The 57,222-nt window shown below is 70.1% G+C and carries 50 protein-coding genes (2 of these 50 cut by a window edge); 15 read left to right on the plus strand and 35 right to left on the minus strand.

What is annotated here, in order from left to right; translation table 11 throughout:
• Positions 1-119 carry the 5' end (the start) of a serine hydrolase family protein gene (locus tag KA711_04975; GenBank protein ID MCM0608335.1) on the minus strand. It extends 457 nt beyond the left edge of the window, so 119 of the gene's 576 nt are visible here — the first part of the coding sequence; it begins with the start codon at positions 117-119; the stop codon falls past the left edge of the window.
• 62 nt (positions 120-181) lie between these two features.
• Between KA711_04975 and argC the strand changes: the two genes are divergently transcribed.
• The gene (argC, locus tag KA711_04980) at positions 182-1,120 is read left to right on the plus strand and encodes an N-acetyl-gamma-glutamyl-phosphate reductase (protein MCM0608336.1); all 939 of its coding nucleotides are present in this window, start codon (positions 182-184) and stop codon (positions 1,118-1,120) included.
• A 27-nt stretch (positions 1,121-1,147) separates the two neighbouring features.
• Here argC and KA711_04985 read toward each other — a convergent pair whose 3' ends face one another.
• From KA711_04985 to KA711_05040, 12 genes are all read right to left on the minus strand, one after another.
• A complete protein-coding gene (locus KA711_04985; protein ID MCM0608337.1) occupies positions 1,148-1,918 on the minus strand; it encodes a GNAT family N-acetyltransferase in 771 nt (256 codons plus the stop codon).
• Positions 1,919-1,923: 5 nt separating this feature from the next.
• The gene (locus tag KA711_04990) at positions 1,924-2,718 is read right to left on the minus strand and encodes a ParA family protein (protein ID MCM0608338.1); all 795 of its coding nucleotides are present in this window, start codon (positions 2,716-2,718) and stop codon (positions 1,924-1,926) included.
• Positions 2,719-2,735: 17 nt separating this feature from the next.
• Positions 2,736-3,347: a LysE family transporter gene (locus KA711_04995; GenBank protein MCM0608339.1), complete on the minus strand. Its 612-nt coding sequence runs from the start codon at positions 3,345-3,347 to the stop codon at positions 2,736-2,738.
• A 30-nt stretch (positions 3,348-3,377) separates the two neighbouring features.
• Entirely contained in the window at positions 3,378-3,953 is a 576-nt protein-coding gene (locus KA711_05000) for a lipocalin family protein (protein MCM0608340.1), read from the minus strand.
• Positions 3,950-4,612, minus strand: a complete 663-nt coding sequence (gene rsmG / locus KA711_05005) for a 16S rRNA (guanine(527)-N(7))-methyltransferase RsmG (protein MCM0608341.1) — start codon at positions 4,610-4,612, stop codon at positions 3,950-3,952. The genes KA711_05000 and rsmG overlap by 4 nt, the downstream gene beginning before the upstream one ends.
• Positions 4,613-4,618: 6 nt before the next feature.
• Positions 4,619-6,586, minus strand: a complete 1,968-nt coding sequence (gene mnmG, locus KA711_05010; protein MCM0608342.1) for a tRNA uridine-5-carboxymethylaminomethyl(34) synthesis enzyme MnmG — start codon at positions 6,584-6,586, stop codon at positions 4,619-4,621.
• A 120-nt stretch (positions 6,587-6,706) separates the two neighbouring features.
• Positions 6,707-7,492, minus strand: coding sequence for an NYN domain-containing protein (locus KA711_05015; GenBank protein ID MCM0608343.1), 786 nt, complete (start codon positions 7,490-7,492; stop codon positions 6,707-6,709).
• A gap of 316 nt (positions 7,493-7,808) precedes the next feature.
• Positions 7,809-11,318, minus strand: coding sequence for a class I SAM-dependent DNA methyltransferase (locus tag KA711_05020; protein MCM0608344.1), 3,510 nt, complete (start codon positions 11,316-11,318; stop codon positions 7,809-7,811).
• A 201-nt stretch (positions 11,319-11,519) separates the two neighbouring features.
• Positions 11,520-12,686, minus strand: coding sequence for an ABC transporter permease (locus KA711_05025; GenBank protein ID MCM0608345.1), 1,167 nt, complete (start codon positions 12,684-12,686; stop codon positions 11,520-11,522).
• Positions 12,683-13,477: an ATP-binding cassette domain-containing protein gene (locus KA711_05030; GenBank protein ID MCM0608346.1), complete on the minus strand. Its 795-nt coding sequence runs from the start codon at positions 13,475-13,477 to the stop codon at positions 12,683-12,685. Before KA711_05030 ends, KA711_05025 begins: the two co-directional genes overlap by 4 nt.
• Positions 13,474-14,985: an alpha/beta fold hydrolase gene (locus KA711_05035; GenBank protein ID MCM0608347.1), complete on the minus strand. Its 1,512-nt coding sequence runs from the start codon at positions 14,983-14,985 to the stop codon at positions 13,474-13,476. Before KA711_05035 ends, KA711_05030 begins: the two co-directional genes overlap by 4 nt.
• Before the next feature lie 70 nt (positions 14,986-15,055).
• Positions 15,056-16,120 carry an RNA methyltransferase gene (locus tag KA711_05040; protein ID MCM0608348.1) on the minus strand — a complete coding sequence of 355 codons (1,065 nt, stop codon included), beginning with the start codon at positions 16,118-16,120 and terminating at the stop codon, positions 15,056-15,058.
• Positions 16,121-16,357: 237 nt separating this feature from the next.
• Between KA711_05040 and KA711_05045 the strand changes: the two genes are divergently transcribed.
• The 8 genes from KA711_05045 to KA711_05080 all read left to right on the plus strand — a co-directional run bounded on the left by KA711_05045 (position 16,358) and on the right by KA711_05080 (position 27,111).
• Positions 16,358-18,790: a TonB-dependent receptor gene (locus KA711_05045; GenBank protein ID MCM0608349.1), complete on the plus strand. Its 2,433-nt coding sequence runs from the start codon at positions 16,358-16,360 to the stop codon at positions 18,788-18,790.
• Between the two features lie 10 nt (positions 18,791-18,800).
• Positions 18,801-19,205 (plus strand): DUF2784 domain-containing protein, encoded by a 405-nt coding sequence (locus tag KA711_05050; GenBank protein MCM0608350.1) that lies wholly within the window; start codon positions 18,801-18,803, stop codon positions 19,203-19,205.
• Between the two features lie 39 nt (positions 19,206-19,244).
• Positions 19,245-20,513: an FAD-dependent monooxygenase gene (locus tag KA711_05055; GenBank protein ID MCM0608351.1), complete on the plus strand. Its 1,269-nt coding sequence runs from the start codon at positions 19,245-19,247 to the stop codon at positions 20,511-20,513.
• A 45-nt stretch (positions 20,514-20,558) separates the two neighbouring features.
• A complete protein-coding gene (locus KA711_05060) occupies positions 20,559-21,464 on the plus strand; it encodes a peptidylprolyl isomerase (GenBank protein MCM0608352.1) in 906 nt (301 codons plus the stop codon).
• A 79-nt stretch (positions 21,465-21,543) separates the two neighbouring features.
• Entirely contained in the window at positions 21,544-22,608 is a 1,065-nt protein-coding gene (locus KA711_05065) for a histidine kinase (protein ID MCM0608353.1), read from the plus strand.
• Positions 22,609-22,615: 7 nt separating this feature from the next.
• Positions 22,616-23,380 (plus strand): response regulator transcription factor, encoded by a 765-nt coding sequence (locus KA711_05070; protein MCM0608354.1) that lies wholly within the window; start codon positions 22,616-22,618, stop codon positions 23,378-23,380.
• A 75-nt stretch (positions 23,381-23,455) separates the two neighbouring features.
• Positions 23,456-25,150 carry a carboxypeptidase gene (locus tag KA711_05075; GenBank protein MCM0608355.1) on the plus strand — a complete coding sequence of 565 codons (1,695 nt, stop codon included), beginning with the start codon at positions 23,456-23,458 and terminating at the stop codon, positions 25,148-25,150.
• 5 nt (positions 25,151-25,155) lie between these two features.
• Positions 25,156-27,111 carry a PAS domain-containing protein gene (locus tag KA711_05080; protein ID MCM0608356.1) on the plus strand — a complete coding sequence of 652 codons (1,956 nt, stop codon included), beginning with the start codon at positions 25,156-25,158 and terminating at the stop codon, positions 27,109-27,111.
• A gap of 344 nt (positions 27,112-27,455) precedes the next feature.
• On the opposite strand, the gene KA711_05085 is transcribed toward KA711_05080, so the two are convergent.
• Positions 27,456-28,097, minus strand: a complete 642-nt coding sequence (locus KA711_05085) for a MarC family protein (protein ID MCM0608357.1) — start codon at positions 28,095-28,097, stop codon at positions 27,456-27,458.
• Between the two features lie 241 nt (positions 28,098-28,338).
• Between KA711_05085 and KA711_05090 the strand changes: the two genes are divergently transcribed.
• Positions 28,339-28,851 carry an RNA-binding protein gene (locus tag KA711_05090; GenBank protein MCM0608358.1) on the plus strand — a complete coding sequence of 171 codons (513 nt, stop codon included), beginning with the start codon at positions 28,339-28,341 and terminating at the stop codon, positions 28,849-28,851.
• A gap of 76 nt (positions 28,852-28,927) precedes the next feature.
• Here KA711_05090 and KA711_05095 read toward each other — a convergent pair whose 3' ends face one another.
• The 6 genes from KA711_05095 to KA711_05120 are packed head-to-tail and all read right to left on the minus strand — an operon-like array spanning position 28,928 to position 33,244.
• Positions 28,928-29,230: a transcriptional regulator gene (locus KA711_05095; GenBank protein MCM0608359.1), complete on the minus strand. Its 303-nt coding sequence runs from the start codon at positions 29,228-29,230 to the stop codon at positions 28,928-28,930.
• Positions 29,227-30,183, minus strand: a complete 957-nt coding sequence (locus tag KA711_05100) for a sodium-dependent bicarbonate transport family permease (GenBank protein ID MCM0608360.1) — start codon at positions 30,181-30,183, stop codon at positions 29,227-29,229. Before KA711_05100 ends, KA711_05095 begins: the two co-directional genes overlap by 4 nt.
• Positions 30,184-30,210: 27 nt before the next feature.
• Complete coding sequence (locus tag KA711_05105) at positions 30,211-30,984, minus strand: SDR family oxidoreductase (protein ID MCM0608361.1); 774 nt, start codon at positions 30,982-30,984, stop codon at positions 30,211-30,213.
• A complete protein-coding gene (gene lptC, locus KA711_05110) occupies positions 30,981-31,688 on the minus strand; it encodes an LPS export ABC transporter periplasmic protein LptC (GenBank protein ID MCM0608362.1) in 708 nt (235 codons plus the stop codon). Before lptC ends, KA711_05105 begins: the two co-directional genes overlap by 4 nt.
• 21 nt (positions 31,689-31,709) lie before the next feature.
• Positions 31,710-32,285 (minus strand): HAD hydrolase family protein, encoded by a 576-nt coding sequence (locus KA711_05115; protein MCM0608363.1) that lies wholly within the window; start codon positions 32,283-32,285, stop codon positions 31,710-31,712.
• Entirely contained in the window at positions 32,282-33,244 is a 963-nt protein-coding gene (locus KA711_05120) for a KpsF/GutQ family sugar-phosphate isomerase (GenBank protein MCM0608364.1), read from the minus strand. The genes KA711_05115 and KA711_05120 overlap by 4 nt, the downstream gene beginning before the upstream one ends.
• A gap of 145 nt (positions 33,245-33,389) precedes the next feature.
• On the opposite strand from KA711_05120, the gene KA711_05125 reads away from it, so the two are divergent.
• The 5 genes from KA711_05125 (at position 33,390) to KA711_05145 (ending at position 38,942) form a co-directional block, all read left to right on the plus strand.
• A complete protein-coding gene (locus tag KA711_05125) occupies positions 33,390-35,396 on the plus strand; it encodes a monovalent cation:proton antiporter-2 (CPA2) family protein (protein ID MCM0608365.1) in 2,007 nt (668 codons plus the stop codon).
• Positions 35,397-35,463: 67 nt separating this feature from the next.
• Complete coding sequence (locus KA711_05130; protein ID MCM0608366.1) at positions 35,464-36,333, plus strand: phytanoyl-CoA dioxygenase family protein; 870 nt, start codon at positions 35,464-35,466, stop codon at positions 36,331-36,333.
• The gene (locus KA711_05135; protein MCM0608367.1) at positions 36,311-36,922 is read left to right on the plus strand and encodes a histidine phosphatase family protein; all 612 of its coding nucleotides are present in this window, start codon (positions 36,311-36,313) and stop codon (positions 36,920-36,922) included. Before KA711_05130 ends, KA711_05135 begins: the two co-directional genes overlap by 23 nt.
• Positions 36,923-36,965: 43 nt before the next feature.
• The gene (locus tag KA711_05140; GenBank protein MCM0608368.1) at positions 36,966-37,535 is read left to right on the plus strand and encodes an adenine phosphoribosyltransferase; all 570 of its coding nucleotides are present in this window, start codon (positions 36,966-36,968) and stop codon (positions 37,533-37,535) included.
• A 45-nt stretch (positions 37,536-37,580) separates the two neighbouring features.
• Entirely contained in the window at positions 37,581-38,942 is a 1,362-nt protein-coding gene (locus KA711_05145; protein ID MCM0608369.1) for a M48 family metalloprotease, read from the plus strand.
• A 51-nt stretch (positions 38,943-38,993) separates the two neighbouring features.
• Here KA711_05145 and KA711_05150 read toward each other — a convergent pair whose 3' ends face one another.
• From KA711_05150 to KA711_05220, 15 genes are all read right to left on the minus strand, one after another.
• Entirely contained in the window at positions 38,994-40,439 is a 1,446-nt protein-coding gene (locus KA711_05150; GenBank protein ID MCM0608370.1) for an NAD(P)/FAD-dependent oxidoreductase, read from the minus strand.
• 98 nt (positions 40,440-40,537) lie between these two features.
• Complete coding sequence (locus tag KA711_05155; protein ID MCM0608371.1) at positions 40,538-41,731, minus strand: ATP-binding protein; 1,194 nt, start codon at positions 41,729-41,731, stop codon at positions 40,538-40,540.
• A gap of 368 nt (positions 41,732-42,099) precedes the next feature.
• Positions 42,100-42,489 carry a hypothetical protein gene (locus tag KA711_05160; protein ID MCM0608372.1) on the minus strand — a complete coding sequence of 130 codons (390 nt, stop codon included), beginning with the start codon at positions 42,487-42,489 and terminating at the stop codon, positions 42,100-42,102.
• Positions 42,490-42,493: 4 nt separating this feature from the next.
• On the minus strand, positions 42,494-43,024 hold the full coding sequence (locus KA711_05165) for a hypothetical protein (protein MCM0608373.1): 531 nt from the start codon (positions 43,022-43,024) through the stop codon (positions 42,494-42,496).
• Complete coding sequence (locus KA711_05170; protein MCM0608374.1) at positions 43,006-43,770, minus strand: TIGR04255 family protein; 765 nt, start codon at positions 43,768-43,770, stop codon at positions 43,006-43,008. Before KA711_05170 ends, KA711_05165 begins: the two co-directional genes overlap by 19 nt.
• 87 nt (positions 43,771-43,857) lie before the next feature.
• On the minus strand, positions 43,858-47,082 hold the full coding sequence (locus tag KA711_05175; GenBank protein ID MCM0608375.1) for a type I restriction endonuclease subunit R: 3,225 nt from the start codon (positions 47,080-47,082) through the stop codon (positions 43,858-43,860).
• A gap of 27 nt (positions 47,083-47,109) precedes the next feature.
• The gene (locus KA711_05180) at positions 47,110-47,487 is read right to left on the minus strand and encodes a transcriptional regulator (protein MCM0608376.1); all 378 of its coding nucleotides are present in this window, start codon (positions 47,485-47,487) and stop codon (positions 47,110-47,112) included.
• Positions 47,488-47,509: 22 nt separating this feature from the next.
• Positions 47,510-47,812 carry a type II toxin-antitoxin system HigB family toxin gene (locus KA711_05185; protein MCM0608377.1) on the minus strand — a complete coding sequence of 101 codons (303 nt, stop codon included), beginning with the start codon at positions 47,810-47,812 and terminating at the stop codon, positions 47,510-47,512.
• Positions 47,785-48,090, minus strand: coding sequence for a hypothetical protein (locus KA711_05190; GenBank protein MCM0608378.1), 306 nt, complete (start codon positions 48,088-48,090; stop codon positions 47,785-47,787). The genes KA711_05185 and KA711_05190 overlap by 28 nt, the downstream gene beginning before the upstream one ends.
• Positions 48,087-49,301 (minus strand): hypothetical protein, encoded by a 1,215-nt coding sequence (locus tag KA711_05195; protein MCM0608379.1) that lies wholly within the window; start codon positions 49,299-49,301, stop codon positions 48,087-48,089. The genes KA711_05190 and KA711_05195 overlap by 4 nt, the downstream gene beginning before the upstream one ends.
• Entirely contained in the window at positions 49,298-50,845 is a 1,548-nt protein-coding gene (locus KA711_05200; protein MCM0608380.1) for an SAM-dependent DNA methyltransferase, read from the minus strand. Before KA711_05200 ends, KA711_05195 begins: the two co-directional genes overlap by 4 nt.
• A 654-nt stretch (positions 50,846-51,499) precedes the next feature.
• Complete coding sequence (locus KA711_05205) at positions 51,500-53,866, minus strand: DEAD/DEAH box helicase family protein (protein MCM0608381.1); 2,367 nt, start codon at positions 53,864-53,866, stop codon at positions 51,500-51,502.
• 294 nt (positions 53,867-54,160) lie between these two features.
• Positions 54,161-55,636 carry a transcriptional regulator gene (locus tag KA711_05210; GenBank protein ID MCM0608382.1) on the minus strand — a complete coding sequence of 492 codons (1,476 nt, stop codon included), beginning with the start codon at positions 55,634-55,636 and terminating at the stop codon, positions 54,161-54,163.
• Positions 55,636-56,814: a restriction endonuclease subunit S gene (locus KA711_05215; protein ID MCM0608383.1), complete on the minus strand. Its 1,179-nt coding sequence runs from the start codon at positions 56,812-56,814 to the stop codon at positions 55,636-55,638. The genes KA711_05210 and KA711_05215 overlap by 1 nt, the downstream gene beginning before the upstream one ends.
• On the minus strand, positions 56,811-57,222 hold the end of the coding sequence (locus KA711_05220) for an N-6 DNA methylase (protein ID MCM0608384.1). 1,043 nt of this gene lie beyond the right edge of the window; 412 of the gene's 1,455 nt are visible here — the last part of the coding sequence; its start codon lies off the right edge, out of view; it ends in the stop codon at positions 56,811-56,813. The genes KA711_05215 and KA711_05220 overlap by 4 nt, the downstream gene beginning before the upstream one ends.

The following is a 57,222-nucleotide window of genomic DNA, read 5'->3' on the forward strand; positions in this document are numbered from 1 at the left end:
TCCCAGTCGGCCTGCTGCACGCGCTCGAAGCCGTGCAAGGCCTCCCAGCGCGACTGCCAGTGCGCCGGGCCGGAGTTCAGCCATCCGGGCAGCACAAGAACACGCGTCGATGGCGGCATGGCGTTTATCCTTTGCGGCATTGCATCATGAGCGGCGCGAGCCGCGAGCGGAAAGGGCAGCCATGGCGTTCACCGTGTTCGTCGACGGCCAGGAAGGCACGACCGGCCTGCGCATCCACGAGGTGCTGGCCGGCCGGCGCGACATCGAGCTGCTGAAGATCGCTGCCGACCAGCGCAAGGACGCTGCCGAGCGCGCGCGGCTGCTCAACGCCGCCGACGTGGCTTTCCTGTGCCTGCCCGACGCCGCCGCGCGCGAGGCCGTGGCGCTGGTGGAGAACCCGCGCACCTGCCTGATCGACGCCAGCACCGCGCACCGCACCGTGCCGGGCTGGGTGTTCGGCCTGCCCGAGCTGTGCGCCGGGCAGCGCGAGGCCATCCGCCATGCCAAGCGCATCGCCAACCCGGGCTGCCACGCCAGCGCCTTCATCCTGCTGCTGCGGCCGCTGGTGGATGCCGGCCTGGTGCCGCCCGCCACGCCGCTGAGTGCCACCTCGATCACCGGCTATTCCGGCGGCGGCAAGAAGATGATCGCGCAGTACCAGGCCCAAGCGCTGGAGCAGGCGCTCACCTCGCCACGCCCCTATGCACTCGGCCTGCAGCACAAGCACCTGCCGGAGATGATGGCCCACACGGGCCTGACGGTGCCGCCGGTCTTCATGCCGGTGGTGGCCAGCTACTACAAGGGGCTGGCGGTGACGGTGCCGCTGCACACGCAGGCGCTGGGCACCACGCCCGAGGCCGTGCACGCGGCGCTGGCGGCGCGTTATGCCGGCGAGCGCTTCGTGAAGGTGATGCCGCTGCGCGACGCGGCCACGCTGCAGGCCGGCTTCCTGGACGTGCAGGCCTGCAACGACAGCAACCGGGCGGAGCTGTTTGTCTTTGCCAACGCCACGCAGGCGCTGCTGGTGGCGCGGCTGGACAACCTGGGCAAGGGCGCCAGCGGCGCCGCGGTGCAGGCGATGAACGTGCACCTGGGGCTGGACGAAGGGCTGGGGCTGTAGCGCAGCCTGGGTGGGCGGCCCGGCCGTTCAGGGCCCGGGGCGCTCCAGGTACTGGTAGCCGTAGCCGTCGACGAAGCCCAGCCGGCGGTACACCGCGAGTGCGGGCGGGTTGGCGGCGTCCACCTGCAGGTAGCCGATGGTTGCGCCCAGGCTGGCGCCCTGCGAGAGCAGGTGCTCACACAAGAGGCGCGCCAGACCCTGGTTGCGCGCCTCGGGATGGGTGAAGATGTCGTACAGCCCGGCAAACGGCGGTTCGGTGGCCACCTGGCCGCAGGCCAGCACCGCGCCGTCGTCGGCCCGCCGCAGCGCCAGCCCGCGGTAGGGCGCGGGCGAGTGCGCCAGGCGCAGCGCATGGCTGCGCCGGTGCTCGGGCGGCGAGTCGCGCAGCGCGCCCACCACCTCGGCGTAGGCGTCGCCATCCAGTGCCTCCAGCCGCAGCCCGGCGGGCACGGCCGGCGGTGCCGTGGCCGGCAGCGTGGGCGCCACCAGCACGAGCGTCGGGTCCACCGCTTCGAAGCCGCGCGCGCGCAGCGCCTCGGGCAGATCGGCCGGTTGCGTGAACGGCGTGACGCGAACGATCAGCGGCACCCCGGTGCGGGCGCAGGCCGCCTCGGCCGCGGCGATGCGCTCGTCCAGCGGCAGCACGCCGGGCATCAGGGCGTTGACGCAGCGCGCGCGCCGTGCCTTGCCGGGCAGGGTGCGCACCAGCCAGCCGTCGATCCACCACTGGCCCGGCGGTGCGCTGGCGTTGAGGCCGGCGTCCTCCACGCGCGACAGCAGCACGGCTGGCAACGACATCGCGGTCAGGCCGCGGGGGCGGCGGCCGGGGCGCGCTTCGGGCCCAGCCGCGCCGCCATCTCGCGCGCGAACTCGACGAAGGCGATCGCGCCCTTGCTGGCGGGGTCGAAGGTCACGCCCGGCTGGCCGTAGCTCGGCGCCTCGGCCAGGCGCACGTTGCGCGGGATGACGGTCTCGAACACCTTGTTGCCGAAGTGCGCCTTGAGTTGATCGGACACCTGCTGCTGCAGCGTGATGCGCGGATCGAACATCACGCGCAGCAGGCCGATGATCTCGAGCTCGCGGTTGAGGTTGGCGTGCACCTGCTTGATGGTGTTGACGAGGTCCGACAGGCCCTCGAGCGCAAAGTACTCGCACTGCATGGGCACGATCACGCCGTGCGCCGAGCACAGGCCGTTGAGCGTGAGCAGGCTCAGGGACGGCGGGCAGTCGATCAGCACGAAGTCGTGTTCGGCCTGCACGGCGGCCAGCGCGTGCTTGAGGCGGCGCTCGCGGTGCTCCATCGGCACCAGCTCGACCTCGGCCCCGGCGAGCTCGCGGTTGGCGCCCAGCACGTGGTAGCCGCCGCGCGGGCTGGGCTGGCGGGCCTCGGCCACGCCGATGCCGCCGAGCAGCACGTCATACACCGTGGACTCGAGCTTGCGCTTGTCGATGCCCGAGCCCATGGTGGCGTTGCCCTGCGGATCGAGGTCGACGAGCAGCACGCGGTGGCCGATCTGGGCCAGCCCGGCGGCGAGGTTGACGGTGGTGGTCGTCTTGCCGACGCCGCCTTTCTGGTTGGCGATGCAGAAGATGCGCATGGGGCTTCGAGGCCGGATCAGGGCGCGGCGAGCTTGATGCCGAAGCCGACCAGCGCCACACCGGCCAGGCGCTGCAGCAGGGCGGCCAGGCGGCGGTGGGCGCGCACGTAGGCGCTCACGGCGTCGGCCAGCGCCACCAGGGCCAGGCAGTACAGGGCGCTGATCACGGCGATCGTCACGGCCATCGCGGCGAAGGTGGGCAGGCCCTGGTGCGTGGCCGGGTCGATGAAGAGCGGGAAAAAGGCCATGTAGAAGACGATGGCCTTGGGGTTGAGCAGCGTGATCAGGCAGGCCTGACGGGCGTAATGGCCGGCATGCATGCGGATGGGCGAGGCCTCGCCACCCCGCGAGACGATGAGCTTCAGGCCGATCCAGGCCAGGTAGGCGGCGCCGGCGTACTGCACCGCCTTGAACACGGCGGGGTGCGCCGCCAGCAGCGCCGCCACGCCCGCCACCGCCAGCCACAGCAGAACCTGGTCGCCAAGAATCACGCCCAGCGTGGCCGCGGCGCCGCCCCGCCGGCCCCCCTGGCCGGTGGCTGTGAGCAGTGCGAAGGTGCCCGGGCCCGGCAGGGCCAGGAACAGCAGGATGGCGGCGCAAAAGGCGCCGAAATCGGCGATGCCGAACATGGGGCGGGGGTGTCGGCGGCCGCGGCCGCGTCAGGGCGTGTGGGGGTGGGCCTGCCAGCGGCTGAGCTCGAAGCCTTGGCGGATGAGCAGCGATCGTATCGTCGCTTCGTCCTCGGGCGTGAGGCGCGGCGCACGCGCCAGCACCCAGAGGTACTGCCGCTGTGGCTCGCTGACCACGGCATAGCGCCCGTCGTCGGCCAGCGCCACCACCCAGTAACGGCCCCAGGCCGGAATCCAGCGCAGCAGGGCGGGCAGGAAGCTCACCTCCAGCGTGGCCGGGCTCAGCCGGTTGTCGCGCAGCGTGGCACCGGCCGGCCGGGCGATGCCGTCGGCGTCGTCGAAGCGGCCGGCGGCCAGGCGGCAGCGATTGAGCACCTCGATGCGGCCGTCGTCGCGCTGGCGGTAGAGGGCCTGGGTGTCGCTCACGCACTGCTTCTGGAAGCGGTTGGGGAACCAGGCCACCTGGTACCAGGTGCCCATGTAGGACGGCACGTCGAGGCTGGCCAGGGGCTGCAGCGGCGGCGGCGCGGGCTTGGGCTCGGCCGCGTGGGCGGCGGCGGTGAGCAGCAGCGTGGCGACGGCGGCAGTCAGGGTCTTGGGGCTCATGGGGTCCTGGGCTTCATCCAGACGAGGCAGCGTTCGGCATCGAGCCCGGGCACGGCGATCGGTTCCACGTGAAACACCAAAACGTCGTCGGGCAGGGCGGCGAGTTCGTCGTCGGGGCGCTTGCCCTTCATCGCCATCCACGCCCCGCCGGGCGCGAGCAAGGGGCGGGTGAGGTGCACGAAGTCGGCGAGCGCGGCGAAGGCGCGGCTGGTGATCAGGTCGAAGGCCGGCGCGCGCAGCGCCTCGACGCGGCCGTGCGCGGCGTGCAGGTTCGGCAGTTGCAGCGCACCGGCCACCTGCCGCACGAAGGCGGCCTTCTTGCCCACGGCGTCGATGCAGGTCACGTTCAGCGCCGGCCGCATCAGCGCCAGCACGGCGCCAGGCAGCCCGCCGCCGCTGCCCACGTCCAGCACACGCGCAGCGCCGGCTTCGCTGAGATGGTGGTCGAGCGCCGGCAACACCGCCAGGCAGTCGGCCATGTGCTGGGCCCAGACGGCACCGCGGTCGCGCACCGCCGTCAGGTTGTAGGTGGCGTTCCAGCGGGCCAGCAGGTCGACGTAGGCCACGAGGGCGGCGCGCTGCGCCGGGCTGATCGGCAGCCCGAGCGCGGCAGACAGGTCGGCGAGGCGCTGCTCGTCGGCGTGGGCGGCGGCCGTCACAGGCTTTCAGGCCGCGTGGTCCTGCGGGGCGGTGGTGGGCACCGCGAACGGGCCCAGACGTTTTTTCTTCAGGTGCACCAGCAGCAGCGAGATGGCCGCCGGCGTCACGCCCGAGATGCGCGAGGCCTGCCCCAGCGTGGCCGGGCGGTGGCGCTGCAGGGTCTGCCGCACCTCGAAGCTCAGGGCGTGCACCTGGGTGTAGTCCAGATCGGCCGGCAGCGGCGTCTGCTCATGCGCGGCGCTGCGCTCCACCTCGTCTTGCTGCTTCTCGATGTAGCCGGCGTACTTGGTGGCGATCTCGACTTGTTCGATCACCGTGTCGGCGGCGTCGGCCCCCCATTCGGCCCGCAGCGTTTCACGTGAAACAGCCTGCGGATGGCCCGCCAAGGCCGCCGCCTCGGCCACGGCGTCGAAGCCCACGCCGGGCCGGCGCAACAGGTCGGCCAGCGCGTACTCGTGCTCCAGCGCCTTGCCGAGCAGGCGCTCGGCGGCCTCGGCCGCCAGCGTGGCCGGCCGCACCCACACCGTGCGCAGGCGCTGCAGCTCGCGCTCCAGGCGCTCGCGCTTGGTGTTGAAGGCCGCCCAGCGGCGCTCGTCCACCAGGCCCAGCTCGCGACCCAGCGCCGTGAGGCGCAAGTCGGCGTTGTCCTCGCGCAGCTGCAGCCGGAACTCGGCGCGGCTCGTGAACATGCGGTAGGGCTCGGTCACGCCCTTGGTGACGAGGTCGTCCACCAACACGCCCAGGTAGGCCTGATCACGCCGCAGCGTCAGCGGCGCGCGGCCCTGCGCCTGCAGCGCGGCGTTGGCGCCGGCGTACAGGCCCTGCGCCGCGGCCTCCTCGTAGCCCGTGGTGCCGTTGATCTGCCCGGCGAAGAACAGCCCGCGGATCGCCTGCGTCTCGAAGGTGGGCTTGAGCGAGCGCGGGTCGAAGTAGTCGTACTCGATGGCGTAGCCGGGCCGCAGGATGTGCGCCTGCTCCAGCCCCGGCAGCGAGCGCACGGCGGCCAGCTGCACATCAAACGGCAGGCTGGTGCTGATGCCGTTGGGATAGAACTCGTGCGTCGTCAGGCCCTCGGGCTCGAGAAAGATCTGGTGGCTGTCCTTGTCGGCGAAGCGGTTGACCTTGTCCTCGATGCTTGGGCAGTAGCGCGGGCCCACGCCCTCGATCACGCCCGTGAACATGGGGCTGCGGTCGAAGCCGCCGCGGATGATTGCGTGCGTGCGGGCGTTGGTGTGGGTGATCCAGCACGGCACCTGCCGCGGGTGCTGCCCGGCGTGGCCCAGGAAGCTGAACACGGGCACGGGGTCGAGGTCGCCAGGCTGCTCTTGCAGCCGGGCAAAGTCGATGGAGCGGCCGTCGATGCGTGGCGGCGTGCCGGTCTTCAGCCGGCCTTGCGGGAGCTTCAGCTCCTTGAGCCGTGCCGACAGGCTCACGGCCGGCGGATCGCCCGCGCGGCCGGCGCTGTAGCTCTGCAGGCCCACATGGATGCGGCCATCGAGAAAGGTGCCGGCCGTCAGCACCACCGCCCGCGCGCGAAAGCGCAGGCCGATCTGCGTGACGGCGCCGACCACGCGGTCGCCTTCCACCATGAGGTCATCGACCGCCTGCTGGAACAGCCACAGCTTGGGCTGGTTCTCCAGCCGCTGCCGGATGGCGGCCCGGTACAGCACCCGGTCGGCCTGCGCGCGTGTGGCGCGCACGGCCGGGCCCTTGCTGCCGTTCAAGATGCGGAACTGGATGCCGGCTTCGTCGGTGGCCCCGGCCATCGCGCCGCCCAGGGCGTCGACCTCCTTGACGAGGTGGCCCTTGCCGATGCCGCCGATGCTGGGGTTGCAGCTCATCTGCCCCAGGGTCTCGATGTTGTGCGTCAGCAGCAGGGTGTCGCAGCCCATGCGGGCGGCGGCCAGGGCCGCCTCGGTGCCGGCATGGCCACCACCGACGACGATGACGTCGAATTCCTGGGGGTGCAGCATCGGCTGATTTTACGAGGCCGTCTCTCCACCGCCATGCGGCCTGTGAGCGTGCAGCTCACGCCGAAGGCCATCCCCAGGCATGGAATCTTGCGATGCCACCCACAGCGTCATCGCAGCGGGTCACCAGCTCGCCGGTTTCGGGATGGGATGTCCGTCCGCGCCGATGACCGGGTTGGGGAAAACTGCCGACTGCAGGTGCGCCTGACGAATGTGCCGCTGGTGGGTTGCGACTTGGGCGAGTGGCTTCGCTGCTCCAAACCTGCCGGGCGGCGTCAACAGAAAGACAGGCTTGCCCAGTTCCTGCGCCACGATGCGTATCGGCTCCACCAAGTCCGTGTCGTTCGACACCACCACGGCAGCATCGAATCGTCCGGCCCACGCGTCATTGACCAAGTGAACTGCCAGATTGACGTCAGAACCCTTCTCTTCCATCGTGAAAACCTGGGCCTTCACCGCATCGGGCAGCGCTGAGGGCTTGCCACCAGCCCCCCCATTTCCATAGCTACCCACAGGCAGCCGCTCAGGTCGGCTGTTAGCCAGTGCCCCATCTACACCGACAGCCACGTGGCCTGGCGCCAGGGTGGTGGCGCCGCCAGCCGCATCAGTGAGCGCTCGGCGTGCCACCGGCAGCAACATCACCGGCCGCCAGTTCGACTTCGCCAGGAAAGTCCCGAAGTGAATCTCGACTTCAGGCACCGTGGCCAGAGCCTTAAACAAGACCTGTTGCCGACCTGGTGCGCCGGCATCGACGGCACCAGAGACCCGCGCAGTGAAGTACCGCACCTTCTCGACCCGCGCCGAGGGCACCAACTGCTCGGTCATGCGCTTTGGATTGAGCCACTTGCAACCTGTATCCTTGATGGCGTAGTACAGGTTGAAGCCGTCGATGTAGACATAGGTCTTCACGCCCTTGCCCCCAGAAAAAGCAAGGGCCACCCGAGGTGGCCCTTGAGCCGACAGCACGCTGCCAGCGGATAAGTTCGTAGAGTATAGCCAATCGCTTGCTGCCTTGGCGAAGCGTCTGTCACATCGCGGCGACAACTCGACCTCGCGCAGGAAGGCCTGCAGAGTACGTCGCTTAGGGGGCCGATGAACTGCCGTGAGCGACGTGGATCATGCTGCATCGCACCATCGCCATCGTCGCCAGCAACGGGCATGCCCGGCGGCGAGTCGGCGCGCAAACGCCCAGGAGCGCGGGGCTGGATTTCAGCCACCCACGCTCCTAGACCCCGGCATCGACCCAGCGGCCTTCGCCCACCGCCCGGGCCCGGCCCAAGGCGGCCAGGGTGTCCAGCAGCGTGGGCAGACGGTCGCGCCAACGGCCCCGGCCGTTGAAGTGCCCGGCCAGGCCTTCGAGGTCCAGGCTGCGCCCGGCGCCGGCCAGCACCTCGGCCACGGCCTTGATTTGCTCGGTCAGCCCCGTGGGCCACGGGCGCTGCACCACAGCGGCCTGGGTAGGCTTGATCTCGGCGTCGTCGTCTTCGTCCTCGCCCTGCGCCCCGGTGTCCAGGGCCGCCTGCTCGCCGAGCCCCGCTTGCTGGAACTCCGGGCGCAGCCAGCGCACCGAACCGGCTGCTTCCTCGGCCGCGCGCTTGGCGTTCAGCTCCACCAGCCGCAGCAGCAGCGTGTCGGTGTCGGCCGGCAGGGTCAGGTCGGCCCAGCCGTAAGCCTGCAGCACGGCAGCGTCCAGCTCGTCGTGCAGGCTCTTGAGCACGGCCACCAGGCCGTGTTCGTGGATGACCTTCTCCTTGGCGGTCAGCGCCTCGCCGCTGCGCAGCTTCTCCAGCACGTTGTAGGTGGCCGTGAGCGTGGCGTCCGGGTGGGCCGCGAGCTGGGTCTTGCGGTGGGCGTCGATTTGCTCGGCCAGGGTGCGAATGCGCTCGGCGAGCGCGCCCGCTGGGTCCAGGTCAGGGAAGGGGAATGCCTCGAAGCAGGTGGACTTGCTGTAGACCGGCCGGTCCTCCAGCAGCCCGCCAGCGGCTAACGCCCATCCAACATGCACGGCGCTGGACAGCACGCCCAAGTGCAGGGCGTCGGCACTGGCCACAGCGATGAGCTTGTCATCCGGCAGGATGGAGGCGTCCAGCCACTGGAACACCCGGTGCTTAGCCACCTGCCCAGTCACGATGTAGCGCGGCAAGCCCAGCAGCGAGCGGCGCATCACCACGCGTGCCTCGGCAAAGAGCCACCACAGTTCGCGCACCCGGCGCCGTGGGTTCTCGTCCCTCTCCGGCTTGACCCGTTCCAACAACCATTGATAGACCGCCGGGAAACCCTGCCGTACGTCGTCGGCCTGGAGCCCGAACAAGTCGATGACGAGGACACCCCGTGGCGTGCCTGTCAAGTCGCGGCCGTTGCGGTAGGGGCGGATGTGCTGATCCAAGCCCGGAACGGTGCCCAGGCCGAGGCTCCGCGCCTCGTCCGGGGTGACGATGAACCCGGCCCCGTGGGGTATCACCCCCCGGTTGGACAAACGGTCGTTGGCCTGCAGCCGCTTTGCCCCGGCGACGTTGGCGCCGACCTTGAGGTCGGCATGGATGACGCCCTGCCGGGTCAGCAGTTCCACAGCCACCTCGCCGCTGTCGGCCTCCCGCTCCAGGGTGACGATCTGCAACTTGCCCTCGGCTTTGCCCCGCACCCCCACCGACATGGCAATGCGTACCGCAGCGCCATCGGCGCTGTCCACCCACGGATGGTCCGGCACGGCATACGCAAGGCTCAGCGGCGGGGTGGCGGCCTGGTGCGTCTCGATCACCCGCCGATTGAAGATCATGGTCAGGCTGTTGGTGGTGATGAGGCCGAAGCGCTCGGCCTGCCCCCGGCGGACCGTCTCGGCCGCCTTGTGCCACCAGTACATGACGAAGTCGGCGCTCTCGGGCACATCAGGCCAGGCGGCGCGCAGGGCGTCGGCATAGCCATCGCCCAGAGCCACCCGCATGCGCTTGTTGCCGATGAACGGCGGGTTGCCGACGATGAAGTCGGCCTTGGGCCACTCGGCCTGCCGGGGGTTCACGTAGCGCCACTGCACCACCTGAGCGGCTTCGTCGGGCACGGGCTGACCGGTGACGGGGTGCGGCTTGACGGTCTCGCCGTCCCAGCGGGTCAGCACCTTGCCGCTGGCGTCGGTCATCGGCTCCTGGCGGTCGTAGGCCAGCACGGCGTCCCGGTGCTCGATGTTGCCGTAGTCGTGCACCACGGGCTCGGCCACGTTGGCACGCCCCTGGGTGCGGATGTGCCACTGCAGGAAGCCAATCCACAGCACCAGCTCGGCCAGGGCGGCGGCGCGTTCGTTCAGCTCCACGCCGCGCAGTTGCTGCAGGGTGACGGTCTCGCCGGCCAGGCCCAGCGCGTCCTGGGTGTCGCCCAGGGCGCTGAGCTGGTTCAGGACCTCGCCCTCCAGGCGCTTCAGGTGTTCCAGCGTCACGTACAGGAAATTGGCGCTGCCGCAGGCCGGGTCCAGCACGCGCAGGGTGCACAGGCGGTGAAGAAAGTCCTTGACCTGCTGGTGGGCCTCGGCCCACTTGGCGCGCACGGCAGCCTTGTGCCGGTCGAGCGCGGCGAAGTCCTTCTTGGTCTTGACCTCGGGCGGGTGGGCTTCCAGCTCGGCGGCCTCGTGCGCCAGCAGCAGCGCGGCGGCCTGGGCGTTGGCCCACTCGGCGCGCAGGGGCTCGATGACCGTGGGCAGCACCAGCCGTTCCACGTAGGCGCGGGGCGTGTAGTGGGCGCCCAGCGCGTGGCGCTCGTTGGGGTCCAGCGCGCGTTCCAGCAGGGTGCCGAAGATGGCCGGCTCCACCTCGCGCCAGTTGGCGCGGGCGGCCTGCACCAGCAGGTCAATCTGCCCCGGCGTGAGCAGCAGGCTGTAGCCATCGGCGCTGTCGCCCTTGAACAGCTTGCCGTTGAACCTCAGCACCGACTGCACCAGCGCCACCGAGAAGCCGCCCCGGTCCATGTCGGCCCACAGGCTGCGCAGCATGAGCTGCAGGGTGGCCGGTTCCTGGCGGTGCTTGAGCAACAGCGCCTGGAAGGAGCCCTTGGGCAGCAGCTCGACGTCCTCCGCGAACATGCTGAAGAGACATCGCGAGAGGTACGCGGCGACGGTCTGCGGCGAGTGCCCGGCTTGCTCGAGCGAACGGGCGAGCAGAGCCAGCTTGTTGGACACATCCCGGGTGACTTTGGCGGCGATCAACGCCGGGTTGAGGTCATCCGGTTGTGTCCATATCTTGCGCAGCCGCTCCAGCACCTCGGGCTTGGCCAGGTCGGCCAGCAGGATGCGATGGCTGCGCGGGTCGGGGAACGGCGTGTAGGTGCCGCCGCTGCGGCTGAACTCGGCGTACACCTCGATGACGGTGCCGACGTCCACCACCATGACGAAGGGCGGGCGGCCTTCCTCGGCCGGGAGCGCGCGGGCGTAGCTCTCGCCCTGGCTGCGGGCGCGCAGCAGGCCGTCGTCGAAGCCCTTGGTGTGCGCGCCGGCCTTCAGCTTCTTGGCCTCCAGGACGAAGTGGCTGCGTCGGTAGCAGTCGATGCGGCCGGCGCTGCTGGAGCCGTCGCCGTGGCTGAAGGTGACGGGGCGCTCGAACATGTAGTCCTGCGCCGGCGTGGGGTGCGGCTTGGGCACGCCCAACAGCTCGCACAGGTCGATGACGAAGGTCTGCGCGGTGGCCAGCTCGCTCGCCGTCACGCCCAGCCAGCGCTCGATGAAGGCCTGAGCCGATGTTCTTTCCGCATCCATCCGACCATCATAGGCAGCGGCGGCCGAACGCCTGGCCGAGCAGGGCCGAGCCGTGTGGAGGAAGGGCAGGCCAGCCCCGGCATCCCGCTGGCTCTGGGTGCGCGCGGCCTTCAGGCCTCGGCAGCGACAGACTGGCCTTGCCTTGACCTGACGCAAGGCCCCGGGTGACCCGCATCACCCACCCCGCCCGGCGCTGAGCGCTCACTTCAGCGCCGCAGCCCGCAGCCGCCGGCTCACCGCCCACAGTGCCACGGCGCACAGCAGCAGGCTCGAGGCCACCGAGGCCGCGATCTGCGGTGCGGCCAGCGCCTCGCCCTTGAGCACCTGGCCCATCAGCGTGGTCTGGGCCAGCGCCGGCACCCAGTAGTGCCAGGGGGCGACGCCTTCCTGGTTGAACACCGTCACCAGCGGCAGCAAGGACGCGGCCAGCATCACGATGGTGGTGCCGGCCTGTGCCTCCTTGAAGCTCTTGCTGCGGATGGCGATGGCCATCAGCAAGGCTGCCAGCGCGCCGGCCAGCGGCAGCAGCAGCGCGATGAAGGCCGCGGCCTCCACCGGGCCGAAGCGGAACATGGCCGCCAGCGCCTCGCTGCGCATCAGCCACTGCCCAGGCAGAAAGCTCAAGCAGCTCAGCAGCGCGATCAGCATGCCCACCGCAGCCACCGCGCCCCACTTGCCCAGCACCAGCGCCGCGTGCGGCATCGGGTTCATCAGCAGAGGCTCCAGCGAGCCACGCTCGCGCTCGCCGGCCGTCGTGTCGAGCGCGGCGTTGAGCGAGCCGTACAGCACCGCCATCAGCACAAAAAACGGCACCATCGTGGCCAGTTGGGCGGCGCGCGCGGTGCGGTCGGCGACGTCGCGCTCGGCCACGTCCACCGGGCGCAGCAAAGCGGGGCTGACGCCGCGCATCACCAGCCGCAGCGTGGCCTGCTCGTTGCCAAAGCCCTGCAGCAGAGCCGTCACGCGCCGCACGCCGGCCTGCGCCCGCTGGTTGGAGCTGCTCGACACCAGCTCCACCAGCGGCATCTCACCCCGCGCGAGCGCCGCCTCGAAGCCGGGTGCGACCACGATCACCGGGTCGCCGAAGCGGTTGTCGCGCAACCGGGCCTCGAAGTCGGCCGGGGCGTCGCGGATGGTGAAGGTCTGGCGCTCGATGAAGTTGCGCAGCGTCGGCGCATGCTCCAGGCCCACCGCGACGATCTCGCGCGCCTCGGCCCGCTTCTCCAGCCCCGACACCAGCGCGCCGATCAGCACCAGCACCAGCGGCCCGATGGCCACGCTGGACAGCAGCACCATCAGCAGCGTGCGACGGTCGCGCAGGGCGTCGGTGAGTTCCTTGCGGAACACGGCAAAGGCGGCGGCGATCATGGGGCGCTCCCGGCGGCAGGGCCGGCCTCGGCGGCGAAGGCCAGGCGGACGAAGGTTTCCTCGAAGTCGGCCTGCCCGGTGCGGCGCATGAGCTCGGCCACCGTGCCCTCGGCCACCGTGCGGCCGTGCGCGACGACGACGACCCGGTCGCACAGGCGCTCGACCTCCTGCATGATGTGCGTCGAGAAGACGATGCACTTGCCCTCGTCGTCGCGCAGCCGGCGCAGTGCCTCGCGCAGGGCGCGCGTGGCCAGCACGTCCAGGCCATTGGTGGGTTCGTCGAGCACGATGTTGGGCGGGTCGTGCACCAGGGCGCGGGCCAGCGCGGTCTTCATGCGCTCGCCCTGGCTGAAGCCGTCGGTGCGGCGGTCCAGCAGCGGCGTCATGTCGAGCACGCGCGCCAGGTGCGCCGCGCGCGCCGCCGCCGCCGCCGCCGTCATGCCGTGCAACCGGCCGTAGTAGACGATGTTCTCCAGCGCCGTCAGGCGCGGGTACAGGCCGCGTGCGTCGGACAGCACGCCCAGCCGCGCCAGCGCCGCGCGGGCGTCCGCCGCCACGTCGATGCCGTCGACCGTGATGTGGCCCTCGTCGGGCACCAGCAGCGCCGCGATCATGCGCAGCGTGGTCGTCTTGCCGGCGCCATTGGGGCCCAGCAGCCCGGTGATGCGGCCGTCGGCGGCCGTGAAGTCGACACCGTCCACCGCCTGCACGACCCGGGCCTTGCCGCCGCCCAGGCCCGGCAGGCCCCCACCCTGGACGAAGCGCTTGCGAAGATGCTGCACCTGGATCATCGCGGGGCTCCCGGCACGGCGGCCGCGGCGGGTGACAGGGGCACGAAGGCCGGCGGGCGCGGCAGCGCGGCGGCGCAGCCAGCTTCAAGCTGTTGGGCCGCGGCATCGGTCTCGGCATCGACGAAGCGGAACAGCACGTCGCGCAGGCAGGGCAGGGCCATGACGCCGTGGCCGGCCTGCGGCACCACCACGTGGCGTGCCGAGTCGCCCAGGGCCTGCGCGACGCGCGCACCGTGGCGCGGCGGCGTCACCGGGTCGGCGCCGCCCGACAGCACCAGCGAGGGCGCGGCCAGCGTCGGCACGCGGTAGAAGGCGGGCGGCACGCTGCCCCGGGGCCAGTCGGCGCACAGGCGGGTGTAGAGCTCGGCGAACTGCGTGCCGAAGTCGGCGCCGGGCGGCTCTTGCGCCTGGGCCATGCGCGGCAGGTCTTCGGCGCAGACGACGCTGAAGTGCATGCCCATGGCAAGCTGCGACTCGCGCCGCGCCGACAGGCCCAGGCTCATGGCCAGCAGCGGCCCGAGGTCGCCCCGCAGGGCGTGTTCCATGGCCGCCGGCAAGGCGGCGGCCAGCGCCGGCACATACAGGGGCAGCCGCAGCTGCGCGGCCAGCAGGTCGCGCGTGACGGTGAGTGTCTCCACCGCGCCGGTGAGCGGGTGCGTCACCGGCATGGCCTTGGGCAGCGTGGCGCCGAAGGCGCGCCAGCGCTCGCGCAGCCGCGGGTGGCGTTCGCGGCAGCCGGCGTCGGCCTCGCAGGCCGCGAACACGGCATCGAGCGCCGCCTGGCCGTCGGGCGAGAAGGTGGCCGGCAGCGCCATGTCAGGCGGCGCCACGCCGTCGAGCACGAGGCGGCGCACGCGCTGCGGGAACTGCCGCGCGTACTCGAGTCCGGCGCGTGTGCCGTAGCTGCCGCCGATGAGGTTGATGCGCTCGGCCCCCAGGGCCGCGCGCACGGCATCGAGATCCTGCATGGCGATGGTCGTCGTGTACTGGCGCAGGTCGCCGTGCGGCAGCTTCTGCAGCGCCTCGCGGCAGCGCGTCACGAAGCGGGCCACGTCCTCGTTGTCGAGCCGGCCGGCCAGGGGCGCCGAAGGCTCGTCATCGTCGCAGGCCAGCGGGGCACTGCGGCCAACGCCGCGCTGGTCGACGAGCACCACATCGCGCCGGTTCAGCAGCCGCGCGAACAGGCCCTCGGCCGTGGCCGCCAGGCCGATGGCGCTCTGGCCGGGGCCGCCCGCCAGCAGGAACACCGGGTCGGGCTTCTTGTTGCGCGCCAGCGCCGGCAGCACGGCCACATGCACGTCGATGGCCGGCCCTTGCGGGCGGGTCGGGTCCAGCGGGCGCTTGAGCACGCCGCACAGCGCGTCGTGCTCGACGCCGCGCAGGCGGCAGGGTTCGAGCTTCAGGGCCGGCGGCGCAGTGGCGTGTGCGGGCGCCAGGGCCAGCGGCCCGGCCAGGCCGATGCCGACGGCCAGCGCGAGCAAGAGGCGGGTGAGCTTCATGCCCCGCATTGTGGGCGGCCTTGCGCCCCGGGCTGCCGGCGCCGGGGCGAAAGGCAGGCTGCGACGTGCCAGCCGTGGTTCAGGCGGGCGAACGGTCGGCAGCAGGCGTGCGCAGCAGCCGCACCGGGCGCACGAGGGCGCGGTCGTGGCGCGCCCGCAACTGGCCACAACCGGCGTCGACGTCCTGGCCGTCGGAGTTGCGCAGCTTGGTCAGCACGCCGCGCCGGTGCAGCCAGCGCGCCATGGCGGCGGCGCGCTCGAGGGGTGGGCGGCGCAGGGCGCTGCCCTCGACCTCGTTGAACGGGATCAGGTTGAGCATGGCGTGGCGGCCCGCCAGCAGCGTGGCCAGCGCCTCGAGCTCGTCGTCGCCATCATTGACGCCGTCGATCAGCGTCCACTGGATCTGCGCCGGATACCCCGTGGCGCGCGCGTAGGCGTCGGCTGCGGCCACCAGATCGGCCGGCGCGATGCGCGGCGCGCGCGGCAGCAGCTGCTCGCGCAGCGCCGGTTTGGTGGTGTGCAGGCTCAGGGCCAGCGCCGGCCGGACGCGCTGGCGCGGCAGCCGCTCGAAGGCGCGGGTGTCGCCGACGGTGGAGAACACCAGCTGCTTGTGGCCGATGGCGCCCTCGGTGCCCAGGCACTCGATGGCTTCGAGCACGGCCTCGAGGTTGTGCGCCGGCTCGCCCATGCCCATGAAGACCACCTTGCGCACCGGCCGCAAGCGCCGCCCCAGCACCACCTGGGCCACGATCTCGGCGCTGCCGAGCTGGCGCTCCAGGCCGCCACGGCCGGTGGCGCAGAAAGTGCAACCGACCGCGCAGCCCACCTGCGTGCTCACGCACAGCGCCGGGCTGCGCGTGGGGGCCAGCAGCACGCTCTCGACGGTGGCGCCGTCGTGCAGCCCGACGATGAGCCGCAACGCGCCATCAGCGCCTGCGTGTTGCGACACGGGCTGCGCCAGCCGGGCCAGATCGGTCTGCAGGGCCGCGAAGTCGTCGCGCAACGCCCGAGGCAGAAAGTGCTCGGGCTTGCGCCGGGCGGCGGCAGGGTCGCGGCACTGCAGCCAGTCGCGCAGCACACGCGCCTCGTGCTGCGGACCGGCGCCGAGCGCGGACAGACGCTGGCGCAGCGCAGGCAGGCCCAGGGGCGGGGAGGGCGGATTCGGCGGGGGACTCAAGGGGCGCCGATTGTGGACTGGCGGCGGGAGCCGGGAGCCGGGAGATGGGAGATGGGAGACCTGACCCTCATGGTCTTGTGGACTGGCGGCGGGAGCCGGGAGATGGGAGATGGGAGACCTGACCCTCATGGTCTTTGGGTGACCCTCATGGCTGCTCATGGTCTTGGTCCTGCCCGGCGGCGCACCAGAGACCACAATCGGGCGATGCCTTCGACAAGTCCGCCGAACCCCCGCTCGCCCCAGGTGCTGGCCGTGGCCGCCTGGCTGGCCGCCAGCGCCACTGCACTGGCTCAGACCCCGCCCCCTGCCCCGCCGAGCGCCGCCGGGTCAGCGCCAGCGTCGACGCCCGCGCCGTCCGCGCCGCCGGCCTCTGCGCCCGCAGCCCAGGTCCCACCAGCGGCCCCTGGCGCACAGCCCACCAGCCAGCCACCCACGGCCGCCGGACGCGTCGAGATCACCGGCGGCCGTGACTCCGACACCGAGGCGCGCCGCCGCGCCAGCGCCGCGAAGATCATCGTCGGCCGCGAGGAAATCGACAAGTTCGGCGACGCCACCGTCGGCGAGGTGCTGCGCCGCCTGCCCGGCGTGACGACACCCGGCGCGCCCGGCCGCGGCGGGCCGCCGCGCATGCGTGGCCTGGGCGGCGGTTTCACGCAGATCCTCATCGACGGCCAGCGCATCAGCCCGGGCTTCAACCTCGACAGTCTGAGCCCCGACCAGATCGAGCGCATCGAAATCCTCCGCGCCCCCACCGCCGAGACGGGCGCACGGGCCATCGCCGGCACCATCAACATCATCACGCGCGAAGGCTTCCGCATCCGCCTGAACGACCTGCGCGCCAGCCTGGGCACCGAGGGCGGCGAGCCGCGCGGCAGCATCAACTGGAGCCACAACGACACCAGCGGCGCGCTCACCTACACCCTGGGCGCGAACTTCTTCCAGTTCCGCAGCCGCGACGAGAACACCACCACCACGACGGTGGAGAGCCTGGCGGACGGCACGCTGCTGGAGTCGCGCGAGGCGCGCAGCCGCACGCGCAATGAGCGCTTCGGCGCCAACCTCAATGCCCGGCTGCAATGGCGGCTGGCCGGGCAGGGCGACTCGCTGACGCTGATGCCCAGCGTGTTCCACAGCGAGAACTCCGGCCGCGGCACCGTCGTGCTCGACCAGGCCTTGGCCCGGCCTGGCGCGCCACCGCTGTTCGACACCGCCACCACCGCCAGCGATGGCCAGTTCACCAACGCCCGCCTTGGCGCGATGTGGCGCCAGCGCGTCGGCGACGTGCGCCTGGAGCTGGGCGGCAACGCCGGGGCCTTCCGCGCGCGCAACACCGCACTGCGACTGGAGCTGGGCGGCCAGGGCCTGCCGGCGGACTTCCGCAAGACCTTCGACGACCGCACCGAGGTGCGCGAGAAGTCGGCCAGCGTGTCGCTGAAGGGCTCACTGGTGGCCGGCGGCCGTGAACGGCCCCCGGTGCCCGGCGCCCCCAGTGCCGCCGCCAGCCCGGCGGGCAGCACGCCCGAGCACGCGCTGGTCTTCGGCGGCGAGATCGAGGCCGTCTCGCGCAACGAGACCCGGGTCTCGGTGCCCGACCTGGCCGACTTCGGCGACACGCTCAGCGCCCGCACGCTGCGTCTGGCCGCTTACGCGCAGGACGAGTGGAACCCGACGCCGAACTGGGGCGCCAACCTCGGCCTGCGCTGGGAAGGCATCACCACACGCGGCGACAGCGGCCAGGGCGCGCGCCCCGAGAACACCAGCAGCGTGTGGACGCCGCTGCTCAATGCCGTCTACCGGCCCGACCCGAAGAGCCGCGACCAGATCCGCGTCTCGCTCACGCGCAGCTACCGCAGCCCACCCACGGCGTCACTGATCGCGCGGCCCACCCTCAGCCGCGACTTTCCGGTTCCCCCGGCCGACCGCAGCAACTCGGCCACCTCGCCCGACAGCGCCGGCAACCCGGACCTCAAGCCCGAGTTGGCCACCGGCATCGACCTCGCCGTGGAGCGCTACCTCGAGGGCGGCGGCATCCTCAGCGCCAACCTGTTCCACCGCCGCATCAGCAACCTCATCCGCGGCACCACCACGCTGGAGACGGTGCCCTGGAGCACCGTCCCGCGCTGGGTGAGCCGCCAGCGCAACATCGGCGATGCCAGCACCAGTGGGCTGGAAGTCGAGGCCCGATTCCGGGTCGACCAGCTCGTGGCTGGTGCGCCACGCGTGGAGCTGCGCGCCAACGCGGCGCTGTTCCACAGCCGCGTCGACAGCGTGCCCGGCCCCGACAACCGGCTCGACCAGCAGGCCCGCGGCACGCTCAACGTCGGCGCCGATTACCGTTTCCGTGGCACGCCCATCGCGGCCGGCGGCAACATCAACCTCGTGCCCGAGACGCGCACGCGCCTGGACGAGCAGCGCACCCGCACCGAAAACCGCAAGCGCGTCTGGGATCTGTACGCGCTGTGGACCTTCAACCCGGCGCTGGGCCTGCGTCTTCTGGCCAACAACCTGGCGCCGCAGGACAGCAGCACGCTGGATCTCACCGACGTCCGCGTCGGCAGCGGCGACGAGCGCACGCGCCGCTTCAGCACCGGCCCCAGCGACACGAACTGGCAGCTGCGGCTGGAGATGAAGCTGTAGGGCCACCGCGATGTGGCGCGCCGCTGCCGATGCCGTGCTGGTGCTGCACGCGGCGGTGGTGCTGTTCGTGGTCGGCGGCCTCGTGCTGGTGGTGGCGGGCAACCTGCTGCGCCACGCCGCGGGCGGCCCGCGCTGGCCCTGGGTCAACCGGCCCTGGTTCCGGCTGCTGCACGGCACGGCCATCGCCACCGTGGTGGCGCAGGCCTGGCTGGGCATCACCTGTCCGCTGACCACGCTGGAGTGGTGGCTGCGCGCCCAGGCCGGCGAGGTGCTGCCCGAGCAGGGCTTCATCGAGCTGTGGCTGCACCGACTTCTCTTCTACACCGCACCGAGGTGGGTGTTCGCCACCGCCTACACGGCCTTCGGGCTGGCGGTGGCGGCGGCCTGGTGGCGCTGGCCGCCGCGACGCGGCTGAGCATCGGCCGCGCGATCAGGTCAAGGCCGGCTCCCTACAATGCCGCGCAAGATGAGACCGATTGCGCCGCCCCTGGCCTGCGACGTGCTGGTGCTGGGTGCCGGCCCGGCGGGTGCCGCCTGCGCGCAGCGCCTGGCTGCGCACGGCCTGCACGCCGTGCTGGTCGACCAGCACGCCTTCCCGCGGGACAAGGTCTGCGGCGACGGCCTGATCCCCGATGCCCATGCCGCGCTGGCCCGCCTGGGCGTGCTCGACGAGGTGCTGGCGCTGGCGCAGCCGGTGTCCACCGTGCGCTGCGTGGCGCCGCGCGGCCACCATGTCGACGTGCCCGGCACGCTGTGCGTGCTGCCGCGGCGTGAACTCGACCACGTGCTGGTGCGGGCGGCGGAGCGCGCCGGTGCCGTGCTCGCGATGCCCTGGCGATTCGAGCGGCCGCTGCTGCAGCACACCGGCACGCCGGCCGAGCGTGTGGTCGGCGCGCGGCTGGTGGCGCGCGACGGCGCCGTGGCCGAGGTGGCCGCGCGCTGGGTGGTGCTGGCCACCGGCGCGGCGGCCCCGCCTCTGGTGGCCGCCGGGCTGGCGCAGCGCCAGGCGCCCAGCGGCGTGGCGCTGCGCGGCTATGTCCACCACCCGGGCCTGGCCGCCGAGATCCACGAGCTGCGCCTGGTGTGGCACCCGCGGCTCCGGGGCGGCTACGGCTGGATCTTCCCCACCCCGGGCGACCGTTTCAACATCGGCACCGGCGTCATCGGCAGCTACGGGCTCGGGGCGGACGGCAGCGGCCAGCGCCGCAACGGCCCGAACCTGCGCCGCCTGTTCGAGGCCTTCTGCGAGGTCTACGAGCCGGCACGCCGGCTGGCCCGGGAAGGCACCTGGGACGGCGATCTCAAGGGCGCGCCGCTGCGCTGCTCGCTGCAGGGCGCACGCTTCGGCCGCCCTGGCCTGCTGGGCACGGGCGAGGCCATCGGCAGCACCTATGCCTTCACTGGCGAGGGCATCGGCAAGGCGCTCGAGACGGGGCTGGCGGCCGCAGACGCCCTGCTGGCCGGCGGCCGTGGCGCCGCGGCAGCCGACGATGCGGCCGTGCAGGCGCATTACGGCGCCGCGCTGGCGGCGCTGAAGCCCCGTTTCGATTCCTACGAGGTGGCCGACCGCGTGAACCGCTGGCCCTGGATCGCCAACCTCGTGGTCAGCCGCGCGCGCCGCAGCCCGGCCATCCTGGGCAAACTGCAGGGGCTGCTGGAGGAGACGAAGAGCCCCGGCAGCCTCTTCAGTTGGCGCGGCATGGCTCGATTGATGCTTCAATAGCGCCCCGGCCCGCATTCTTTGGCCTACTCTCCCGGAATACCGACGATGAAGCGCAACCCGACCCCGGCTTCTCTTCAGCGACCAGCGAGTTGGGCCGCCGCCCTTGCCGGCCTGCTGCTGGCGGCCTGCGGCGGCGGCGGCAGCGGCGGCAGCAACGTCGCTGTCACCGCGTTCAGCGCCACGACTGTGCGCTACAGCGAGACGATGACGGTCACTCTTGTCGGCACTGGGCTGGACGGGGCGCTCACACTGAGCTCGCCGGGATGCCGCAGCTTTGCTCGCAGCACCACCGAGCCGTTCGTGAGCTCTGCGACCACGGCCTACTACACCTGCACCGTCTCGGGTGCCACGGGCGATCAGGTGGTCACGGTCAGCGCGGGCGGCGCTGTGCTGGCGCAGGTGCCGTTCAACACGCCCGTGCCGCAGGTGACGATGTTGCTGAGCAACGGCGCTGCGGTCAGCGGCACGCTGGTGATGACGCTGAACCCCGCGGCGGCACCGGTGACGGTGGACAACTTCCTGGCCTACGTGCGCAGTGGGTTCTACAACGGCACCGTCATCCACCGCCACGCACCGAACTTCGTGCTGCAGGGCGGCGGCTTTGCGGCTCCGCTGACGGCCGGCGGCAGCAGCCCGGTCCCCAAGCCGACCCAGCCGCCGATCGTGCTGGAGGTCGGGCGCGGCCTGTCGAACACCGCGCTGAGCGTGGCGATGGCGCGGACGAACGAACTCAACTCGGCCACGTCACAGTTCTTCATCAACCTCGTCAACAACCCCGCGCTCGACACGGCCTCGGGCGGCTATGCCGTTTTCGGGCAGGTGACCGCCGGTGCCGAGGTCATCACGGCGAGCCGAAACGCCCCCTGCCTTGCGTGGAGCGGTTTCTTGCCCCCTGGCGACTGTCTGCCGTCACCGAACATCGTCATCAGCACCGCCAGCCAGACGCGCTGATCCACCGCTGGCGCGACCGCTCCGGCCGTTCGCCGCGCGGCGGCGCCGCCGCGGCCCGGGCCGCTCCTACACTGGGCCGATGAGTTCCAATCCCATCGACTGGAGCCAGCTCTGGTACCCGGGCCGCCGGCAGCCCTTCACGCCCGACGAGATGGCGCGGGCAGGTGCCGATGGGCCCAGCCGCACCCTGCTGGCGTTGCTGCTGGTCAACGTGCTGATGCTGTTGCTGGCCGTGGCCCTGGTGGCGCCCGAAGGCCAGGAGCTGTCGCTGGCCGGGGCCATCGCCGTGCTGACGCTGCTGGGCGCGCCGCTGGGCTGGTGGCTGTGGTGGCGGCCCTGGCGCCAGCCGCTGATGCTGGCGTCGCTGGGCGTGGTGGCGGGCATGGTGCTGGCGGCGCTGCTGCTGCGCCAGCTGGTACCCGACCGCGAGGGCCGCGGCGGCCCGGCCCTGGTCTTCGGCGCCGGCGGGGGCACGCTGGTGCTGCTGCTGTGGTTCCTGGTGGTCTGGCGCGCGCAGCAGATCGAGGCGCGGCTGGCCGCACTGGCCGAGCGCGAGCGGGCCATCGAGATGGCACGTCGCCTGGCCGCCGCGCAGCTCGAGCCGCACTTCCTGTTCAACACCCTGGCCTCGCTGCAGCACTGGGTGGACACACGCGACGAGCGCGCCAGCCCGCTGCTGACCGCGCTCACCGGCTACCTGCGCGCCACGCTGCCGTTGTTCAAGCAACCCACGCTGCCGCTGTCCGACGAGCTGGTGGCGGTGGAGCGCTACCTGCAGGTGATGCAGGCGCGGCTGGGCGCGCGGCTGGCCTGGCAGATCGACATCGAGCCGGCGTTGCGCGCGCTGCCGCTGCCCTCGGGCGCGCTGCTCACGCTGGTGGAGAACGCCGTGCAGCACGGCATCGAGCCCAGCCTGCGTGGCGGCACGGTGCATCTGCGGGCGCGGCGGCGCGGCGCCTGGGCCGAGCTCGAAGTGGCCGACAACGGCGCCGGACTGCCGGCACAGCCGGCCGATGGCGTTGGCCTGGCCAATGTGCGCCAGCGCCTGTCGCTGCTGGGCGGCCCCGGCGCGGCGCTGGCCCTGGCGCCAGGGCCCGACGGCGGCTGCATCGCCCGCCTGACGCTGCCAGCGCCGCCCACCTGAGCACCGCATGACCACAGCCCTGATCGCCGACGACGAAGACGCCCCACGCGAGCAGCTGGCTGCCGCGCTGGCACGGGCCTGGCCCAGCCTGCGGCTGGTGGCGCAGTGCCGCAACGGCGCCGACGCCTGGGACGCCTGGCTCGAGCACGAACCGCCGGTGTGTTTTCTCGACATCCGCATGCCCGGCCTGAGCGGCATCGACGTCGCCCGGCGCATCCACGGGCGCTCGGCGGTGGTCTTCGTCACCGCCTTCGACGACCACGCGCTGGCCGCCTTCGATGCCGGTGCCGTCGACTATGTCCTCAAGCCACTGGATCCGGCGCGCCTGTCTCAGGCGGTCGAGCGCTTGCGTGCGCGGATGAACAGCCCGGTGCTGGATCCCACTGGGTTGCAGACCTTGCTCGAGGGGCTGGCCGGCAGCCTGCGCCGCCCAGCGCCGCTGCAGCTCATCCAGGCCGGCGTGGGCAAGGAGGTGCGGCTGATCCGCGTCGAGGAGGTCGTGTACTTCGAGGCCGACAGCCGCTACACGCGCGTCGTCCACGAAAGCCCGACCGGCGGCGGCGACGCCCTCATCCGCACACCGTTGAAGGAGCTGCTGGCCCAGCTCGACGAGACGCTGTTCTGGCAGGTGCACCGCTCGGTCATCGTCAACCAGCGCCACATCGCCGCGGCCGTGCGCGTCGACGAGGGCCAGATGCACCTGGTGCTGCGCGGCCGGCCCGAGACGCTGCCGGTGTCGCGGCACTTCCAGGGGCTCTTCAGGGCCCAGTAGCGGGCCTGCCGGCACGGCGGCGCGCGTAGCATCGGCAACTTGTTCGCCCCAAGCCGCCGCCCGAGCGTGCCCGCCATGCCCGCCATCCCCGCGCCCCGCTTCGACCAGTTCTACCGCTACCCCGAACTCACGCGCCTGCTGCAGGACTACGCCGCCGCGGCGCCCATGCTGGTGCAGCTGCGGTCCATCGGCCAGAGCCACGAGGGCCGCGAGATCTGGCTCGTGGCCCTCACCAACCAGGCCACCGGCGCCGACACCGACAAGCCGGCGTTCTGGGTCGACGGCAACATCCACGCCGCCGAGCTCACGGCCAGCACGGCCTGCCTGTACTGGCTGCACCAGCTCGTCAGCACCTACGGCAGCGACGAGCGTGTGCACCAGCTGCTGGACACGCGCGTCGTCTACATGGTGCCGCGCCTGAACCCCGACGGCGCCGAGCTGGCCCTGGCCGACCGCCCGCGCCACATCCGCAGCAGCACCCGGCCCTACCCTCATGACGAAGAGCCGGTCGAGGGCCTCTCGATCGAGGACATGGACGGCGACGGCCGCATCCTCAGCATGCGCATCCCCGATCCGCACGGCCCCTACAAGAAGCACCCGCAGGAGCCGCGCCTGATGGTGGCGCGCGAGCCCGGCGAGTTCGGCGGGGAGTACTTCCGCATCGTGCCCGAGGGCAGCCTGAAGGCCTACGACGGCGTGAAGATCACCGCCAACCCCGACCGCGAGGGCCTGGACCTCAACCGCAACTTCCCCGCCTACTGGCGCCAGGAGTTCGAGCAGGTCGGCGCCGGCCCCTATCCCACCAGCGAGCCCGAGGTGCGGGCGATGGTGGAGTTCGTCACCGCGCACCCCAACATCGGCGCCGCGGTGAGCTTTCACACCCACAGCGGCGTGATCCTGCGCCCGATGGGCACGCAGGCCGACGACGACATGACGCCCGAGGACCTGTGGATCTACCAGCGCCTGTCCGATCTGGGCGCCAGGCTCACGGGCTACCCGGCCATCAGCATCTGGCACGACTTCAAGTACCACCCCAAGCAGGTCATCACGGGCACGCAAGACTGGGTCTACGAACACCTGGGCGCCCTGTTCTGGACGGTCGAGATCTGGGCCCCCAACAAGGAGGCCGGCATCACCGACTACAAGTGGATCGAGTGGTACCGCGATCACCCCGTCGAAGACGACCTCAAGCTGCTGAAGTGGAGCGACGAGCAGTGCGGCGGCCAGGCCCACGTCGACTGGTACCCGTACCAGCACCCGCAGCTGGGGCGGGTGGAGCTGGGGGGCTGGGATCGCATGAACTACTGGCGCAATCCGCCGCCACCGCTGCGCGAGCGCGAGGCCGCCCGTTTCCCGGGCTGGCTGCTGCAGCTGGGGCTGAGCCTGCCCAGGCTCGAGGTGCTGCGCACCGAGGTGAGCGCCCTGGGCCCCGACACCTGGCGGGTGCGCCTGGCGGTGGCCAACGCCGGTTACCTGCCCAGTTACGTGAGCAAGCGTGCGCTGGAGCGCAAGACGGCACGCGGCACCGTGTTCCGCATCCAGCTGCCGCCGGGCGTGACGCTCGTCAGCGGCCTGGAGCGTGAGGTCGGCGCGCACCTGGAGGGCCATGCCCCCAAGGCCAGCCTGCAGGCCTTTCTGCCCCATCGCGAACTCACGGCCGACCGCGCCGTGTGCGAGTGGGTCGTGCGCGGCCCCCGCGGCGCGGCCCTCGCGCTGAGCGCCACCGCCGACCGCGCCGGCACCGTGCGCACCGGGGTCACGCTCGACTGATCGCCATGGACCGGCAAGACCCCGGCGACGTCGACGACAGCTGGTCCTCGCTGTTCGAGTTCCTGCCCATCGGGGCCTACCGCAGCACGCCCGACGGCCGCCAGCTGCGCGCCAACCCGGCGCTGGTGCGGCTCAACGGCTTCGAGTCCGAGGCCGAACAGGTGGCGTTGGTGCGCGACATCGCCACCGGGTGGTACGTCAAGCCTGGCCGTCGCGACGAGTTCAAGCAGCTGATCGAGCGCGACGGCCGTGTCGTCGGCTTCGAGTCCGAGATCCACCGCTACAAGACGCGGGAACGCATCTGGGTGCGCGAGAACGCCCACGGCGTGCGCGAAGCCGACGGACGCTTGCGCTACTACGAAGGCACGGTGGAGGACATCACCGACGTCGTGCTCACGCGCCAGGCACTCGGCCAGGCCGAGTCGCGGCTGCGCGAGCTGGTGTCGCTGGTGCCCGGCGTGCTGTACCGGCTGGTGTTGCTGCCCGACGGCGGCCGCCGCTTCACCTTCGTCAGCGAGCAGATGCGCGATCTTTACGGCGTCAGCGCGGCCGAGGTGTTGCGCAAGCCCGATGTGCTCAGTGCCTGCATCCACCCGGCCGACCGCGACGCCGTTGCCGCCGAGGTTGCCCGTGTCGGCGCGCACGGGGGCGAGCTCGACCTGGAGTTCCGCATCCGCACCGCCGACACGGGCCGCGAACGCTGGGTGCGGTGGCACGGCAGCGCCGCCGACCGCACCGCCGACGGCCTGATGGTGCGCGCCGGGGTCGTCACCGACATCACCGCGCGCAAGCTGGCGCAGCTGGCGCTGCAGCGCCACAACGAGCTGTGGCTGGGCGCCCTTCAGGCCAGCGGCGACGGCGTCTGGGACTGGCGTGTGCAGGACGGCGTCGAGATCCTCAGCCCGCAGTGCAAGGCGCTGTTCGGCTTCGAGCCCCATGAGCTGCCCGATACGCCCGACGCCCTGGACGACCGCACCCACCCCGACGACCGGCCGCAGATGGGCGCCGACCGCGAGGCGCACTTCCACGGGCGCACGGCGCGCTACGTCAACGAGCACCGGGTGCGCTGCAAGGACGGCAGCTGGAAGTGGATTCTGTCGCGCGGGCTCGTCATCGAGCGCGACGCCCAGGGCCGGCCGCTGCGCATGATCGGCACCCATACCGACGTGACCGCGGCCAAGCAGGCCGCGGGCCTGCGCGTGGAGCGCGACAACGCTGCCGCGGCCGACCGCGCCAAGAGCCAGTTCCTCAGCCGCGTCAGCCACGAGCTGCGCACGCCGCTGAACGCCGTGCTGGGCTTTGCGCAGCTGCTCGAGATGGACCCTGGCGGCCATGGCGAACGCCAGCGCGGCTGGGTGCAGCAGGTGCTGGTCAGCGGTCGCCACCTGCAGGCTCTGCTCGAAGACGTGCTCGACCTGAGCAGCCTGCAGAGCGGGCGGCTGGCCATGGTGGTGGAGCCGGTGCCGCTGGCGGCCGTGGTGGACGAGGCCTGGACCATGCTCGCCGCGGCCGCCATCGGCAGCCCGGCGACGGCGCTGCGCTTCGAGGACCGCGTGGCCGGCAGCGGCTGCCATGTGCTGGCCGACCGCAAGCGCCTGAAGCAGATCGTCGGCAACCTGCTGTCCAACGCCGTCAAGTACAACCGGCCGGGCGGCTGGGTGCGTGTGAGCGTCGTGCCCGTGCCCGATACCGCCCGCGCGGCCGGCACCGCGGCGTGCTGGGAGCTGCAGGTGGCCGACAGCGGCCGCGGCCTGGACGAGGGCCAGCGCGCGCGCCTGTTCAACCCCTTCGACCGCCTGGGCGCCGAACGCGGCAGTGTGCCGGGCACCGGCCTGGGCCTGGCGCTGACGCGGCAGTTGGTGGAGGCGCTGGACGGCGAGATCCTTCTCGACAGCACGCCCGGCGAGGGCAGCACCTTCCGCGTGCGCCTGCCGGCGGCAGACAGCCGCCCACGCTCCTAGGAGCGTGGGCGCGCGGTTCGCAGCTCGGTGCCTTGAACCCCCGTTGCGGGGTTCGAGCGACGCGGCACACGAACCCGATGGGCAAGGACGCAGAGCGCTGGCCGCGCGACCGTGATTGGGGACGGCGCGGGGCGCGGCAAACCCCGGCGGCGCCGCGCAAAAAAACGCCGCTCGGGACGGGCCCGGCGGCGCGTTGTGCAAATGTTGCGTCTCCTCTACCTCTTGCCAGCCAAACCCTGGGGCGTGACCGGAAGCATGCGCATCATGACGGCCGGGCCGGCCGCGCCACATCAGGGCTTACCCGCCGCACACTGGTTCAGTAAGCCCCGCCCTGGTGCGGGGATTCAGCGCCCGACGTGGCTCCCCAGCACGGGAAACAACTTGGTCAGACCGTCGGCCAGCAGTTCGACCGCCATGGCCGCCAAGATCAGTCCCATCAGCCGCGTCATCACGTTGATGCCAGTGCGGCCCAGCACGCGGGCGATGCGGCCAGAGGCCGAGAACACGATCCAGGTGATCAGCGCGATGGCTGCGCCGTAAGCCACCAGAACACCCAGTTGCCAGACGAAACGGGTCTTTTCGGCGTAGATGACGACGGTAGAGATCGTGGCCGGCCCGGTGAGCAGGGGGATGGCCAGCGGCACCACCGCAATGCTGGCCCCGGCATCAAGCTTCTCCTGGCCGTCGCGCTCGTCGGTGGGCTTGCTCTCGGCCGGCTGCGCGTTGAGCATGGCCAGCGAACTGATGAGCAGCAGGCAGCCGCCGCCCACCTGGAACGACGCCAGGCTGATGCCGAAGAACTCGATCACCTGGAGCCCCGCCAACGCGCTGACGGCGATGACCACGAAGACCGTGAGAGACGCGATGCGGATGGTGCGCACGCGCTGCGCGCGGTCGAAGCTCTGCGTGAAATGGATGAAGAACGGGACCACGCCGATCGGGTTGACGATGGCCAGCAGCGCGATCAAGGGCTTGAGAAGATCCATGGCGCGATGATGGGGCCGGTGGCTTGGGCCCGCCGGCTGGCGAATCGGGTAAGTCCGGGGCGTGGCAAAACAACAAATTGACCCCAAGGGGTTTACAGGCGGCGGTTTTCGATACCCATAATCCACAGGTCTGTGTTTGGCAGCCGCGCCTTTGCCGCGGGCGAAACCCCTTGGTGGGTGCGCCGGCGGCTGTTCCAGGGTTGAGCTCCGCATGGTTTTTCTGATCTTCTAAGGGCTCCCCGTGGGAAACAAACTTTACGTCGGCAACCTGGCCTATTCGGTCCGCGATGACTCGTTGATGCAGGCTTTCTCTTCGTTCGGCAGCGTGACGTCGGCGAAGGTGATGATGGACCGCGAAACTGGCCGCTCCAAGGGCTTCGGCTTCGTCGAGATGGGCAGCGATGCCGAGGCGCAGGCCGCCATCAACGGCATGAACGGTCAGGCGCTCGAAGGGCGCGCGGTCGTCGTCAACGAAGCCCGTCCGCGCGAAGAGCGTCCGGGCGGCTTTGGCGGTGGCGGTGGCGGCCGTGGTGGCTACGGCGGTGGCGGTGGCGGCTACGGCGGTGGTGGTGGCGGTGGTGGCTACGGCGGCGGTGGTGGCACCGGTGGCGGTGGCGGCGGTGGCCGCAGCCCCTACGGCGGTGGCGGTGGCGGTCGCAGCCCCTACGGTGGCGGCAACCGCGGCAGTGGCGGCAGTGGCGGTGGTGGCGGCGGCTACGGTGGTGGCGGCGGCGGCAACCGCGGCGGTTACTGATCCCCACCGGCGGCTGACCAGGCAGCGCTGAACAGGGCGCCTGCTGGCGCCCTTGTCCTTGGCAGGGCCGGGCGCGTCAGTAGCGTTCCGGCCGCAGCACCTGCACGGCGGCAAACCACAGCGCCACGCTGTAGTGCGGGGCGTAGGTGGCCAGCACGTGTTCGGCAATGGCGTCGGCCACGGCCTCATCGCAGATGACCTTCATCTCGATCGTCCGGTCGGCCTCCCAGTGACCCTCGCGCACGCCTTCCAGGTTGGCGCCGTGCACCTCGGTGACGGTCCAGCCCTGGGCGCCACGTTCGCGCAGGTCACGCACCAGCGGCTTCTCCAGCACGCCCTCGGTGATGATGACGAGCAGCGTCTTGCTGTGCTTCTTCATGCCCCGATCCTTTCGAGCCAGCGCGCGAGTTCGATGTACATCGGGATGCCGATGACGATGTTGAACGGGAAGGTGATGCCCAGCGCCGCGGTGATCGACAGCGCCGCGTTGGCCTGCGGCACGGCGATGCGCATGGCCGTGGGCGCCGCGATGTAGCTGGCGCTGGCCGCCAGCGTGGCCAGCAGCGCCACGCCGCCGGTGCTCAGCCCCAGCGCCCAGCCCGTGGCGGCACCGGCCAGCGCCAGCAGCGGCGGCGCGGCCAGGCCGATCACCAGCACCGCGGGGCCGAAGCGCCGGACCTCCGCCAGCCGCCCGCCGGCCACCAGGCCCAGCTCGAGCAGGAACAGCGCCAGCACGCCCTTGAACGGGTCGATGAACACCGCCTTGATGGGCGCCGTGCCGGCCTCGCCGGCCACCGCGCCGATGATCAGGCCGCCCATCAGCAGGAGCACGCTCTTGCCGAACAGCACGTCGTGCGCGAGGCTGCCCCAGTCGGTGCGCCGGCCCTGACCCGCGTCGCGCAAGGACCAGCGCGCCAGCAGGATGCCCGCCACCAGGCCCGGCGCTTCCATCACCGCCACCCAGAGCGCGGCGTGGCTCTCGTAGGCCATGCCCTCGCGCGCGAGCGCCGCCGTGGCCACCGCGAAGGTGACCACGCTGACCGATCCGTAGTGCGCCACCAGCGCTGCGGCGTCGACACCGCTCAGGCGCAGCGCGCGGGCCAGCGGATACATCACAAACGGGATCACGAAACCCAGCGCCATGCAGGCCAGCACCTGTGGCGCCAGCGCCGCCAGCGGCTGTTTGCTGAGCTCGATGCCGCCCTTCAGGCCGATAGCCAGCAGCAGATAGATCGACAGCGTCTCGTACAGCGCCTCGGGCAGCCGCAGGTCGCTCTTGACCACGCGCGCGATCACACCCAGCAGGAAGAAGTAGACAACGACGTCGATCATCGGTTTCGGTCTCCGGGGCCGCTCGGGTCAGCCGCGGCGGGGTTTGCGGCCGCGGCCGGCGAGCAGCCGGTCGTACCAGGCGTTGGGCAGCAGGCGCAAGGCCTTGGCCAACACGCCCATGGGCCAGGGGATAACGCGGTAGCTGCGGCCGGCGGCGATGGCGTCGAAGGCACGCTCGGCGAAGGCCTCGGGCGCCATCAGGAAAGGCATCGAATAGGGGTTGCCCGCCGTCAGCGGCGTGGCCACGTAGCCGGGCAGCAGCGTCACCACGCGCACGCCGCTGCCGCGGCACTCCACGCGCAGGCTCTCGCAGTAGGCCACGACGCCGGCTTTGCTGGCGCAGTAGGCGCCATGCCCCGGCAGGCCGCGGATGGCGGCGACGCTGGCCACGCCCACCAGCGTGCCCGAGCCGCGCGCGCGCATGGCCGCCACGAAGGGGTGGAAGGTGGCCGCCAGGCCCACGTTGTTGACGGCGAAAAGGCTGCGCATCTCGTCGAGGTCGACACGCTCAGCGGTGTCCATGCCCACGCTGATGCCGGCCGAGGCCAGCACCAGGTCGGGCAGGCCCTGCTCGGCGATGCAGCGCCGGCCGGCGGCGACGATGGCGTCGGTGTCGGCCACGTCGGCCGGGTAGATGCCCACACGATCGGGCCCCAGGCCCTGGGCGCGGACCCAGGCCTGCAGCGCCTCGGCCCGGCGCGCCACCAGCGCCAGCCGCCAGCCGGCCTGCGCATAGCGCGCGGCCAGCGCCTGGCCGATGCCGCTGGAAGCGCCGGTGATGAAGGCCAGCGGCGCGCTCACCGGCCGGCCTGCGGTGTCAGCGTCACCCGCAGCGGCCCCTGCAGCTCGAGCCGCTGCGGGCCGTGGCGGTAGACCAGGCCGGCGGCACGCCACTCGTCGGCGCCGACCCGCAGGCTCACCGGCTGGTCGGTCTCGACGCGCTCGTCGGTGAAGAACACGTGCAGGTACTCGCTCTTCATCTGCAGCGGCAGGCCGGCGGCGTCTTCACCCACCACCTCGGCACCCCCCAGCAGCTGCAGCTCGCTGCCGTCGCCGGCGCCGATGGCGCGGGCGGCGCTCGCGCGCGTGAGCCGGCCCTGGGGCGACCAGGACTGGATCTGCGCGCCGTCGATCTCGATGCGGTCGGTGGCGGGGTAGTGGCGCAGCTGCGCGCCCTCGATGCGCAGCAGCAGCCGCCCGTCGGGCGCGTAGCGCTCCAGCGCGAAAGCCTTCATCGTGTAGTCGGGGTCGGCCGAGACGCCGCGCGGCGCGGCCTCGGCCGGGGGGCGCGGCGAGTTCCTCACCAGCCACCAGGTGGCCATCGCCAGCGCGGCCATCAGCAGGATGGGCAGGTAGGCGGCCAGCGCCTCGCGCAGGCGCAGGTGCCAGGGCATGGCGCGGCGCGGCGTGGCGGCCGGGTCCGGCTCGCCAGGCCCGGCGGGCGCCGGACCCAGGCGCAGCGAGACCTCCGGCAGGTCGGGCAGCGGCAGCTCGAGGGGTTTCATGGGCGGACCGGTGGTGCCGCGTCACCGGGCGTCGAGCGTGCGGCGCTCCTGCACCAGCAGCGCGGCGTAGCGGCCGGCGGCCATCAGCAGCAGGTCGCAGAACTCGCGCGCCGCCCCATGGCCACCCGGTGCGGCCGTGACATGGTGCACCACCGCACGCACCTCGGCATGGGCGTTCGGCGGCGCGCAGGCAAAGGCCGCGCGCTGCAGCAGCGGCAGGTCGGGCCAGTCGTCGCCGATGGCGGCGAGTTCGGCCCAGGCCAGGCCGCGCCGCGTGAGCAGCGTCTCGGCGGCGGCGAGCTTGTCGGCCACGCCGAACAGGGCCTCGGTGACGCCCAGGTCGGCCAGGCGGCGGCGCACCGCGGGCGAATCGCGGCCGGTGATGACGATGGGCTCGATGCCGCCCTTCTTGAGCAGTTTCAGGCCGTGGCCGTCCAGTGCATGGAAGGCCTTGAAGACCTCGCCGTGCTCGCCGATGTAGAGGCTGCCGTCGGTGAGCACGCCGTCGACGTCGAAAATCGCCGCGCGCACGCCCAGTCCCTTGCCCTGGGCCCGCAGCAGGGTCTCGGGCGCAAAAGGCGCTGCGGGGAGGTTCATATCACCTTCGCGCGCATCAGGTCGTTGGTGTTCAGCGCGCCGACGAGGACACCGTCGCCGTCGACCACCAGCACGCTGGTCACACGGTGCTGCTCCATCACGCCCGCGGCGTCGGCGGCCAGTGCCTCGTCGCGCACCAGGCGCGGCGCGCGGTGCATCACCTGGGCGGCGTTCAGCGTGCGCAGGTCGTCCCGGCCGGCTTCGATCAGGCGGCGCAGGTCACCGTCGGTGAAGATGCCCTGCGGCCGGCCGTCGGCGGCCACCACGGCGGCGAAGCCCAGGCCCTTGCCGGTCATCTCGCGCAGCAGCGCGGGCATCGCGGCCTCGGGGGCCACGCGCGGCACGGCGTCCCCGTGGCGCATCAGGTCCTTCACGTGCAGCAGCAGCTTGCGGCCGAGCGCGCCGCCGGGGTGCGAGCGCGCGAAGTCGGCCTCGCGAAAGCCGCGCGCGTCGAGCAGCGCCACCGCCAGCGCGTCGCCCAGCGCCATCTGTGCGGTGGTGCTGGCGGTGGGCGCCAGGTTCAGCGGGCAGGCCTCCTCGGCCACGGCGCTTGAGATCACGATGTCGGCGTGGCGGGCCAGCGTCGACGCGGGCCGCCCCGTCATGGCCACCAGCACCACGCCCAGGCGGCGCAGCGCCGGCAGGATGGCCGCGAGCTCGTCGACCTCGCCGCTGTTGCTGATGGCCAGCACCACGTCGGCCGGGCGCACCATGCCCAGGTCGCCGTGGCCGGCCTCGGCCGGATGCACGAAGAAGGCCGGTGTGCCGGTGCTGGCCAGCGTGGCGGCGATCTTGCGGCCGACATGGCCGCTCTTGCCCATGCCCATGACGATGACGTGGCCGGGGCAGTTGCGCATGGCCGCCACGGCGGCCACGAAGGCCGGGCCTGCCACACCCTGCAGCGACGCCGCCAGGCCCTGCAGCGCACGCGTCTCGATCTCGACCGTGCGCGCCGCCATCGCCAGCGCGCGGGCTGCGTCGACGGGGGTCGGCGAGGCGGTGTCGGGCATTAGGATGGGCGCAGCGCGTGTCACCCCGGAACGGGTCGCGCGATTCTAGGCACCCCCCTCGCCGGGCCTGCGGGCCTCGCCGCAAACCCCGCCCTTGGCCTCCACCCTCGAACTGGTCCTGCTGTACCTCGTGGCCGCGGTGTTGGGCGTGGTGGCCTGCCGCCTGCTGAAGCTGCCGCCGATGCTGGGCTACCTGGTGGTGGGCATCCTCATCGGCCCCAACGCGCTCGCTTTCGCCCAGGACAGCGCCGGGGTGAAATACCTTGCCGAGTTTGGCGTGGTGTTCCTGATGTTCGTGATCGGGCTGGAGTTCAACCTGCCCAAGCTCAAGAGCATGCGCACGCTGGTGTTCGGGCTGGGCTTGAGCCAGGTGCTGCTGACGATGCTCGTCACGGTGGCGGGGCACTTTGCGCTGGTGTGGGCCTACGCCAGCGTCCTGCAGGGCACTTGGCAGATGGACTGGCGCGGCGCCATCGTGCTGGGCGGTGCTTTGGCGATGAGCTCCACCGCCATCGTGGTGAAGCTGATGGTCGAGCGGCTGGAGCTCGAAAGCGAGCACGGCCGCCGCGTGCTGGGCGTGCTGCTGTTCCAGGATCTGGCCGTGGTGCCGCTGCTGGTGCTGATACCGGCGCTGGGCTCGCCGCCCGACGAGATGTTCACCGCGCTCGGCCTGGCCGTGGTGAAGGCAGCGCTGCTGCTGACGCTGCTGCTGGTGGGCGGCCAGCGCGTGATGCGCTGGTGGCTCACACTGGTGGCGCGGCGCAAGAGCGAGGAGCTGTTCATCCTGAACCTGCTGCTCGTCACACTCGGCCTGGCCTACCTGACCGAACACGCGGGCCTGAGCCTGGCGCTGGGCGCCTTCGTGGCCGGCATGCTGGTGGCCGAGACCGAATACAAGCACCAGGTCGAGACCGACATCCGGCCTTTCCACGACGTGTTGCTGGGCCTGTTCTTCATCACCATCGGCATGAAGCTCGACTGGCGGCCGGTGATCGACCAGTGGGGCCTGGTGCTGCTGCTGACCAGCGTGCCGGTGCTCGGCAAGTTCGTCCTCGTCGCGATGCTGGCACGCATCTTTCGCGCCACGCCGGGTGTCGCGCTGAGGACGGGCCTGTACCTGGCCCAGGCCGGCGAGTTCGGCTTCGTGCTGCTGACGCTGGGCGCCGACCGCGGCATCGTGGCGCCCCAGTGGGTGAGCCCGGTGCTGGCCAGCATGGTGCTGAGCATGCTGGCGACGCCCTTTCTCATCACCTACAGCAACCTCATCGTCAACAAGCTCTCGGCCAGCGACTGGCTGATGCAGTCGGTGGCGCTCACCAGCATCGCCAAGAAGAGCATCGCCAGCGAGCGCCACGTCATCATCTGCGGCTACGGGCGCAGCGGGCAGGCGCTGGCGCGCCTGCTGGCGCAGGAGCGCATCCCCTACATGGCGCTCGATCTCGACCCCGACCGCGTGCGCCAGGCCGCCGCCGCCGGCCAGAGCGTGGTCTTCGGCGATGCGGCCCGCCTGCAGAGTCTGATGGCCGCCGGTCTGGCGCGCGCCGCCGCGGTGGTGGTGAGCTACCACGACACGCCCTCGTCGCTGAAGATCCTGAACCTCGTGCACTCGCACGCGCCCAAGGTGCCGGTGATCGTGCGCACCGTGGACGACAGCGACATCGACAAGCTCAAGGCCGCCGGCGCCACCGAGGTGGTGCCCGAGGCCATCGAGGGCAGCCTGATGCTGGCCGGCCACGCGCTGGTGCTGGTGGGCGTGCCGATGGCGCGTGTCATCCGCATCACGCGCGACGCGCGCGACGCGCGCTACAGCCTGCTGCGCGGCTACTTCCACGGCGCCGACGACGACAGCGTGGCCGAGCGCGACCAGGCGCGCCTGGCCAGCGTGACACTGCCCGAGGCCAGCGGCTGGGCCGGCCACCGGCTCGACGATCTGGCGCTGCACGCGGTGGGCGTGGCGGTGGTGTCGGTGCGGCGGGCCACGGGCCGTGTGGAGCGGCCCGCCGACGCCGACGTGCTGGCCGGCGGCGACACGCTCGTGCTCAGTGGCCTGCCCGAGCCGCTGGCGCTGGCCGAGGCCAAGCTGCTGGGGCGGGCGGGGTGAGCGCCTGCAAAGACATGTGTCGCGCCCGCGTTGCGCCCGGGGGCAGCCCAGGCATACTGATCGCCCGATGGCCCGCCTGACCCCCGCCGAGATCGACCACTATGGGCGCGAGGGCTACGTGGTCCCCGGCTGGCGCCTGCCCGACGCACGTGTCGAGCCGATGCGCGCCGCGCTCGACGAGCTGCTGCGCCGCAACCCGGACGTGCGCCCCGAGAAGCTGGTGTCGGCGCACCTCGAGTCCGGCGACGGCGCCGACAACGGGGAAGGCGTGCGCGGCGTACGCGACTTCCTCGAGCTGGCGATGGACCGCGACATCGTCGACCTCGTCGCCGACGTGATCGGCGATCACGTCATCCTCTGGGGCTGCCACGTGTTCTGCAAGCCGGCCGCCGAGGGCTACGAGACGCCCTGGCACCAGGACGGCCACTACTGGCCGATCCGGCCGCTGGCCACCTGCACCGCCTGGGTGGCGCTGGAGCCGTCGACGCGCGACAACGGCTGCCTGCGCGTGATCCCGCGCTCGCACGCGGCGCGCCTGCTGCACCCGCACCTGCACGAGGCGCGCACCGACCTGACCTTGAACCAGCGCCTGGCTGCCGGCGCCTTTGACGAGGCGGACGCGGCCGACATCGAGCTCGAGCCTGGCCAGCTCTCGCTGCACGACGTGCACATGATCCACGGCGCGGCGGCCAATCGCAGCGCCCAGCGCCGCACCGGCGTCGCGCTGCGCTACATGCCCGCGAGCTCGGTGTTCGAGCGCGCGCTGGACCCGGTGAAAGGGCGCAGCGGCGTGCCGGTGGACTTCGCGCGGCGACCGATCTGGCTGCTGAAGGGGCGCGACCTCAGCGGCCGCAACGACTTCAGGGTCGGGCACCGCACAGGGCCCGGTGGCGGCCTCGCCGAGGGCCCTGGCGATGCGGCACGCACCCCGGCCTGAGCCGCGCCTCGCGCGGCGCACGCTGCTCGGCACCGCCGCGCTGGCCGGGCTGCCGCGGTGGGCCACGGCGGCCGAGGTGGCGCCGCTGCTGCGCGAAGGCGGCGTGGTCATCGCCTTCCGCCACGCGCTGGCGCCGGGCACCTTCGACCCGCCCGAGTTCAGGCTGGGCGACTGCCGCACGCAGCGCAATCTTTCCGACGGCGGCCGGGCGCAGGCGCGGCGCATGGGCGAGTGGTTCGAATCGCGCGGCCTGAAGCCGGCGCGCGTGCGCTCCAGCCCCTGGTGCCGCTGCCTGGACACGGCGCAGCTCGCGTTCGGGCCAGGCGGGGGCCGCGTCGAGGCCTGGCCCGCGCTGGGCTCGCCCCGTGGCGCCAGCGAGGCCACCAACGCCGAGAGCCTGCGCGCGCTGCGCGCTGCGCTGGCCGAGGCGGCGCGCCAGCGCGGCCGTTTCGAGGCCTGGGTGACGCACATGTTCGTGCTGTCCGACCTGGCCGCCACCGGCAGCAGCTCGGGCGAGGGCCTGGTGCTGCGCGCCGGCAGCGGCGGCGCGGTGCAGGTGCTGGCGCGGCTGGCGCCGCCGCCGGCCTGAGCGTGTGAGAGGCGCCGGGCGCGGCGGCCCTACCATCCGGACCATGGCTGCCGACCCCGCGAACGACCCCATCCCGGCCCCCGCCGACTACATCCGCGGGCACATCCGCACCGTGCCCGACTGGCCGGCGCCGGGCGTGATGTTCCGCGACATCACGCCGCTGCTGGCCAAGCCGCGCGTGTTCCGCGTGCTGATCGACCAGTTCGTGCACCGCTACTTCGACGTGCGGCCCGACGTCATCGCCGGGCTCGATGCGCGCGGCTTCATCATCGGCAGCGTCCTGGCCTACGAGCTGAACGTGGGCTTCGTGCCCATCCGCAAGAAGGGCAAGCTGCCGTTCAGCACGGTGGAAGAAACCTACGAGCTCGAATACGGCAGCGCCACGGTGGAGATCCATACCGATGCCGTGAAGCCCGGCGACCGCGTGGTGCTGATCGACGACCTCATCGCCACCGGCGGCACCATGATGGCCGGCCGCAAGTTGCTGGAACGTCTGGGCGGCACGGTGATCGAAGGAGCCGCGATCGTCGATCTCCCCGAGCTCGGCGGCTCGAGCAAGCTGCGGGCCAGCGGGCTGCCGCTGTTCACGCTGGTGGACTTTGCCGGGCACTGAGGGCCGCCGGTCGCGATCGCATCCCGCCGACTCGGACCGACTGCCATGACCGATCTCAACGTCCACCCCGCAGCGCCCGCCGGGCTGACGCAACGCAGCCACCGCAACCGGCTCGCCCGGCGCGACGTGCTCTGGCTCTTCGGCGCCAGCATAGGCGCCACGGCCCTGTCGGGCTGCGCTGTCTCGCCCGTCACCGGCCAGCGCATCCTGGTGGGCCTGTCGGAAGACCAGGAAAAGGCCATCGACGCGCGGCAGGCGCCGCACCAGTTCTCGCAGGACCTGGGCGCCGTGCAGGACGCGCCCGTCAACGCCTACGTAACCGAGGTCACGGCGGGCCTGCAGCCGCATGTGCAGCGCCGTGGCATGCCGTACAGCACGCGGGTGCTCAACGCGAACTACGTCAACGCCTACACCTTCCCGGCCGGGGCCATGGGCATCACGCGGGGCATCATGGTCGACATGCAGGACGAGGCCCAGCTGGCCGCGCTGCTGGGCCACGAGATGGGCCACGTCAACGCGCGCCACGCCGCGCAGCGCCAGGGCCAGGCCCTGGTGGCGCAGGTGGCGGTCATGGGCGTGGCGGTGGCCGCGGGGGATTCGGGCTGGGCGCCGCTGGCCGGCATCGGCGGCCAGATCGGCGCCAGCGCGCTGCTGGCGAACTACTCGCGCGAGAACGAGCGCGAGGCCGACGCCCTGGGCCAGCAGTACATGGTGGCCGGCGGTTACCCGGCCCAAGGCATGGTCGGCCTGCACCAGCTGCTGGTGAGCAGCCACGACAAGCAGCCGGGCCTGCTGGAGACCTTGTTCTCGTCGCACCCCATGAGCGCCGAGCGCGTGGCCACGGCGCGCCGGCGCGCCGAGACCACCTACGCCGCCACGCGCGGCGCGCCGGCCCAGCGCGAGCGCTACATGGACCGCACGGCCTCGCTGCGGCGCCTGAAGCCCACCATCGCGGCCTGCCAGAACGGCGAGCTGGCGATGTCGAAAAAGGACCTGCCCGAGGCCCAGCAGCAGTTCGAGGCCGCGCTGAAGCACACGCCCGAGGACTACGCCGCCAACCTGCGCATGGCGCAGTGCCTGGCGGCGCAGAACCGCCTGGCCGACGCCCGCCGCTACGCCGACACCGCGCGCCGCGTCTACCCGCAGGAGGCCCAGGCGATGAAGCTCGGCGCCACGCTGCGGCTGGGCCAGCGCGAGCCGGCAGCCGCCTTGGCCGAGCTGCAGGCCTTCGACCGCGTGTTGCCGGGCGACCCCGGCGTGCTGTTCCTCAAGGGCGTGTCGCTGGACGTCATGGGCCAGGGCCGGCAAGCGGCCGAGCACTACGCGGCCTTCCTGCGCGTCACGCAGCAGGGCGGGGCGGCGCAGCACGCCGCCGCGCGGCTCAAGGCCCTGGGCGCCACGCCCTGAAGCCGCCGCGCGCCGCGGGCGCCGTGGCGCCCGCCACTGCGGCGGCGCCCGTCAGGCTGCGGCGCCCGCGGCCGCCAGCACCAGCAGCCGCGGCAGGTTGGCTGCGGCGGCCTGCGCCTGCGCCTTCATGCGCGCCAGCACGGCCAGCTGGCCGGCGTCGGCCTTGTCCGCACCGCCGATGAGGCGGCCGAAGGCGTCGAGCCGGCACTCGCGGATCCACCCGCGCAGCGCGGCGTGCTGGCCCCACAGCGCCTGGTTGCGCATGTTCGCGGCGATCGTCTGCACATAGCCGGCTGTGGTGTGCGGGAAGGGCACGGTCTGGCAGAGGGCGTTCTTGGCCGCGTCGTCGTCGTGGTGCGCCTCGACCCAGGCCGTGAGCGCGGCGCTGAAACTCACCAGCGGCGCGCGCAGCAGCTGCACCACCACGCGGCGGCCCTGGAACACCGGCTGCGGCGGCCTGAAGCGCACCGCCGACGCGGTGCAGTCGACGTAGAGCGCGCCGGGCTCCACGGCCACGCGGCCCTGCTGCAGTTGCAGGCCCTGGGCGTCGATCGCCATCACGCGGCCCAGGCGCACGACATCGTGCACGCGCCGCAGCTGCTCCACCTCGGCCTGCGACACCGTGGCCAGGTGGAACATCGTCGGCCAGCGCGTGGGGTCGATGCGCAGCAGCGCGCCGCAGGCTTCCAGGCGGGCATAGAGGTCGTCGACCGAGCGGGCTTCGGCGACGGCCTGCATCTGGTCGGCCTGGCCGCCGATGGCCTCGAAGAAGAACTCTGGCGCGTTCTGCGTGCCCAGGCGGTTGACCAGCCAGCTGTCGCGCGGCACCACCCAGGTGATGGCCTCGGGCGGCGCGCCCGACTGCAGCAGCCACAGGCAAGTGTCCATCGCCGTCTTGCCGGCACCGAGCACGACGAAGCGCCGCGGCCCCGCCCCGCCCTGCGCCTGCTGCCACAGCCCCGGCAGCGCGTTCGGCGGCACCACGCGCACGCCTTCGGCCACCGCGTAGGCCGGTGTGTGCGTGACCGGCACCTCGGGGCTGAAAAAACGGGCGTCGACCACTTTGCGGCGCACCCGCAGCGCCGTGCGCCGGCCCGACAGCAGCGATTCGACCAGCTCGCAGCCGTCGGCCTCGCCGAGGTGGTTGCTCAGCGGGTGGTAGCTCACGCGGCCGCTGGGCAGCAGCCGGTGGTTCATCACGCGGTCGAAGTAGGCGCAGACCTCGGCGCCGCTGGCCAGCTCGGCCATGCCGCGGTTCAGGCCCACGGCATCGGTGAGGCCGCTGCCGAGCTCCGTCGACGCCACGCCGTAGAAGGCCGAGGGCTGGTGCAGCGTGACGAAGGGGTAGGCATCGTTCCAGTGCCCGCCGGGCTTGCCGTGGCGGTCGACGATCGTGATGTGCGCGTCGGTCTCGGCCAGCAGCGTGTCCGCAAAGGCCAGGCCCGTGGCGCCGGCGCCGATGATCAGGTAGTCGGTGTCGGTGTCGGGGTGGGGCATGGTGGGTGCGGTGGGGTGGGTGGGGGCTGGCCGCCCTGATGCCGGCTTCAGGTCGCGCGGCGTGCCGATGGCCGCCTGCGAAGGACGGCGAGGCGCCGCTACGCGCGACGCCAGTCGGCACCTGGGATGATGCGCTTCATGAACTCGTCGAACATCGGGACCGTGAAGGCGGTGTCGCCGTGGTTCGGGCTCCAGATCATCCCCTTGGAGATCAGTGAACTGCGCGTCGGCGCGAGCGACGTGACCATGGCGGGGTAGCAGGCTGCGATGTCGCCCGAGCGGTGTGGACCGGGTCCAAGCTCGGCCATCGCGCGCAGATAGCGCTTCTCCTTCGGCGTCAGCCGGTCGAAGCGCACGCGAAAGAAGCTTTCGTCGAGCGCGGCCACGGCGCTTCTGGACGCGCGCTGCACCGCGTCGATGCCGATCGGCGAGTGCGCCGCCTGCTCCCAGGCATGGAAACCCCATTGCTGGAGGAAGTACGCATAGCCCTGCGTGACCTCGACCAGCCGGTTCAGCGCGGCTTCGTCGATCTCCACCCCTTCCTTCTGGAGCGGCACGCGGATCGCCTGTTCGGCCGCCGGCCCCGTGAGGGCGCCGATCTCCGGGAAGTTGAACAGGCGCTCGGCATACGACTTTGCGTTGCCCATCCGGCCGCGCAGCTGTGGCAGGCCTGCGCCCACGAGCACCACCGGCAGTTGCTGCTGCTCGACGCGGTGCATGGCCGTGATGAGCACCGCCAACTGGTCCTCTGCCACGTGCTGCAATTCGTCGATGAAGATGACCTCGGCCGTGCCCGCGGCCTTCGCCGCGCGGCCGACCTGCTCGAAGAGCGCCTGCAGATCGTGCTCAAGGTCGCCGTTGTCGGCGAGACCGGGTTCGGGCTCGTAGTCGAGGCCGACCTCGAGATCCTGATACTTGATCTTCATCTTGCCGGCGAAGCCGGCAAGTGCACGCAGGCCGCGCACGGCGTAGTCCCGGGCTGCCGCCACGTTGCTGAGTCTCAGCAAGGCCTGCCGCAGCTGGGGCGCGAGGATCGCGGGCAGTGACCGCCCTTCCGGCGCCTCGATGCGGATCGTGTGAATCCCTGCCGCTTCGGCCTCACCCCGGATTCGATCGAGCAGGACGGTCTTGCCGGCCCCCCGCAGGCCGACCAGCATGGCGCTCTTCGCGTGCCGGCCGGTGCGGGCGCGCTGGAGCGCGACATGCATCTCCCTCAGAAGCACATCGCGGCCGGCAAGCTCGACCGGCGGCGAGCCTGCGCCTGGCACAAACGGGTTTCGGATGGAGTCCATGGAGCCCGCACTTTATAGTGATCTTTGGAAGTTTATGCAAGACCGATAAGAAGCAAAAGTCATGCATAAACGCTCCCGGGATCCCGTCTTTCGCGCGGGCAGGCAGCGCGCTCAGGGGGGGGCCACAGTCCGGCCAGGGCATCGCGGCCGAAGCCCGTGTCGGCCAGGCCGGCCAGCAACTGGCGGCGGGCGTCTGAGTTGCTCCACGGGCGGCGCAGCTCGTCCTTGTGCTTGAAGAACTCGGGCAGCGCACTGCAGACCTCCTTGATGCAGAACGTAGCGAATCGCCGCCAACCCGCATGAAGCCTTCGTGTCACTCCGCCGAGTTCCGAACTTGGACATGAACTTGGACTCGCCAACCCGGCCCGTCACTCGTCTTCGTAGACAACCAAGATCGCCTTGTCGGCCAGCTTTTTGGCAATGATCCGGTTCTTGGGATCAGCGGTCCAACCGCGCACGTTTGCATGACGCTCATGTGGATCGGGCGCCGGCACCACGTCCAAGCCCTCTACGAATAGGTCCTGCGCAGTCAAGGTGCAGTGGCCCTTCAGTGGCAGCTCTGGCCGGGCCACGAAGCGGGCGCCCAGGTCGACGGTGTCCGCCCTCTCCATTCCCAGCGTGCGGTAGACACTAATGTCTCCGTCCTGAAGCCTTGGCAAGAAGGCCGCAAAGTGTGGCCGGCCCATCCCGCGCCGCAGGTGAGACGAACTGCGGAGGAATCGAGCGATCTCCTCCCCGGGATCGACCACCTCGTCCAACGGCTCAGTTCTCCGGTTGCATCAGCTCCGAGAGCAGGGCGATCTCGTGCCGGCCCAGCGTTCCCGCGAAGTTTCGGGTTCCGTGCATCTCGTTGCCCATACCCAGGATCGCCGAGTGCTCAATGGTGCCTGTGCCCTTGAGTGCCAGAACCAGCCATCGACTCGGTCCCAGATCCCACTCAAAGGCAATCGCCCCTGAAGGCTCGACGGTCGGGACGGGGGCAACGCACCACGGCGGCAGCGCAGTCAGGAGCTCATCCGCCTCACGCATTGCTGCAGAAGTTGGCACCACCTGCTCGTCTCCGGCCGCAGCCAGCCGACTTGCCTCTTGGTAGCCGGTGCTCAGGGCAACTTGCACCGGCAAGATGACCGCTTGTCCGCTTGCAGTGCGCACGGCATCCAGAAAAACTCGCTTGAGCTGCGAGGCCAAGTGCTCGGCCGCGTCACTCACTCCAGCCGATACGCTGGATGTACCAAAACCGAAGTGGCGGCCCGGCGAAGCAAGTGTTGCACTGGTCACAAGAAAGCCTTCCAAGTCGGCTCGGTGAGCGAACCGAAGAATGCCATGTTCTTCGCGTCACGCAAAGAATCGAGACGACCCCACATTTCGATGGCATTCGGACTCATCGTTTGCTCACAAGCCGCATCGATGTCGAGCACAACGTGTGCCCGTCGCCCGACAACATCCCCAGGCGCAGGCTCAAGGGATTGCAGCACAGTCAAGACGATGCCTTCATCCGGCAAGGGAAAGATGACGCGCGTGACGAACTGGGTCAGGGTCTGTGGCAGCAACGGCGGGATCTTCGGCCCGGCGGTAAGCAGTGCGTCCAGATCGACGTTCTCAGCGTCAGGAAGCGGCACGCGGTTGATGTACCGCACGCCCAGCCGCAAGATGGCCGATGGCTCGAAAACTTCAACGTAGACCGGCCACAGCTCTCGCAGTGTTGCGACGAGACCATCCCAAGACTCGTAAGGCGGCAACCGGCTGACAGCCAGGCCGTCGCTTTTCGCTTGAACCACCCAGCGACCTTCCTGATCGTCCAGGCGCACGCCGATCAGGCCGGTGGAAACGTCGTTCTTGAGTTCCTCGTCGCTGCCGAACTGCATATGCGAGGCCACATAGCGAATGTTCTGGTCCTTGGGGAACTGGTCCTTCAGGCGATCACGGAAGGCATTGAAGTCCGCCTGAACAACAGGTCGCGAGAGCCGCACGCGGATCTCGATGACCGCCTCGGCGACGGGCGCCTTGGTCAAATGTGGGTACGACTGCATCGTTGACATCGCCCTATTCCATTTGGGGTAACGTACCGAAGGTCGCCATGCAGTCGAGGGCGCGATCGCGCCTTCCGGGGCGCCCCAGCGACGCGGCTATTGCGGAGACTCACTTCGGCCCGATCCGTTGTAGTGGTCGTACACATGCGCATACGCCCGTGCCATCTTCTCGGCTCGGATGTCCCGTGTGTACGCCGGCGGCAACCGCCGCATCTCCACTTTCAGCGCCTGCATCACCCCCGCCTTCGCCTGCTGCTTCTCCCGCCAGTCCAGCACCAGCTTCTCCCGCTTCAGCGTCGACAGCAGCTCACGGCACACCTTCTTGACCTCAGCCTCCTCGGCCTTGGTCAACACCGGCTCGGGCTTGGTCAGGATGTCGAACAGCGCCAGCTCCTCCTCGGTCAGCCCCTCGGCGATGCCGCGCTGATCCTCCTCGCTCAGCGCCTGGGCGAAGGTTTTCAGCTCCTCGAAGAACGCCTCGATGTTCTGGCTGCCGGCGTTGTACTCGTCGATCAGCGCCTGGAACTTCTCGGCCAGGTCCATGCGGGACGCATTCACCGCCACCATCGCGGCCAGCTTGCCCGCGATCAGACGCTTCAGCTTCTCGGCCTCGGTGCGCTTGTGCCCCTGGGCGAACTTGGCCTGCAGCGCGGTGAAGTCGATCTCAGACAGGTTCACCAGCGCCTCGGGGTTGCTGGCCGGGCCGATGTGATAGCCCTCGGTGGCGATCGAGTCGTTGAGCAGTGCCTCCACGTCGCTCATCACCGCGCTGATGTCGGGCGGGTCGGTCTCGGCGTGGATCTTGGCTGCCAGGTACGACACCAACACCGACAGCGGCGCCAATTCGTTGGCGGCCGCGTCGGGCAGGATGGCCTTAAACAGACGCGATACCCGGCTGGCGAGCTGCAGGAAGTGCTTCTTGTCCGCCTCGCTGCCCAAGAACGCTTCGACGGCGTCGTCGATCAGGCCGATGCGCACAAAGCCCTGCGCCCGGGCGATGGCCTCCAAGGCAACACCGCGAACCTGGGCGAAGCCCGCCACCTCGTTCAGCGCGGTATTCAGCGCCGCCACCAGCTCGGCCTTGTCGAGGATCGGCCCGCCAGCCTCGCCCTCAGGCCCACCCGGCCCGCCAGCGGCCGGCCGCGCATACGTGGCCAGCGCGCTCTGCAGCGCCCGGAAGATGCCGACGTAGTCCACGATCAGCCCGCTCTCCTTGCCGGGCGCCACGCGGTTGGCCCGCGCGATGGTCTGCATCAGCGTGTGCGCCCGCATGGGCTTGTCCAGGTAGATCGTCGAGCAGGTTGGCACGTCGAAGCCGGTGATCCACATTGCGCACACAAAAACCAGCCGCAAGTCGTCTTTCTCCTCCTTGAACTTCTCGTCCAGGCTCTCCTTCAGCATGCGCTGCCGGTGCGGCACGATGTCCAGGCCCTTGGCTTTGAGGTCTTCCACCTCGTTCTGGCCCTGGCTCACCACCACGGCCATGTCGGTGGTCTGCATCAGGTGGATGCGCGCGATCAGCGCCTCGCGCGCATCGCCTTGGGCCTGCTCCAGCGCCGCCTTCAGCCGCGCAATCTCGGCCTTCCAATGCGCCTGCACCTTGTCGAACATGCGCACCGCGGTGGCCTTGTCGATGCACACCATCATGGCCTTGCCGCGGTAGCCGCGGCCGGTGAAGTGCGCCACCAGGTCCTTGGCGATGGCCTCCAGCCGGTCTTCGCGGGTGATGATGTGGTACTCGCGGCCGAACTCGCGCTCGAGCTTCTTCTCCTGCGCTTCATCCAACTCGGCCGCTTCGAGCAGCGCCTCCAGGTCGCGATTCAGTTCCTGGTTGGTGAGCTGCACCTCGGGGATGCGGTTCTCGTAGTACAGCGGCACCGTGGCGCCGTCTTCGATAGAGCGCGCGAAGTCGTAGACGCTGACGTAGTCGCCGAAGACCTCGCGCGTGCGCTCCTCCTCGCCCTTGATCAGCGGCGTGCCGGTGAAGCCGATGAAGCCGGCGTTGGGCAGCGCGTTGCGCATGTTCAGCGCAAAGATGTCGTACTGGCTGCGGTGCGCCTCGTCGGTGATGACGATCACGTCCGATCGGCTCGACAGCTCCGGGTAGGGCTGCCCCGGCTCGTTCCTGAACTTCTGTATCAGCGTAAAGATGTAGCGCTCGTTGCCGCGCAGCAGCTCCTTCAGGTGCTCGCCGCTGGTGGCGCGCACGTCCTCGCGTGCGGTGGCACCGGTGGCCTTGAAGGTCTTGCTGATCTGGTCGTCCAGCTCCTCGCGGTCGGTCACGATCACGAAGGTGCAGCTGCCCAGCACCTTGCGCAGCACCTTCTGCGTGAAGAACACCATCGACAAACTCTTGCCCGAGCCTTGCGTGTGCCAGAACACGCCCAGGCGCTTGCGTTCCAACTTCTCCGTCTCGCGCAGCTCCACCAGCCGCGCGATGGACTTGTTGACGCCCAGCACCTGGTGGTTCTTGGCCGTCTTCTTGACGAGACCGCCCTTGCCCTCCTCGAAGACAGTGAAGTTCTCGATGTAGTCGAGCAGCCGCGCCGGCTCCAGCAGGCCGCGCAGCGCGCGCTCCAGGCTCACCTTGCCGGCCTCGTCTTCGTCGGCCACGCGCTTCCAGTCGAAGAAATGCTCCCAGGCGCTGGTGAGCGTGCCGACCTTGGTGTCGGAGCCGTTGCTCAGCAAGATGAAGGCGTTGGGGTGGAAGAGCTGCGGCACGCTCTGGCCGCGGTAGTCGCGCAGGTTGTCGTCGAAGGCGCTTCTCAAAGGCACCGCCGGCTTCTTCAGCTCGATGAACACCAGCGGCAGGCCGTTGACGAAGGCCAGCAGGTCGCAGCGGCGGCGGTACATGTCGCCGGCCACCCACATCTGCGAGGCCAGGAAGAACTCGTTGTGGGCCGGCGTGGCCCAGTCGATCACGCGCAGGGTCTCGGTGCTGTGCCCACCGCGCTCGTCGGGCACCTTCACCTTCACGCCGTCTTTCAGCATCCGGTAGAAGTCGCGGTTGGCGTTGACGGCGATCTGCTTGGAGCGGTCCTGCGCAAGCTGCTCGACGGCCTGCGCGTAGGCGTCGGCCGGCAAGCCGGGGTTCAGCGCCACCAGCGCCGCGCGCAGGCGGCGGGTGAGGATGACCTGGGTTTCGCTTTCGCGGCCCTCGCTGCCCAGTTCACCGAAGGTCTCTGCGTACAGGTTCTTGAAGCTCCAGCCCAGCGATGCCAGCAGGTCGATCGCCGGCATCTCGACGAGCGCCAGCTCGCCATAGCCTGCAGACGCCTCGCGGGCAACGAGTACCGCGCTCTTGCCCGAACCGTCGCTCACTGGGTGTTGCCCGTCACGAAGGGCGCGTCAACGCGCCGCGGGTACCAACACGGTTTGCCGGAGCAAGCTCTCCGCAGGAATGCCAAGCCCTGCATGCAGCTTCTGGATCATCGGCAGCGTCAGGCCGCGCCTGCGGTTCAGCACCTCGTACACACGATTGCTGCGCCCGATGAGGGGTTCGAGGTCCTTGGGAGTCAGTCCCTGCTGCTCCATACGGAACTTGATGGCTTCCACGGCGTCGGGCAGATCCATCGGGAAGTGCTGGCGCTCATAGCCCTCGATCAGCGTCACCAGCACATCCAGCCGGTCGCCTTCGAGCGAACGCGCTTTGGCCCCCATCAGCGAATCGACGGCCTTCAAGGCGGCCCGGTAATCGGCCTTGGTGCGGATCGGTTTGATGTCCATCTTTGCCACTCCTTCGCGGGGGTCAGATCGTCTGCGCGTCGATCGCGTCGTATTGCCGGTGCGTGCCAATGAAGCGGATGTACACCACCCGGTACGGGTAGTTGACCCACACGACCAGCCGGTACTTGTTGCCAGCCAGGTTGAACACCACCCGCCCGTCCTTCAGGATGCTGGCCGTGCGGAACTGGGTCTTCACTGCAGCCGGCGTGGCCCAGTCGGCCTTCAGCACGTCGCGATACCAGGCCAACGCCGGCTGTTGCGCGTCCTGGTACAGCGCCCCATCGGCCCAGAACGCCTTCAGGGTGGACAGGGCAATGACGCGCATGGCGCCAGTTTAGTCCCATTTTGGGACTCTGGCGCGCCGCGTCGAAAGTTGACAGGCAGGCCGGGGTTCAGCGCCACCAGTGCCGCGCTCTGGCGGCGGGTCAGGATGACCTGGGACTCGCTCTCGCGCCCCTCGCTGCCCAGTTCGCCGAAGGTCTCGGCGTACAGATTCTTGAAGCCCCAGCCCAGCGAGGTCAGCAGGTCGATCGCCGGCATCTCGACGAGCGCCAGCTCGTCGTAGCCGGCGGAGACCTCCTTGACGCCGGGCGGTGGGGTCATGCGGCGACGGCCTCCGGCTCGGGCATCGCCGAGACGTCTAGTTCGCCGGAAATCAGCTTGGGGAGCAAGAGGTCGCGTGTCGCCGCGAGGTTCGCGTTCTTCCGTTCAAGCGTGTCACACAGCGAGAGCATCGGCGTGAGGAGATCAGCAAATTGGGCCGCGAGCTCGGGCGTGGGGCGCGCGAACGCGAACTCTTCAATCCGCGCGGGCAGAAGGTGCAGCACGTTCGCGCCGTTCGCGTGTTGCTTCACTTCGTCGGCAAAGCTAGACCACCGGAACATCGCATAGAGGTACGGTTCTCCATACACGCCACGGCTGGCGAGCCGCACAAGGTCCATCGAGAACACGCCGAAGTCTGCGTCAAGACCCGAAACCCGGCCCACCCGCGCAACGATGCGCCGCTCCTGCGTCATGTCTGTGATGCCCATGACCATGTCGCCTGGGCGGACCGTGTGCGACTCCTTGAACTGTCCTGTGTACCGCTTCAGCCCAGAGGCTCGAAAGCCACCGTCGCGCTCCATGCACTTCAGGTTCACGAACGGGCGCCCGCCTGAGTCGGCCAGCTCAGAGCCCTTGTAGGACCGACCGCGATAGACCACGGCGACGTCGGCGACAGTGCCGATCTGCCACCCCTTCGGCATTAGCCCCAACTCGGACTCAACCATCTGGATCCCCTCATGGCCGGGGAAGCGGAAGCGGACGAACCACTCCTCGTAGATGCGCCGGGCCATCTCCTCCAGGATCGCGATACGCCGCGTGTTGTTCTCGATCAGGTCGTCGTAGGCGGAGAGGATGGCTGCTATGCGACGTTGCACGTCAAGCGGCCAGACTCGCAGCCTTTCTTCCTTCAGGTACTTGAAGTGGCGCTCGTAGCCGTAGTTCTTAAGCGGCAGCGCTCGGATCGCATAGTGGAAGTACGAAATGTCGAATCGCTCATCGGGGTAGAGGAGCTGGGTCCCGTCTGCTCCCACCGCAAAGGGACTCTTCACGAACTTGATGTGCCGGTTGTGGTCTCCAAAGATCACTACTGGTAGCGGGCCGGTGTAGAGCAACGACTCGTCATTGACATAGCCACCAACAAACTTCGTACCTTGATCGATGACGGGGTATGCGCCCGACTCCAAGTAGTCCGTCGTCTTTACCTTCGGCTGCCGCGCGATCTTCGCAAGGCATTCACCGACAGCGATTTCGCAACTACTTTGCCGGCTCATCCGACCCGCCCGAGCAGTTGCGTCAGGTTGTCCGAAACCTGCTGCTGAAGAGCGTCCGCCTCACCGCCAAGAGCAACTAGCTCCTCGGCTAGGGCCTCGACCCGCTCTGCAAAGTCGAAGTCGTCGGCCGCCCGCGCGCCGACACCAACGTAGCGCCCTGGGTTCAGACTCCAGCCCTGGGCCTCAATCTCGGCCAGCGTCGCCGCTTTGCATAACCCGGCTGTGTCAGTGTAGCTGCCGCTCGGAAACCGCTCAGCCTGCATCGCCTTGCTGCCGGCGTCCAATTCCGGGCTCTCACCTCGGTAAAGCCGCACCACGTTGGCCAGGAACTCCAGTTGCTCGGGTGCGAACTCTCGGATCGCGCGGCTTACTTGCCTAAAGATCGGCCGCGCGTCTAGGAACAGCACCTTGTCCTTACGCGGCCCGCGCGCCTTGGACCGGTCGAAAAACCACAGCGTGCAGGGCAGCGTGACGGTGTAGAAGAAGTTGGACCCGATGCTGACGATCACGTCCACCGCGCCGCTCTGGATCAGCTTCTTGCGGATCTCCAGTTCGCTGCCGCGCGCGTCGCCGGCCGAGTTGGCCATCACGAAGCCGGCGCGGCCGTTTTCGTTGAGGCTGGCCGCGAACAGCTGGATCCACAGGTAGTTGGCGTTGTCGGTGGTCGGCAGACCAATCGCGAAGCGCGGGTCGTCCTTGAGCCGATCCTTGTCCACGCCGGAGACGTTGAACGGTGGGTTGGCCATTACAAAGTCGAAGCGGCCGGGGGCTTTGTGCGGGTCTTCGTAGTAGGTGTTGGCCTCGCGCACATCGCCCGACAGGCCATGCACCGCCAGGTTCATCTTGGCCAGCTTCACGGTGTCGCTGGCCTTCTCGGTGCCAAACACGGTGAGCTCGCGGGTGGCGCTCTTCTGGTGGCGCTGCACGAAGGCGGCGCTCTGCACGAACATGCCGCCCGAGCCGCAGGCGGGGTCAAAGATGCGGCCGTGGAAGGGCTGCAGGATCTCGACGATCAGCCGCACGATGCTGGTGGGCGTGTAGAACACGCCGCCCTTCTGGCCCTCTTTCAGCGCGAAGTTGCCGAGGAAGTACTCGTACACCTTGCCAAAGGCGTCACCCTCCAGGTCCAGCGGCGCCAGCAGACGCAGCAGCTCCACCAGTGTGGCGTTGGGCAGCAGGTTGTAGCCGCGCGGCAGCACGCCCTTCAGCTCGGGGTTGTGTTCTTCCACCAGCGCCATGGCGGTAGCGATGGCCTTGCCCAGGTTGGCGCCCTCGTTCAGCGCCAGCAGGTTGCCGAAGCGTGCCGCGTCGGGCAGGTAGAGCACGCCCTCGGCCTGGTAGTCCATCGGCTCGCGCTCGGCGGGCGGGATGCCCTTGGCGTTGAGGACGAAGGCGCAGTCCGAGAAGCGCTTTTCCGCGTAGCGCAGGAAGATCAGCCCCAGCACCGGGGTCGAGAACTCGGACGGCTTCAGGCCGGTGTTGGCCCAGAGCTGGTCGGCGGTGGCCCAGAGGCGGCTTTCGATCGCGACGAGATCAGAAGACATGCAGGGTGGTGCTGGTGCAGATGAACGGGCATCAAGTATTCCCGATGCATGCGGCCTGCGGCGCGATACTGGGTGCTGCGATCGCCGCTAGGCAGTAATCACCCGAGCAAGGAGCCTGCGCTTGGGCGGATTCACACAAGGCCTGATCATCGCGGCACAAGGGTCTGCCACGGTGCGGGATCGCATCCCCTTGGGGCAAGGCGCAGAGGGGCTTTCCCTGAGGCCTGGCTGCAGGGCGCCTCGTTCAGACCTTGGATCAACTTCTCCGACCTGAACGACCCAGGTCAGCGCCAGCGGGTGATCGCGGACCCGGCCGACCACACGAAACGGCTGGTGAACGCTTTCAGGCACCGGCTCGAAGCCCTGGGCAACCAGGCGGGCTGCGGGGCCTCAACCCGACAGCCGCTACTTGCCGATGCAAAACTTCAAGGTCGCCGGAAAGCCGCGTGGATGCGGGGGGTCTGGCGCTTAGAGGCTGATGTGTACATGGGCGTGTACACGGGAAGATCCCACCGTTCCAGATGGGCAGGGCGCGTCCGCAGCAGGCGGGTAGCTGGTGTGTATCCGCCCACCAGCTGGTGCGTATTTGACAGCACCTGGCGTGTATCCGGGATGGGGAGTCCGTTGGCCGACTTTGTCCAACAAGCTGTTGGACTATTCCGAGTACAAGTGCCGCTGAAACCCCACGAATACGCGCCGCACCTGGTCAGGCCTGCCGAGTTCCACGAAGGCATCGGCGATCGCGTTGCGGTACTTCAGCTTCAGCAGTGGTGACAGCTTGTCGGCGTCGAGCTCGTCCACGCCCTGCGCCACGTACTGCGCGAGTACGAACTCCACGAAGGCGCGCTGCTTGTCGGTGAACTCGGCGGCGGTCGCAGCACGCGCGGCGGCGGCGCGCTCGGCGCGCGGGACAGGCGGCGCGGCAAACGAGACGTAGGCGAGCACATCGAAAAGGTCGCTGTGCTCTGCCTCGATCACGCGCTGCATCTCGGCCAGCGCATCGCGGCCGAAGCCCTTGTCGGCCAGACCGGCCAGCAGTTGGCGGCGGGTGTCCGGGTCGCTCCACAGGCGGCGCAGCTCGTCCTCGTCCTTGAAGAACTCAGGTAGCGCACCGAACAGCGACTCCAGGAACTGCGCGGCCGACATCGGCCGGCCGTCAGCACTCCAGAACGAGGTGGCAGCCATGTGCTGAAGCTGCCGCTCCTTGCCATCGGCCAGGCGCACCTTGATCGTCGCGGGCGGCTTTTCCTCCGGCGTCGTCTCCGTGCGCGCTGGGTCATTGACCTCCGCAGGCGGCGGCTTGCCGTCGGTCGTCAGCACCCGCGGCTCCGGCTCCACCGGCTCGCCGTCCCACTCGGGGTCGCTGAACAGGTGGTGGGCCTTCACGAAGTCGTGGATGGTGAAGTAGTCCTTGCCTTCGTACAGGCGCGTGCCGCGGCCGATGATCTGCTTGAACTCGATCATCGAGTTGATAGGCCGCATCAGCACGATGTGGCGCACGTTGCGCGCATCCACGCCGGTGGACAGCTTCTGCGACGTGGTGAGGACGGTCGGGATGGTCTTCTCGTTGTCCTGGAAGTCGCGCAGGTGCTGCTCGCCCAGTGCGCCGTCGTTGGCCGTCACGCGCACGCAGTAGTTCGGGTCGGCCACCGTCTTGCGCTGGTTGATCAGGTCGCGCACGGCCAGCGCGTGCAGCTGCGTGGCGCAGAACACCAGCGTCTTCTCGCGCGGGTCGATGGCGTCCATGAAGATCTTCACGCGGTAGGCCTCGCGTTCCTTGATCTCGATGAGCCGGTTGAAGTCTTTCTCCTCGTAGCGCCGGCCGGCCTCGATGTCGCCGTCGACGATCTCGTCATCGGGCGTGTAGACGTACTCGTCCAGCGTGGTGGCGATCTGCCGCACCTTGAAGGGCGTGAGGAAGCCGTCGTTGATGCCTTCCTTCAGCGAGTACTGGTACACCGGCTCGCCGAAGTAGGCGTAGGTGTCGGCATTGACCGTGCGCTTGGGCGTGGCCGTCAGGCCCAGCTGAACCGCGGCGCTGAAGTAGTCGAGGATCGCTCGCCAGGAGCCTTCGTCGTTGGCGCCGCCGCGGTGGCACTCGTCGATGACGATGAAGTCGAAGAAGTCCGGCGGGTACTCGCCGAAGTAGGGCGAGCCGCCAGGGCCGCTCATGAAGGTCTGGAAGATCGTGAAGAAGATGCTGCCGTTCTTCGGCACGCGCCCCTTGCGGCGGATGTCGGCGGGGTCGATGCGCACCAGCGCATCGTCGGCAAAGGCCGAGAACGCGTTGTAGGCCTGGTCGGCCAGGATGTTGCGATCGGCCAGGAACAGGATGCGCGGTCGGCGCGAGGGCTCCGCACCCGCGCGCCAGTCGTTCAGGTTCCAGCGGCTGTGGAACAGCTTCCAGGCGAGCTGGAAGGCGATGAAGGTCTTGCCCGTGCCGGTGGCCAGCGTGAGCAGGATGCGGTCGCGCCCGGCGCCGATGGCCTCCAGCACGCGGGCAATGGCAATCTCCTGGTAGTAGCGCCCCTGCCAGGTGCCGCCCTTGTCCTCGAAGGGGATGGCGGCAAATCGCTCGCGCCAAGCGGCAGCCGCCGCTTGGGCCTGCGCGAAGGTCTGCGCCCACAAAGCCTCGGGCCCGGGAAAGCCCGGCACGTCACCCTCGGCGCCGGTGGCCATGTCGATGCCGTAGACCGCCTGCCCGTTGGTGCTGTAGGTGAAGCGCACCGCGAGCTTCGCGGCATAGCTCTTGGCCTGGGCCACGCCCTCGGTGTGCGGCCGGTCCAAGGCCTTGGCCTCCACCACCGCGAGCTTGGTGTTGCGGTAAACGAGCACGTAGTCGGCGATCTCGGCGCGGGCGCGGCGCCCTTGCCCCGCACCACCAGCACCGCCCGCGCCGGGCTGCAAGCGCCCGAGCGTGATGCCGTGCTCGCGCAGCACCCGGCTGCCCTCGACCACGCCCCAGCCGGCGGCCCTGAGCGCGGGGTCGATGTGCTCGGCGCGGGTTTCGGCTTCGTTCATGGTCGGGAGCCGGTGCCGAGGGCGGAGCCGCCGGCCCAATCGGACGCGACCTTCCGGGAACGGATTGCGATTAAATAAGCAAGTGCTTGATCCGACGGTCTTTTTTGGCCCTTGTCTCGTTCCACGCCGGCGGGCGATAAAACAGGCCCCGGGTCGTGGTCGATCAAAACCCGATCAAGAAATCGCGGCACCGCCCGGCGCTCGCAAGTCGTTGATTGGCCACGATGCGCACCGGTGCCGACCCCGCCGCGAGCCCGGGAAAGGGCCGGCAGGATCAAAACCAGATCAAGAACTTCAGGCCCAGTGCGGCACATAGCCGGCCCTCGGGTGGTCTGGGTCTGCAACGCGGATCAAGCCGGCCTCCAGCGCCTTGCCGATCACCTGTGACGCCTGGGACGCGTTCCTCGCCTCGATCCCCAGCCGGGCGCACAGCGTCGAGTTCTTCATCTTCTCCCCGCTCAGGAACTTGAGCACCGCATGGAAGTAGCAGGCCCGCACCCGTTCATCGGGGGTCATGTCAGCGAAAGTCCGCGGCCCGTAGAGCACCACGCGCATGGCGCCGTCCTCGGGCTTGAACAGGGGCGGGGGAAGCTGGAAGAGCTCGACGGCCGCGATCACCTTGTCGAGCCCGCTGCCCTGTTCCTCGCAGAAGCCCATGCGCCGCATCAGCGACGACAGCGCCTCATTTCGGGAGCGCGGCGGAAGGTCGATCATGCGGTCGGCCGCCACGAGCGGCCGCCCAGGGTTGGTGATCTCGATGCGATCGCCAAACACCTCCACCTGCGGCCCGGCGCCCGTGATCGTCATGTCCTGGTGGATCAGCACGTTGGCCAGCAGCTCGCGGATGGCCAGCGCTGGAAACAGGGGGTGGGCTTCACGCAGCGCCGCGCCGATATGCTCGTTGCGGGGCAGCCAGGCATTCAAGGTCTCGACCAGCGCCTCGAAGGCCGCCGCATAGCCGCGATCCTCGTCGTGGCGGTGCGTGACCGCGGCGGCACGGTTGGCGCCGCCATAGGCGACCATGCGCACGCCCTTGCGGGCAAGGCTGGGGTCGAACGCGCTCAGGCGCGCAGCCAGCACGACGGCGCCCAGGTTGGTGATGTTCCACTGGCCGCCGACGTCCGCGGTGATGAGCCGATCAGCCGCCAGCTTCTCCAGGATGCCCGCGCGGTTGTCCGGCAGCGGCTGCCGGGTCAGGCGGAAGTAGCCCGGGTAGTCGAGGAGCGTGAGCACCTCGTCGGCCGAGACATAAGCCCGCGCCACCTCCGACTCCCAGCGATACGGGCGCAGCCGTTCGATCAGGCGCTGGAAGCGCTCGGGGTAGTCGGTGAGCTTGGGCGTGGCGCTGCCGATGCGGACGTAGGGGATGTTCTGGAAGCACACGGGTGCGCCCGGCGCCGCCGGGATCTCCAGCAGCACCAACCGACCCAACGGGTGCGCCACCACCCGAAAACCGAAGGCCGGGCTGGGCTGCAGGTTCTGCGCCAGCCACAAGGGCAGCGGCTGCCCGCGTACCTTGGTCGCATCGGGTTCGAAGGACGTGCCGAGCACACGGTGCGAGCCGTCCTCCACGCCCCAGACCATGTAGGCCGTGTCCTGCCCCTCGATGCGCGCGGCGTTCGAGAGCGCCGAGACCCGCTTGCCCATGCCTTCGGGGTCGGTGTTCTCATGCTTGAACTCGACCCAGGCGGTCTCCGCCGGCAGCGCGCGCAGATCGTCGATCAGCGCGACGTCGCGGGGTGGCCTAGTGAGTGCGGGGGGCGCTGTCATCAGAGTTGCCCGCTGACGGCCTGGTGGAGGAGGGATTGCTTGAGTTCGTCGAGGACCGCCAGCTTCCGGGCATAGATGTCTTCAAGACGATCAGTTTCGGCCAGCAAATCGTCGAGCTCGCGAACGATCGAAAGTTGCTCCTCGAGCGGCGGCACGGCTATTGGAAACGCGCGCAAGTAGCCGAGCCCAACGAATTTCTGCGTAGTGCCTTTCGCCTCCGCCTGCATCTTGGTTGCCACCCCTTGGGAGCTCAAGTAGTAACGAAGGAAATGGCCGCTCTGATGAGGTGAAACCTTGAGAAGAGCAACATTCTTGATCGCAAAGTTCGGCTCCGTTTCGACTACGGTCGGGTTTCCAATGGTGCCAATCATTGCGAATAGAACGTCACCTCTGTGGACCGCACTTCGCTCATTGATCTTTCGGAAATCAGTTCCATCAATCAGCTTGACATCGTCAAGGCTGAGCCCGTCACGCTTCAGGTTCTTGGATGTGACCAGCGGGTACCCCTGATCGTGGTACTTCGGCGAATCGTGTGTGCCGTCCCTCACGTCGTACGCGGAACCCAGGGTGCTGGAAACGGATCGCGGGATAACCCCTGAAAACAAGGCTTCGAGCTCTCGCTCAAACACCTCCCGCGCATTCCGCAGATTCCTCTCCGCATGGGCCTTGGCGGTGGCGATGCCCTCGAAGGCTTCGTCGAGGATGGCGACGATGCGGCGCTGTTCGCTCAGTTCGGGGAAGCGGAACGGAACCTCCTTCAACTTGCCGCCCGAAAGCTCCTTGAAGGTGGCGCCTGTTCCGAGACTCTCCAACAGCGGGACGTTCGCGAGCAGGAAGTAGTAGGCGAACTTCGTGTCCACGCCGGTTGAGGGAACCAACCCTTTGCAGCCTTGGTTGAATGCCATGGGTACCTCGTTGATCACGAGATGCCCGATTGGTGCGCGAGTCGACAGGATGATGGAGCCCTCGGGAACCAACTCTGCCCCGACGCGTAGCCCTTCGTCCGTCAATGTGCGCCGACTGCCCGAGAGAAGGGGCGTTTCCAAGCCACCCATTTCAGCTGGGGTGATCCATGCATGCGGACCGTCCCAGTAGGCGGCAACACCAGTTTTCGGCGTACCACCATTGACCACGCGAAAGACCTCCCCGATAGGGCTCTCCTGCCACCCCGCCTTCACGCCACCAACCCCCGAATCCCCTTCAACACCTCCGCCGCCTCCGCATCCAGCGCCTCAATCTCGTCGAGGATCGCCTGCGGCGTGCGCATCACCACCTCACCCCCGCCATTGGGGTTCTTCACCGACAGATCCCAGGTGGCGGTGTCGATGTCGGCCACATCCGCGGCCCAGCTCTGCTTCGTCGCCGCGAAGCTCTTTTGCTGCGCGATGAAGTCGGCCAGGTCGTCGTCGTTCAGCGGGTTGGTCTTGCCGAGATTTCGCCCGGGATCGAGCTGGTAGAACCAGACGCGGCGTGTGGGCGCGCCCTTCTCGAAGAACAGGACCACGGTCTTGACGCCCGCGCCCTGGAAGGTGCCGCCGGGGCAGTCCAGCACGGTGTGCAGGTTGCAGCTTTCCAGCAGCAGCTTG

It is taken from the genome of Ideonella sp. WA131b (assembly GCA_023657425.1).
In the GTDB taxonomy this organism is placed as follows: Bacteria; Pseudomonadota; Gammaproteobacteria; order Burkholderiales; family Burkholderiaceae_C; genus Rubrivivax.

What these genes read in the sequence shown, in the direction of transcription:
- argC (MCM0608336.1), top strand. Translation starts at nt 182, where the DNA reads ATGGCGTTCACCGTGTTCGTCGACGGCCAGGAAGGCACGACCGGCCTG.
- KA711_04985 (MCM0608337.1), bottom strand. Translation starts at nt 1,918, where the DNA reads ATGTCGTTGCCAGCCGTGCTGCTGTCGCGCGTGGAGGACGCCGGCCTC.
- KA711_04990 (MCM0608338.1), bottom strand. Translation starts at nt 2,718, where the DNA reads ATGCGCATCTTCTGCATCGCCAACCAGAAAGGCGGCGTCGGCAAGACG.
- KA711_04995 (MCM0608339.1), bottom strand. Translation starts at nt 3,347, where the DNA reads ATGTTCGGCATCGCCGATTTCGGCGCCTTTTGCGCCGCCATCCTGCTG.
- KA711_05000 (MCM0608340.1), bottom strand. Translation starts at nt 3,953, where the DNA reads ATGAGCCCCAAGACCCTGACTGCCGCCGTCGCCACGCTGCTGCTCACC.
- mnmG (MCM0608342.1), bottom strand. Translation starts at nt 6,586, where the DNA reads ATGCTGCACCCCCAGGAATTCGACGTCATCGTCGTCGGTGGTGGCCAT.
- KA711_05020 (MCM0608344.1), bottom strand. Translation starts at nt 11,318, where the DNA reads ATGGATGCGGAAAGAACATCGGCTCAGGCCTTCATCGAGCGCTGGCTG.
- KA711_05025 (MCM0608345.1), bottom strand. Translation starts at nt 12,686, where the DNA reads ATGATCGCCGCCGCCTTTGCCGTGTTCCGCAAGGAACTCACCGACGCC.
- KA711_05030 (MCM0608346.1), bottom strand. Translation starts at nt 13,477, where the DNA reads ATGATCCAGGTGCAGCATCTTCGCAAGCGCTTCGTCCAGGGTGGGGGC.
- KA711_05035 (MCM0608347.1), bottom strand. Translation starts at nt 14,985, where the DNA reads ATGCGGGGCATGAAGCTCACCCGCCTCTTGCTCGCGCTGGCCGTCGGC.
- KA711_05045 (MCM0608349.1), top strand. Translation starts at nt 16,358, where the DNA reads ATGCCTTCGACAAGTCCGCCGAACCCCCGCTCGCCCCAGGTGCTGGCC.
- KA711_05050 (MCM0608350.1), top strand. Translation starts at nt 18,801, where the DNA reads ATGTGGCGCGCCGCTGCCGATGCCGTGCTGGTGCTGCACGCGGCGGTG.
- KA711_05055 (MCM0608351.1), top strand. Translation starts at nt 19,245, where the DNA reads ATGCCGCGCAAGATGAGACCGATTGCGCCGCCCCTGGCCTGCGACGTG.
- KA711_05060 (MCM0608352.1), top strand. Translation starts at nt 20,559, where the DNA reads ATGAAGCGCAACCCGACCCCGGCTTCTCTTCAGCGACCAGCGAGTTGG.
- KA711_05065 (MCM0608353.1), top strand. Translation starts at nt 21,544, where the DNA reads ATGAGTTCCAATCCCATCGACTGGAGCCAGCTCTGGTACCCGGGCCGC.
- KA711_05070 (MCM0608354.1), top strand. Translation starts at nt 22,616, where the DNA reads ATGACCACAGCCCTGATCGCCGACGACGAAGACGCCCCACGCGAGCAG.
- KA711_05075 (MCM0608355.1), top strand. Translation starts at nt 23,456, where the DNA reads ATGCCCGCCATCCCCGCGCCCCGCTTCGACCAGTTCTACCGCTACCCC.
- KA711_05080 (MCM0608356.1), top strand. Translation starts at nt 25,156, where the DNA reads ATGGACCGGCAAGACCCCGGCGACGTCGACGACAGCTGGTCCTCGCTG.
- KA711_05085 (MCM0608357.1), bottom strand. Translation starts at nt 28,097, where the DNA reads ATGGATCTTCTCAAGCCCTTGATCGCGCTGCTGGCCATCGTCAACCCG.
- KA711_05095 (MCM0608359.1), bottom strand. Translation starts at nt 29,230, where the DNA reads ATGAAGAAGCACAGCAAGACGCTGCTCGTCATCATCACCGAGGGCGTG.
- KA711_05100 (MCM0608360.1), bottom strand. Translation starts at nt 30,183, where the DNA reads ATGATCGACGTCGTTGTCTACTTCTTCCTGCTGGGTGTGATCGCGCGC.
- lptC (MCM0608362.1), bottom strand. Translation starts at nt 31,688, where the DNA reads ATGAAACCCCTCGAGCTGCCGCTGCCCGACCTGCCGGAGGTCTCGCTG.
- KA711_05115 (MCM0608363.1), bottom strand. Translation starts at nt 32,285, where the DNA reads ATGAACCTCCCCGCAGCGCCTTTTGCGCCCGAGACCCTGCTGCGGGCC.
- KA711_05120 (MCM0608364.1), bottom strand. Translation starts at nt 33,244, where the DNA reads ATGGCGGCGCGCACGGTCGAGATCGAGACGCGTGCGCTGCAGGGCCTG.
- KA711_05130 (MCM0608366.1), top strand. Translation starts at nt 35,464, where the DNA reads ATGGCCCGCCTGACCCCCGCCGAGATCGACCACTATGGGCGCGAGGGC.
- KA711_05135 (MCM0608367.1), top strand. Translation starts at nt 36,311, where the DNA reads ATGCGGCACGCACCCCGGCCTGAGCCGCGCCTCGCGCGGCGCACGCTG.
- KA711_05140 (MCM0608368.1), top strand. Translation starts at nt 36,966, where the DNA reads ATGGCTGCCGACCCCGCGAACGACCCCATCCCGGCCCCCGCCGACTAC.
- KA711_05145 (MCM0608369.1), top strand. Translation starts at nt 37,581, where the DNA reads ATGACCGATCTCAACGTCCACCCCGCAGCGCCCGCCGGGCTGACGCAA.
- KA711_05150 (MCM0608370.1), bottom strand. Translation starts at nt 40,439, where the DNA reads ATGCCCCACCCCGACACCGACACCGACTACCTGATCATCGGCGCCGGC.
- KA711_05155 (MCM0608371.1), bottom strand. Translation starts at nt 41,731, where the DNA reads ATGGACTCCATCCGAAACCCGTTTGTGCCAGGCGCAGGCTCGCCGCCG.
- KA711_05170 (MCM0608374.1), bottom strand. Translation starts at nt 43,770, where the DNA reads ATGTCAACGATGCAGTCGTACCCACATTTGACCAAGGCGCCCGTCGCC.
- KA711_05180 (MCM0608376.1), bottom strand. Translation starts at nt 47,487, where the DNA reads ATGGACATCAAACCGATCCGCACCAAGGCCGATTACCGGGCCGCCTTG.
- KA711_05185 (MCM0608377.1), bottom strand. Translation starts at nt 47,812, where the DNA reads ATGCGCGTCATTGCCCTGTCCACCCTGAAGGCGTTCTGGGCCGATGGG.
- KA711_05190 (MCM0608378.1), bottom strand. Translation starts at nt 48,090, where the DNA reads ATGACCCCACCGCCCGGCGTCAAGGAGGTCTCCGCCGGCTACGACGAG.
- KA711_05195 (MCM0608379.1), bottom strand. Translation starts at nt 49,301, where the DNA reads ATGAGCCGGCAAAGTAGTTGCGAAATCGCTGTCGGTGAATGCCTTGCG.
- KA711_05200 (MCM0608380.1), bottom strand. Translation starts at nt 50,845, where the DNA reads ATGTCTTCTGATCTCGTCGCGATCGAAAGCCGCCTCTGGGCCACCGCC.
- KA711_05205 (MCM0608381.1), bottom strand. Translation starts at nt 53,866, where the DNA reads ATGAACGAAGCCGAAACCCGCGCCGAGCACATCGACCCCGCGCTCAGG.
- KA711_05210 (MCM0608382.1), bottom strand. Translation starts at nt 55,636, where the DNA reads ATGACAGCGCCCCCCGCACTCACTAGGCCACCCCGCGACGTCGCGCTG.